We start from the raw sequence: 57,671 nt of genomic DNA, 5'->3' as shown, positions 1-57,671 counted from the left end.
TGCGTGGTTATCGACAGATGATAAACAGCAAAAACAGCGTATTGTGAATGCAATGCTGGCTTTGTGGGTGCTGATGGGGTTAGGTTTCTTGGCGTCCATGATGCATATGGGGTCGCCGTTACGTGCATTTAACTCAATGAACCGTGTTTTTTCATCATCACTGAGTAATGAAGTGCTGTTTGGCTCCCTCTTTTTTGCACTGGGGGGCTTATGGTGGCTGCTGGCTGTGCTGAAGAAAATGCCTGAAGGGCTCGGTAAAATTTGGTTGCTTCTCACCATGGCGATGGGACTGTTATTCGTCTGGGCGATGACTCGTGTCTATATGATAAGCACAGTATCGACATGGAACACGCCACATACCACGATTGGCTTCTTTATGACTGCCTTTGTCGTTGGGCCGATTTTAGGTACGTTGTTATTACGTATTGCTAAATTTCCGTGCCACAGTGGGCGGCTCGCACTGATCAGTATTGTGGCGTATGTGATTACGATTGCCTCTGTGCTGGTGCAAAGTGGTGAAATCGCACTGATAGCATCATCGGTACAACGTGCGAGTGCTTTAGTTCCTGATTTTGGTTCGCTGCAAATGGTGCGTTTAGTGGCAACAAGCTTTGGTTTGATGTTATGGATTTTACCGCTAATGAAGCAAAACCAGCCATCCGTTATCAGTTTGTTCATCGGCACATTGTTGGTGTTGTTCGGCGAATTAATTGGACGCGGGCTGTTCTATGGTCTACATATGACAGTAGGAATGGCAGTCGCCTAATCGGTAAAACATCTCAACGTAGGGAGCCAGTTTCCCTACGTTGAAAACGCAGAGACAATCAATATGCATGATGCGCAATTTCTTGAACACGTTGCTGTAACGGGGCGGGTTTTGGGTTCTTTATTTTATTTTGCTCCAGACAGTGAAAATAACGCGGAGCTCATCGCGATTTTGCGAGAGCCAACATGGCATGAAGAGTGGCCATTTTCGTTGGCATCACTCAATGAAATTAACGCATTATTTGCAGATTCAACAAAACAAAATGAGCCACTTGATGAAGCGTGGCAGCGGTTATTTATCGGCCCCTATGCCTTACCTGCACCACCTTGGGGCTCTGTGTGGTTAGATAAAGAAAATATTATTTTTGGGGATTCTACCGTTGAGCTGCGCCAATGGATGCGTTCAAAAGGTATTGAACCTGCCACAACGCAAAAAGAGCCTGAAGACCACATTGGTTTGATTTTGATGTTAGCCGCCTGGCTGGCGGAACAAGATAGGCGAAATGACCTTGAGGAATTGCTAGCGTGGCACTTGTTACCTTGGTCAGCACATTTTCTTGATGTTTTCGCCACGCAAGCCAATAGCAATTTTTACCGTGGGCTCGCCATGCTAACGCAAGAAACTCTAGCGGGAATTCAAAAGCAATTATCTTTACCCGTTATGCAAAAAACGGTGTATTACAAAGGGAATGCACCTGAGTAATGCTTGAAAAGAAAGCCAAATTTTTGGCTTTCTTTCTTTTGGACCGTTAAACCAACCGCCAAACCAATTCTTGCCTGTTATCTATCGTCCAATGTGATTTTTTTCCTGAAAAACTCACTCCGCCAACCCATCGTGTTTCTTCAATGTAATTGAGTGCATAGGCGTGACCATTAAGTACGTTTTCGCCTATATCACTAAGGAATAAAGGTTGTTTTTCAAAAGGTCGTTGTTGGTCGTTTGATGTTAATAGTGGTGTGGCACCGATTAAACAAGGTTTGAGTAGGCAATAAAACATCAAATCCCCTAAAAATGGCAAAGGTTCCAGGTGCTCAATAAGGGTTTTAAACGTATCCTCAAGGGTCGCACCAGGGTTATCACGGAGATAATGCAGTGCTAGGGATTCTGTGAGGGACAGCCCTGTTTGGTTATTGGGATACTCTTGCAACATCCTGAATAATGCAGGCGCAAGCAGTGGTAGAGTGGGGTAATGCTGCCGAGCGGCTTTGGCAAAATTTGTTGGGTTCTCATCGGTAAATGCTGCCCAGACGTGCTTGGCAATCTCAATTTCTGTCCGTCCGATAGTTCTTCGTTGTGCCCATAGCCAAGGTAAAATCTCAGGCGAAAGCTGGCCGAAGCCGACAAAGCGTTTTATGCCAGGAATGCTAGCTATATCAATCAGTTCAAGTGAAGGATAAGTCGGGTTGAGGTTTGCCAGAACACGAATTAAAAACAGTTGATCATATGGGTCTGCTTCACACCAGAAAATGACCTTTTCGCTCTCCGCTAGCTGAGATAGAGCATGGTATTCTTGATCAAATTGCTGGGTAATTTTCTTAAGTGGGATAGAAAAATATTGGCTAAGTGTATGAGTTCGCAACGAACGATACTGATCAAAAGGCAGAGAAGGGACGGGACCAAGGCAAAAGGGGTCAGTAAATGGGACAAAAGCTCCAGTAAAACCCGCCACCCGCAGTTTATGTTCAATATCATGACCGCAGCGCCAATGCGTTGTTTGGCTTTCATTATCGGCGCTAAAGTTTGGGTTATTTGCGGCAAATAAAACCGTATCGACATGGGCTTTTAGCTTTGGCCAACTTGAAAAGCCAAGTTCATTGGCAATCAACCATTGTGCAGATGCTAAAGTGATATCAGCGTGAGGATGGGTTTGCTCAAGCAATAAACGTTGCTCTGAAGCTTGCCCCGCTTTCATTTGTTGCAGTAGCTTTTTGGCTTTTTTACGAAAAAAATTTAGGTTGATTAACCCGTTATTAACAGGAAATTTTGGCATACGAGCTCCTTGATTACCGATATCCGCATTCAGGTAGGGCCGTAAGATAAATGAATAAGTGAGTTAGCCTGAGCAGGGCTCTTTCCGCGGATGGATGCATGGCAGATGCATAGCTCGAAATATAGTAAAAATAGCGGGGAGAGGCAAATAAAATAGCACCGTAGCCTAAGCCAACGGTGCTATGCAACGATTATTCAATCAATCATTGTTGTGCTTCGCTTTGTGGGACATACGGTGTGTAAACACCCGTTAGGCTCTTCAGGAAGGCAACAATATCGTCGACATCTTTTTGTGGTAGCTCTTTACCGACTTGATAACGCAGCATCAGTTTCACTGCCTCATCTAAGGTTGCTACGTCACCACGGTGGAAATATGGTGCGGTTAACTCAACATTGCGCAGAGTTGGCACTTTCTGGCGCAGTTTGTCGCGCTCTTCAGAGGTGACATTCATACGGCCAATATCTTGTGCAGTGACTTCACCGAATTCATAGTCTTTCTTCAAGCCTAACGGTTCGAAAGAACGACCACCGAGGATCATGCCGCCGTGGCAAGTTGCACATTTATTCTCTTTAAATAATTGGTAACCATGCAACTGTTGCGCCGTCAGTGCAGTGCTATCGCCACGTAACCAATTATCAAACGGTGAATCAGGGGTGATTAAGGTTTTTTCGAATTCCGCGATGGCATCAGTGATGTTGTTTCCTGTGAATCCTTCAGGGTAAACCGCATTGAAATCCTGTTTTAATACCGGGTCTTTATCCAGTTTTACAATGATTTCATCCCATGATTTGGACGCCATTTCAATTGGGTTTAATGGCGGACCACCGGCTTGTGCTTGTAAGTCAGGGGCACGACCATCCCAGAATTGCTCAACGTTAAACACGGAGTTAAATACGGTTGGTGCGTTGATTGGACCTACCGCCCCGCCAACACCGATAGAAGTTTTACGACCATCAACTCCACCTGCGTTTAGCGCATGGCAGTGAGCACAAGAAATGGTGCTGTCTCCCGATAAGCGAGCGTCATGGTAAAGGCGAAAGCCTAATGCGACTTTTTTATCATCCACTTCCATCGATTTTGGAATAGGTTGGATTGGTTCATTGCGGTGCTCCGCAGCAGTGTCTTCAGTGGCATAATGCTCAGCACGTTGCTTCGCAATCCAACTGAGTAACTTGGTGCGTTCTTCATCACTCACGCTACTTGCCCAGTGCAGTGCGACATAGCGTGTTGGTGGCATGGTGTGATTCTGCATCACCCACTCAATTTTATTCAATTCACTCTGAGGAACGGGTTCTCCCGCAATTAACGCAGCGCGAGCGGCTTCAAGGTTAAAGGATTTATAACCCAGCTGGATATCGTATTCCATCAGTTGTTTAGCGATTGGAAATGAGGCATAAGCAGGTAAGTCAGTTGACGGCGTGTGACAGTAATCGCATCCTTTTTCGGCAAAGAATTGGAGGACTTGATTATTTTCTGCAATTTTAGATGTCTGAATGTCATTATTTTGTCTTCGTTGATCATCGTGGTACCACACATATCCCGATAACCCAAAATAACCGAGTAAAAGCAAAAATATGACAGCGACCGTAATGCGAGTAAGTTTTTTCATTACACTATCCTTGGAAGATTGCGGTCAAATATAATTAAATATTTTTAGTTAATATAATTCTATAGCTGGACTATGATGGATAAATAAAGCGCAATGGTTCTTGATTTTTATCAATGATAACCATTGGTTTAATCGATTGCTGAAATAAGATTTACCTATCAATAAGAATAAAATATATTTTTATCGTCTTTTGTTTGTTGTAGTTTGCTGATTTTATTGAATTATATTTATTTTCGTGATTTTATTTTTATTTGAAATTATCATTTATTGCTGACTGGTCATTAATGATGACTTTGCTGTTAATTCAAATAAATTAAGTAAATTTAACCAATCTCAATATAATTTAAGTCAGGTTTTATGTTTATTGCAAATTAAATGCATATTTAAAATGAATCAAATAAAGAAATAAATAAAGCGTGAACTAAAAATAATGATGTAAAAATAGTGAATTATTTTTATCTTATTACCGAAAAATCGTTAAAAATGACTCAGTCAGTAAATTCTCTTCTAAAATTCATTTCCTTCGAAAATCCTTGAGATTGCAGATGTGTGTCGATAATGGCTATTTACCCCCCTAACTTCATCGTCATTAGTGTCGAACTTTTAATGTTTTTTATTTAATTAATTGATAAATAACAAAAATAATCATGGCATGAAATATGCTAATACAACTCCATCAATATGAATAATTCGACCAATTTGATTGGAGGGTAAGGCGAATGAATCGCTTTGTGATTGCCGACCCGCAACTCTGTATCGGATGTAATACCTGTATGGCTGCATGCTCAGAAACACATAAAGCACAGGGATTACAATCACATCCGAGACTGAGTGTGGTGAAAGTAGGAGAGCTAACCGCCCCGATGCTGTGCCGTCAGTGTGACGATGCACCGTGTGCGCGGGTGTGCCCAGTGAATGCGATTACACATGAAAATGACGTGATCGTATTGAATGAGAGCCTGTGCATCGGGTGTAAGCTCTGTGGTTTAGTGTGTCCGTTTGGGGCGATTACGCCATCAGGCAGTAAACCTGTCGATATGCCTGATTTCTTTGAGCAATATGTGCCAAAAGAAATGCTGCTCGATGTGCCAGACAGTTTGCCGACCATGAACCCATTCTTAGCGTGGAATGCGGGTATTCGCAATATCGCCGTGAAATGCGATTTATGTGACTTTAGCGAAGATGGCCCTGCATGTGTGAAGGTTTGCCCAACCGATGCCCTCCATCTGGTTGAGGAAAACCAATTGGAACACGAAAGTGCGAAACGCCGCAATGCGTCTGTCGATGCGATGCCGCCTGAGTTCGACATTTTTGTCTCACGGCAGGAGAACCTTTAACATGACAGCGCTTCAATTACTTTTGTGGTCAAATGCCTTATATACCGTCGGTGGGTTTGCTTCACTGCTGTTTAAGCGCCAAGAAAAAATCGCTATTTATGTGGCGGGGATTTCGGCAATCATTGGTGGATTATTGGGACTATGCAGCGCCATCCCTGTCTTAATGAACGGTGAGGTTCTGACGTATATGGCGCAAGGGCCATTCCCGTTTGCCCATTTTGTGGTGCGGATGGATGGCTTAGCCGCCTTTATGGTGATGGTGATTTCGTTGCTGGTTACCGTTAGTGCCCTGTATTCATTGAACTATGTTCAAGAATATTGCGGACGTGGGGCGTGGAGCATGGGCTTCTTCCTCAATCTGTTTATCGCCTCGATGGTGGCCTTGGTGGTGATGGATAATGCGTTTTATTTCATTATCTTATTTGAGATGATGTCACTCGCATCTTGGTTTCTCGTCATTGCTGACCAAGACGATAAATCGATTCGTGCTGGCCTGCTGTATTTCTTTATCGCCCACGCAGGGTCGATTCTGATCATGATAGCGTTCTTCTTAATGTGGCGACAAAGTGGCAGCTTAGATTTCGATTCCTTCCGCCAACTCACCCTTTCGCCAACCATGGCATCCGTCGTGTTTTTATTGGGATTTTTTGGCTTTGGCGCCAAGGCAGGGATGCTCCCATTACACAGTTGGTTACCGCAAGCTCACCCCGCAGCACCGTCACACGCCTCCGCTTTGATGTCAGGGGTGATGGTGAAAATCGGTATCTTTGGGATCATCAAAGTGGGTATCGACCTATTAGGTGCAACCCAAGGCTGGTGGGGTATTGTGGTGTTGGCCTTCGGTGCTGTGTCTTCTGTCCTTGGAGTCATGTACGCACTGGCAGAGCACGATATTAAGCGCTTACTCGCTTGGCATACCGTTGAAAATATCGGGATCATCTTGATGGGGGTTGGTGTTGGCATGGTCGGTATGGCAAATAATATGCCAGTACTGGCGACCATTGGCCTGCTCGGTGCGGTTTACCACTTGCTCAACCACGCGGTATTTAAAGGGCTGTTATTTCTTGGGGCTGGGGCGGTGATTTACCGCATTCATACCCGTGATATGGAGAAAATGGGCGGGTTAGCGAAACTCATGCCACTAACGGCAACGGCCTTTTTAATCGGCTGTATGGCGATTTCAGCGTTGCCACCCTTAAACGGTTTTGTTAGTGAGTGGTACACCTATCAATCCCTTTTCTCAATGAGCCATGAAGGCACATTCATCATGCGTATCAGTGGCCCTATCGCCATTGTAATGTTAGCCATCACAGGGGCGTTGGCGGCGATGTGTTTTGTGAAAGTGTACGGTGTCAGTTTTTGTGGCGGCGCGCGCAGCGAACAAGCCACTAAAGCACGGGAAGTGCCTTGGACAATGACCGCGGCGATGCTGATTTTAGCGGTTATCTGCGTGATCTTAGGCGTGGGTGCCAGCGTGATTGCTCCAGTATTGGCAAATGTGGCGATGTCATTAACTAGCGCAACGGATATTACCGTCGCCCAAGGAGCGATGTTAATGCCTGATAGCGCGGCACAAGCGATGATCTCCCCAGCGATGACCTTCGTTTTGTTGCTCGCCTTACCGCTTATTCCGTTCATTATTTACTTGGTATTCAAAGGCAAGCAAATGGGCTTTCGCCGCAAAGGCGATGCGTGGGCATGTGGTTATGCATGGGAAAAAGACATGTCTGTATCTGCGGGGGGCTTCACTCAACCGCTGCGTTCTATGTTTGCGCCACTATATCGCATGCGTGAACAACTCGACCCATCAGCACGGTTAGCACAAACCTTAGAAGTGACGAAAGCAGGGGCGGGGCAAGTCGAGCCTTTCTGGGATGAAAAAATTATTTACCCATTCGTCCGTTGTATCAATCGAATTGCGAAGCGCATGCAGTGCTTACAAGGTGGGGACTTCAGACTGTATTGCCTGTATGTCGTTGCTGCGTTGGTGGTGCTGCTCGTCGTGATCGCGGCGTAAGGGGAGAAATCATGACAATTCAAGAAACACCGACATTGATGATGGGCTTCTTTGCCGTAATTCAAGCTGTTATTTTGCTGCTGCTAACCCCGCTATTCACGGGTATTTCACGGCAAATTCGCGCCAAAATGCACTCGCGCCAAGGCCCTGGTATTTGGCAGGATTACCGCGATATTACCAAACTGCTAAAACGCCAATCTGTTGCGCCACGTGACTCAGGGGTGATATTTCGCGTCATGCCGTATGTGCTGCTTGGCAGTATGCTGCTGTTAGCGATGGCTTTGCCCGTTTTCACCCTGAACTCGTTGTTTAGTGGTGCGGGCGACTTAATCATCGTGCTGTACATTTTTGCGTTTTTCCGCTTTTTCTTTTCACTCTCAGGTTTGGATACTGGCAGTCCATTTGCAGGAATTGGCGCAAGCCGTGAGCTTACCCTTGGGGTGTTAGTCGAACCAATTCTATTCCTTGGCCTCTTGGTGGTGGCGCTGATTGCCGGCTCAACCAATATCGGCACCATTAGTTCAGTGATGAGCGAAGGCTGGATTTCGCCCACCGCCACTTTTTTAGCACTGTTAGCGTGTGGTTTTGCCACCTTTATTGAAATGGGGAAAATCCCGTTTGACGTGGCAGAAGCAGAGCAAGAGCTACAAGAAGGGCCATTAACGGAGTATTCAGGTTCAGGTTTAGCGTTAGTGAAATGGGGCATTGGCCTCAAACAGGTGATTGTGGCGGTGCTGTTTTTATCCATCTTCTTCCCATTTGGTAATGCCAGTGTGTTGACAGTGGGAAGCTTGTTGATTGCGTTAGTGCTGTTGCTGGTGAAATTACTGGTGATTTTTGTGCTGGCGTCGCTGGTGGAAAACAGTTTGGCGCGTGGGCGTTTCTTACTGACACACCATGTGACTTGGCTAGGATTCGGTGTTGCGGCACTCGGATTCGTTTTTTACCTCACTGGCCTATAAGGAGCGACACAGCATGTTAGAAAATATTGCACTCGCCACGCTACTTATTCCATTTATTGGTGCGTTACTGGTGAGTAGCTTACCCACCCGCATGGCACCGTGGCTGAGCACCATTGTTGCATTGATTGCTTCAATCGGCACAGGGATACTCGGCTGGTTGTATTTATCGGGTGGCAAAACCGCTACCTCACTGACGCTAATTCAAGCAGGGGAGGTCGAACTATTTGGCTTCACAATTGACGGTGTCAGTACCCTGATTGCGTTTGCCGTGGTGTTCTTGGGTTTTTTAATCTGTTTATATTCAACGGGTTATTTAACTGAGGGGAACCGTGAACACGCCCATGGGCCAACCCGCCGTTATTATGCATTCTTGCTGGTATTTATCGGGGCAATGGCTGGCGTGGTGTTATCGTCCACTATTTTAGGTCAGTTGGTCTTCTTCGAAATTACAGGGGGATGTTCTTGGGCATTGATTGGTTATTACCAAACCGAAAAATCCCAACGCAGTGCGATGAAAGCGCTGCTTATCACCCACATTGGTTCGTTAGGGCTGTACTTGGCTGCTGCCACCTTATTTATCAACACAGGGACATTCGCGTTGAGTGCCATTGGCCAGCTCAATGAGTCTGCAAGTTTGATTGTGTTTGGCGGAATTTTGTTTGCGGCATGGGGGAAATCAGCCCAATTGCCTCTGCAAGCTTGGCTACCCGATGCGATGGAAGCACCCACCCCTGTGAGTGCTTACTTACACGCCGCATCAATGGTGAAAGTAGGGGTCTATATCTTCGCCCGTAGCTTGATGTCTTCGGATCATGTGCCTGAAATCATTGGTTGGGTAGGCGTGGTGATGGCAGTCATCACTCTGGTGTATGGTTTTATGATGTACCTGCCACAAAAAGACATGAAACGTCTGCTTGCATGGTCAACCATTACTCAACTGGCTTATATCTTCCTTGCCTTATCGTTATCTGTTTTTGGCTCTAAGGAGGCCTTCCAAGGGGGGATCGCCTATATTTTCAACCACGCATTTGCCAAAAGCTTGTTCTTCTTGGTTGCAGGCGCGCTGAGTTATAGCTGTGGAACAAGGATGTTGCCACGTTTACGTGGCTTAGCAAAACGTTACCCACTGTTGGGCGTGGGGTTCTGCGTTGCCGCACTGGCAATTGCAGGGGTACCACCACTTAACGGCTTCTTCAGTAAATTCCCTATCTTCGCAGCAGGCTTCGCCCTTTCTGAACACTTCTGGATACTCACACCAATCATGGTGCTGGTGTTGATTGAATCGGTCGCCAGCTTTGCGTGGCTGTTGTACTGGTTCGGTAAAGTGGTGCCTGGTGAGCCAAGTGAGGAAGTGGCGAATGGTAGCGCGGTTCCATGGGCAATGCAGTGGGTGATTGGTTTGCTGATCGTGATGTCCTTCTGTTCGAGTGTCATCGCCGTCATCTGGCTCAATTAAGGGAGAGAAAGTATGACTGGTTCCATGATTGTGAATAATTTAGCGGGATTGATGATGATCACCTCGCTGTTGGTTATCGGGGCGAAGCGCCCGGTGACCTCGTGCTGGTTCTATGCCTTGCAATCGCTGGTGTTAGTGGCGATTTTTGGCACCTTGTCCCAGACCCTCAATGCGCCTGAATTAGCCATGTGGGCAGGTTCGGCTTTTATCACCAAGGTCATTTTAGTTCCTGTGATTTTAGGTTATGCATTTCGCAAGCTGTCTGACCCGTCAGCCAACGGTGGGGTGATCAGCCCTGCGTGGTTAATGCTAGCGGCAGCAGTGATTGTGGTGTTGTGCTGGTTTGTAGTCGAGCCTATCAAATTGCCGATTGCCACAGAGCTTAAACCTGCGTTGGCAGTCTCCCTCGGTCACTTTATGTTAGGCCTACTGTGCATCGTGACGCAGCGCAATATCCTTAAACAGGCGTTTGGTTACTGCTTGATGGAAAACGGCTCTCACCTAACCTTGGCCTTACTTGCTTATAAAGCGCCTGAGCTAGTGGAAATCGGTATTGCTACTGATGCGATTTTCGCTGTGATTATCATGGCGGTACTGGCGCGTAAAATCTATCGCACGCTCAACACACTGAACGTGGATCAACTGACCGCGCTGAAGGGGTGATGAGATGAGTCAAAGTATGTTGTTAACATTATTAATGGCAACGCCGCTGGTTATTTCACTGCTGGCCTTTGCGTGCCGATTGCTGGGCAACGGTGCAAAGCCAGTTGTCACACTGGTGCATATCGTCGGCATTGTGGCGCTGTTGGTTTTGTCATTGTGGATGGTCAATACCATCAATGAGGTTGGTGATTTACTGATGGCAGGGAATTGGATCCATTTGGATAGCCTTGCAGGGTTATTTCTCGCCATCTTAGGTATTGTCGGATTCTTAACGGGTTTGTATTCCATCGGCTATATGAATCATGAAGTGGCAGATGGTGAAATTAGTGTAGGAACATTATGTAATTACTATGGTTTCTTCCACTTGTTCTTATTTACCATGCTGTTGGTGATCACCAGTAATAACTTGATTTTAATGTGGGCAGCGGTGGAGGCAACCACACTGAGTTCGGCATTCTTAGTGGGTATTTACGGGCAGCGTTCTTCACTGGAAGCGGCGTGGAAATACATCATTATTTGTAGCGTAGGCGTTGCATTTGGTCTGTTCGGGACAATTTTAGTGTATGCGAATGCGGTCAATGTGATGCCAAACCCTGAACTGGCCATTTTCTGGACCGAAGTGCTGAAATACACTGAATTACTCGACCCAACCTTAATGCACTTAGCCTTTGTTTTTGTGCTAATTGGCTTTGGTACCAAAACGGGTCTATTCCCAATGCATGCTTGGTTACCCGATGCGCACAGTGAAGCACCAAGCCCAACGTCTGCATTACTTTCTGCGGTACTGCTTAACTGCGCGCTGCTGATCATCATTCGCTATTACATCATTGTAACCTCGGCGATCGGCGGTGAATTCACTCAAACGCTACTGCTAGTGTTTGGTTTGCTCTCTGTGGCGGTTGCGGCATTTTTTATCTTAGTGCAAAAAGATATGAAACGCCTGCTGGCCTATTCCAGCGTGGAAAACATGGGGTTGATTGCGGTGGCGTTAGGTATTGGTGGCCCACTTGGCGTGTTAGCAGCGCTGTTGCATACCTTGAACCATAGTTTGGGTAAAACCTTGCTGTTTTGTGGTTCTGGGAATGTTCTATTGAAATACGGTACGCGAGATATCACCGTGGTGAAAGGTCTACTGCGTACCATGCCATTTACGGCAGTGGTATTTGCGGGAGGCGCATTAGCCCTTGGCGGGATGCCGCCATTCAATATTTTCCTCAGTGAATTCATGATTGTGGTTGCGGGGATCGCAGCTGACCATTTTTGGTTAACACTGTTGGTTTTAGTATTGATCACTATCGTGTTAGGTGGGTTAGTACGCATGATTTCGAAAACCTTATTTGGCGCGCAACCTGATTGTGTGTCCCGTGGTGAGCTGGGTATTTTAACTACCTTACCAATGGCTATTCTCATCGTATTGATGTTAGTGATGGGAACGCATATTCCGCAGCCTGTAAGCCGCTTACTTGAAAATGCAGCCACCATTGTCTTAACCGATAGCACAGCACCAACAGAATCTACTCAATTACATTATCAATGGCCGTGGGGTGTTAGCGCCTCTACCGCATCAGTGCAGGAGAAATAACGTGAGCTATCAGAACTATACAGATACCCTTCAAGGCGTTCGTAAAGGCGTTGGCTATCTGGCACAAGTCCGCGAGAAATTTCCCCATGCGGTACTGGATGAAGAGTGGCAAACCGCTAATCAGCTCACCATTACCGTAAAAACGGATATGCTACCTGACGTGGTAGAGTTTCTTTACTACGGCTGTGGCGGTTGGCTGCCTGTTTTATGGGGCAATGATGAACGCCCACTTAACGGCCAATTCGCGGTGTATTACGCACTCTCGATGGAAGAAGGGGAAAAGTGTTGGGTGACGGTGAAAGCCTTTGTTAGCCCAATCACCCAAGAGTTCCCGTCTGTGACGCCGCGTGTCCCTGCTGCAGTGTGGGGAGAACGTGAAATCCGTGATATGTACGGCCTGCGCCCTGTTGGCTTGCCTGATGAGCGCCGCTTAGTGCTGCCCGATGATTGGCCTGAAGATTTATACCCGCTGCGCAAAGACACGATGGACTATCGCCAGCGCCCTGCGCCAACCACAGACACTGAAACCTACGAGTTTATTAACGACAGCAAAACCCAAAGCCGTGTTGTGCCAATCGGCCCATTGCATATTACTTCTGATGAACCAGGTCACTTTCGTTTATTCGTCGATGGTGAACGTATTGTCGATGCGGATTACCGTATGTTCTATGTGCACCGTGGGATGGAGAAACTTGCGGAAACTCGCATGGGCTATAACGAAGTGACGTTTTTATCTGACCGTGTCTGCGGGATCTGCGGCTTTACTCACAGTGTGGCGTATACCTCATCCGTAGAAAATGCCCTTGGTATCTACGTGCCGCAACGTGCGCACACCATTCGCAGTGTCCTTTTAGAAGTTGAGCGTCTTCACAGCCACTTGTTGAATATTGGCCTAGCGAGCCACTTTACAGGGTTCGACACTGGGTTTATGCAGTTTTTCCGTGTGCGTGAAAAATCCATGACCATGGCGGAGTTGCTGACAGGGGCGCGTAAAACTTACGGAACTAACCTGATTGGTGGTGTTCGCCGTGATTTTCTCAAAGAACAGCGCGTAAAAACTATTCAATTGGTACAAGAAATGCGCCGCGACGTTACTCAATTAGTGGATATGCTACTGAGCACGCCAAATATGGAGCAACGTACCGTGGGTGTTGGTCGCTTAGAGCCACAAGTTGCCCGTGACTACAGCCCTGTCGGGCCCATGATCCGCGCGAGTGGTTTTAAACGTGATGTGCGCTTTGATCACCCATTTGCCGATTATGGCAACTTACCAAAAACCTTATTCAGTCTTGATGGCTGCGATGTGTATTCAAGGGTGATGGTGCGTATTAAAGAAACACTGGATTCCTTGTCGATGATTGAATACGCGCTGGATAATATGCCAGAAGGGCCAATCCTCACAGAAGGCTTTACCTATCAACCACATAAATTTGCGTTGGGCTATACCGAAGCGCCGCGTGGGGAAGATGTTCACTGGAGCATGTTAGGGGATAACCAAAAACTGTATCGCTGGCGTTGCCGTGCGGCGACCTATGCCAACTGGCCAGTGCTGCGCTATATGCTGCAGGGCAATACCGTTTCTGATGCGCCGCTGATCATCGGTAGTCTTGACCCTTGTTACTCTTGTACCGACCGTGTGACGCTGGTGGACGTGAAAAAACGTAAAGCGAAAACAGTGGCATACAAAGAACTTGAGCAGCACAGCATCGACCGTAAAACGTCGATAATGAAATAGGCGGAGGGCATATTATGTTTAAACTGTTTAAAACCCTTCAAAATGCAGGAACGGCAACGGTGAAATACCCGTTCAAGCCCCTCGAAGTGGCACACGGATTTCGCGGTAAACCTGAGTATGACCCACAGCAGTGTATTGCCTGTGGGGCTTGTATTTCGGCTTGTCCCGCCAATGCATTAACCATGGAAACTGACTTAGCAAGTGGTGAGCGTCGTTGGCAGTTATTCCTCGGGCGCTGCATCTACTGTGCCCGTTGTGAAGAGGTATGCCCGACTCGCGCTATCCATTTAACGGAAGAATTTGAAACAGCAGTCATGAACAAGGCTGATTTGTACATGAAAGGCACTTTCCGCTTACAACATTGCCGTGAATGTGGCGAAGCATTCGCCCCTAAAAAATCGGTGGATTACGCGATGGCGTTAATGGTGGCATCAGGTATCGAAGAAAGCGGTATTGAAGCGCTACGCCCGATGTATGAAACCTGTCCATGCTGTAAACAAAAAAACAATTTGCTGAACAATGACCGCCAAAATTTCCGCTTGCACATTGAGGGAGATAAATAATGAGTCTGCCAGATATTCCTATTAATCACCATGTTAGCCAGCCTATCCAATTGGATGAGCAAGTGGCTAAACTGAAAAGTACGCTGCTCAAAGACATCAAGCGCTCTGCCTATGTGTATCGTGTTGACTGTGGTGGCTGTAATGGCTGCGAAATCGAAATTTTCTCGGCAATTACTCCCGTTTTTGATGCAGAACGTTTTGGGATAAAAGTGGTTGCCTCCCCGCGCCATGCGGATATTTTGCTATTTACTGGCGCAGTGACTCGCGCCATGCGCATGCCAGCACTTCGGGCTTATGAATCCGCCCCCGACCCAAAAATTTGTATCTCGTATGGGGCGTGCGGTTGCGGCGGCGGTATTTTTCATGATCTGTATTGCGTGTGGGGCGGTAGCGAGCACATCGTGCCAATCGATGTGTGGATCCCAGGTTGCCCGCCAACACCTGCGGCGACCATTTATGGCTTTGCCGTGGCACTGGGTTTACTGAAACAAAAATTATCAGCGCAAGACCACCATGAAGCTGATGGTGAACGAGTAGAACTTTTATTGCCATCAATTCCATTAGCCACTCGGGTGATGATCGAACGTGAAGCACGCCGCCAAGCGGGTTATTACCAAGGCCGTGAAATTAGTGATCGATTTTTATCCTTATTGGATGGCGCAAGCCCTGCCCAAGTGCAAAGTACGCTACAAGCGTGGCTTAACGAAGAACAAGACCCCCGTCTGCGTGACATTGTTAACCGTTTAGTCACTGTGTTGAAGCAAGGAGGCATTCATGAGTAGTCCAGCTTCGGCTAGCCCTTCGCCAACGGAAGGCGAAGTCTTTTTTTGGTCTTTGCGCCAAAAGTTTGTCGACAGTGACGATGACATTCCAGAAGATGCCCAGCAAGTGATGTATTACTCGTTGGCGATTGGTCATCACGTTGGGATGATTGATTGCCTAAAAACGGAGTTAGTTTGTCCGCTAGCGGGTTATCAATCATGGGTTCAAGCCTTACCAGAGGGTGAGGCTCGTCGTAAGTTACAAGGCTTAATCACCTTTGGCGAAATTAATATCGACTCGACCCATACCAATATGTTAGCGCTGGCATTAGATGGTTTTGCCAAAGACCCGCAGTCCCCTTACCAAGCGTGGAGCGAAACGCTGATTCAGCTGCTAGGTGAAATTGAGCGGGAACCCGTCATTTATTTGATTGTGAAGCGGCAGGGCGTGGGGCATACAACCCGACAAAGTTCGATGTTATTCGACGATGAACCTTCTGCAAAGAATTCATTACGTTCGCAAAATCAATCGTCTTCGCAAAATCAATCACCAGTGCAAAACTTAATGTTAGCGGTGGGGAATAGCATGATGGGGGACGACGGTGCAGGGCCGATGCTATTTGATTTAATGCAAGCCAACCCCATTGAGGGCTGGCAGGCAATTAACGGCGGGAGCAGCCCTGAAAGCGTGTCTCACCAAGTACGTGCATTAAAACCCCAGCGCTTGTTGATTGTGGATGCCGCCGATATTGGCTTAGCACCAGGGGAAATACGAATTATTGATCCCGATGATATCGCTGAAATGTTTATTATGAGTACCCATAATTTGCCGCTCAATTTTTTAATCGACCAATTAAAAGAGGATATTGAGGAGATTATTTTCTTAGGTATTCAACCCGATCTAGTGGGTTTTTATATGCCAATGAACGAGAAAGTGATTTCAGCTGTGCAGCAAGTGTATGCCGCGCTGCCGCAGTGGCAAGGGTTAGGTGGGTTTACCCTATTTGAAGGGGAATAAACAGCCCCTAAGGGGGGGAGGGTCGCAGTGCGGTGAGGCACTGCGATTTGTCCTCGGCTTAAGCATTACCTCGTAAAAAGTAGCCTACATCTTCCTCGACTTCTTCCATCGCCATGAGTGCGGCTAGGGTATCGTTGGCTTCTTGCTCATCAATGATGCTCATCGCAAAGCCCACGTGAACAAGCACCCACTTGCCAACCATTGCAGCAGTTTCCCCTTCACACACCAGCGCAATATTCACATCGCGTTTGACGCCGCAGACTTCAACTTGGGCGGTATCCATTGGGGGCTCGCCTACGCTGACCACTTTCCCTGGGATGCCTAAACACATAACAAACTCCTACATAGAATATTATTCAACTTCAATCTGTTTGACCTGCATGCTACTGCTGCTGTCTACGTGCAAGTTTCGGCTACCACAGTGTGAGCAACCCGCTTCAAATTGGGTAATTTGCACGGTACGTTGGCAATCGCGGCATTGTGCCTGTGCGGGCACGGTAGACACATGGAGCATAGCCCCTTGCGCAAGGGTATTGCGGCAAATAATGTCGAAACAAAAATGCACCGCAGATTCTTCAACACAAGAGACCGCACTTAATTCGAGCCAAACCCCTGTGACGCGCTGTGCATGGTTTTGCTTAGCGTGTTGCTCAATGATTTCAAAGGCATTTTGGCATAATGCGACCTCATGCATGGCACGCTCCTTACAATAAGATTTCAGGGGGAATTTCAAAGGCAGCACGGCGTCGACGTTCTTTAACGATTTCATCCATGCGGTTTCTATCGACAATCATTAACGCTTCGGTTGGACACACTTCTACGCAGGCAGGCCCGCCATCGCGGGTATGGCACAAATCACATTTATGGGCTTCAGCGCGGTATTGTGGAATGGTATTGAGGGCGGTCACTTGCTGGTCGACTTGGCGGCTAATGACTTCCATGGTGCCGTAAGGGCAGGCGATGACACAGGTTTTACAGCCAATACATTTTGATTGGTTAACATAGACAAAGTCATCTTTACGGCTAATCGCGCCATTTGGACACACATTGGCACAGGGGGCATCCTCACATTGGCGGCATACCACCGCCGTACTGACGGTATAACCTTTTAATACATGAATACGCGGGAAAAATTCATCTTTGACGACCGTGGCGATCCCCGTTTCTTGTTCTTGGTGGGACACCACACACGCGACTTCACAGGTATGGCAGCCAATGCATTTTTTTGGATCTGCAATGATGAAACGGTTCATCCTACTCTCCTGAATGATAGATGAGACAATACATTCAACGTTCCGATGTAATTGTTTTCAATTTAGATACTCAGTTATAAGCATGGATCGTGCCAAATTGATGGAATAATTAAATTCAGTTAAATCAGTAGATTAATAAATAACGAGGTGTTTTATCTGCGGAGAAAAATATATTCGACACGTCATTCGACAATAATGACGAAGTTTAATTTTAATCGCTATATAAAAAAATATATTACATTTTAATTTGCAGAAAAAAATAGGGGATTGGATCAAAGTTAAATCAGTCAATGATATTATTTTTCTTTAGAGTCATTACAATAATCTTATTTGGTGTCGTATTGATGTTCAATTATATCAATAGCCATTAGTTTGAGTGTTTATAACATCTCAAGGAAATGATTAAAAAGAATGGGGTATTTGTGGGGATCTCTGAAAGCAATGAACGTATACGCCATGAACGCGACCAATATCGAATACTGGTAGATATTACTAATTCCGTTTTATCACACTTAGAAATGGATGGATTAGTTGCAGAAGTGTCTCGGGAAATTTACCGTTTTTTCGGTATTAGCCAAATTAGTATCGCCCTGTGTGATAATTATAGCTCAGCGGTATACCTTTGTTATTCAAGCTATTATTGCCGCGGAAAACCCGTTGAAAAGACCCAATATCATTTAAACGAATTACATCCTGATTTAACCCAAGTACTTGAAAATAACCAATCTATGCGGTTGACTCTTGACCAATCTACCCAAGACCCGCTGTATCAGCACCTGTGTGCTCAAGGGATGACGGAAACATTATTATTGCCGTTAGCATTTAACCATAAACCCCTTGGTGTTTTGGTATTATCCCATGAAGATACCCGCATTTTCACCGACGATAACTGCAATTTACTCAAGCAGATTGCGGCGCGTTTTGCGATTGCAGTGGATAATGCAGCGGCATATGGTGAAATTACACGTTTAAAAGATAGCCTAAAAAATGAAAATCTCTGGCTGAATGAGCAAATTCACGGCAATGAAAGCTTTAGTGAAATTATTTTCCAAAGTGCAGCCATGCGTAATGTGCTCGAACAAGTGGATTTAGTGGCACGCAGCGACAGTACCGTATTGATTTTAGGGGAAACAGGGACAGGCAAAGAGCTAATTGCTCGCGCTATTCACAGGCTAAGTGACCGGCATCGCCGTGCAATTATTAAAATGAATTGTGCCGCTATCCCTTCAGGCTTGTTGGAAAGTGACTTATTTGGTCATGACAAAGGCGCGTTTACTGGGGCAACGACAACGCACATTGGCCGCTTTGAAATGGCGGATAAAAGCACACTTTTTTTAGATGAAATCGGCGATATGCCATTGGAATTGCAACCAAAATTACTTCGCGTGCTGCAAGAACGTGAAATAGAACGTATTGGTGGTAACAAAGTCATTCCTGTGGATGTGCGCTTGATTGCGGCAACTAACCGTGATTTAAAGGGCATGACGGATGAGCGTGAGTTCCGCGAAGATCTGTATTATCGGCTGAATGTGTTTCCGATTATGATTCCTCCGCTACGTGAAAGGCCTGAAGATATTCCACTACTTGCCACCCATTTTACGCAAAAAATTGCGCAGCGTATGAACCGTAAAATTGAGTGTATCCCCCGTGATGCACTAGCGCAGCTATCGTTGTATCCATGGCCTGGTAATGTCCGTGAGTTGGAAAATGTCATTGAGCGGGCAGTGATTTTAACCCGCGGAAATACCTTGAATTTACAACTGCATGAACTCAGTATCCCAAAGCCTTCACGCCTTAAAAATGCTTTTGAAAAACCAAGCGCTATAGAAAAACGCATGCAAACAGCTGCCCCCGAAAGTGATGATGAAGAAAGGGATCGAATTATTGCGGCGTTACGGGCAACAAACGGTGTGGTCGCTGGGGCTAGGGGGGCGGCAACTCGCTTAGGGTTAAAACGCACCACATTATTATCACGTATGCAGCGGTTAGGGATCTCGGTTCAAGATTTATTCTAATTCTTTATTTTTTGATTATATTTATCAGGCTGGTTATTGTTATTTTTGTATAATTGGTAGTCATATGAAAATAAATAATAATTTCCTTAATGAAATTAATTATTATTTATATTTGAAAGTCACTACTGTGATTAAATTTATTCAAATATAATTTAATTTTTTTGAAATCAGACTGAATAACAAATTACCAATATTTTATTAATATATTTATTATTAATTAACTAAATAAAAAAGCCAATGGTTTGATTGAAACCATTGGCTTAATTGATTGTTTAACGCAAATTAAAGGCCTTCTGCGGCCTCGCGTAAACGACGTTTAATTCCAGTGTATTCCTGAACAACGAAGTACTCGGCTTTTTGTTGATCCGCAATCGGTTCAACTCGCACTGCACAGTACTTATATTCAGGGGTCTTGGTGATTGGACTGAGGTTTTCTGCCACGAGCTCATTACAGGCACCAATCCACCACTGATAAGTCATATATACCGCGCCTTTATTGGGTCGGTCACTGATATTGGCTCTAGTAATGACTTTGCCTTGCCGTGATGCCACCCAAACCAGCTCCTGATCTTTTATCCCTAACGCTTTTGCATCTGCGGTATTGATTTGCACAAAACCAGGTTCATCCGCTAATGCTGCCAACGCTTTACAGTTCCCCGTCATTGAGCGACAGGAGTAGTGACCCACCTCACGCACTGTAGCTAACACCATTGGGTATTCCGTGCTGACTTGATCAATCGGTGGACGCCAGTCGCAGGTAAAGAATTGGCCTTTGCCATTTGGCGTGTCGAATTGACCACCTTCGTACAAATACTCCGTGCCAGGGCTTTCTAATGTCTTACACGGCCATTGAATATAGGCTAAGTCCGCCATTTTTTCATAGGTCGCGCCATAGTAAATCGGGCACAATTCACGTAACTCATCCCAAATTTCTTTGGTGTTGTTGTAGTGCATTGGGTAGCCCATGGCCGTTGACATTAGGCTGATGATTTCCCAGTCTGTTTTCACGTCGCCGACAGGCTCAACTGCTTTATAGAAGCGTTGGAAACCACGGTCAGCGGCGGTATATACCCCTTCATGTTCCCCCCAAGAGGTGGCAGGGAAAATCACATCGGCAATCGACGCAGTTTTGGTCATGAAGATGTCTTGGACAATCAATAGCTCGAGCTTATCGAAGGTACGGCGGATAGTGGCAAGGTCTGGCTCTGTTTGTAGTGGGTCTTCCCCCATCACATAGTGGGCTTTTAATACGCCCTCATCAATAAAGTGTGGTACTTCGCTCAGTGGAATACCGTTTTCTGCAGGCATGCTTTCAATCCCCCAGAATTTGGCAAATTTTTCCAGTGCAGCGGTATCCGACACATATTGATAGCCTGGCAGAGTATTTGGTAGTGCCCCCATATCGCAGGCACCTTGCACGTTATTTTGACCACGAACAGGGCCAACACCAACATGTGGTTTACCTAAATTCCCTGTTAATAGCGCAAGGCTAGTAAGGGATTGAACGGTTTCAACACCTTGATAGAATTGGGTGACACCCATGCCCCACAAAATTGTCGCGCTTTCTGCTTTGGCGTACATGCGAGCCGTTTTGCGAATGTCTTCTGCTTTGATACCCGTCGTTTCTTCCACTGATTCAGGAGTATAAGGTGCGACTAAGGTACGATATTCATCGAATTTTTCAGTATGTGCATCAATAAACGCTTTGTCATACAGATTTTCTTCGATGATCACGTGGGCAAACGCATTCAGTAACGCAATGTTTGACCCGTTTTTCAAAGGTAAGTGAATATCTGCAATGCGCGCAGTTTCAATATAACGCGGATCGCAAACAATAATTTGAGCCCCTTTTTCTTTCGCTTTTAAAATTCGGCGAGCGACAATAGGGTGTGAGTCCGCGGCATTGTAACCGAAGACAAAAATACATTTGGTATCCTCAATTTCAACAATTGAGTTGCTCATTGCGCCATTACCGACCGAACGCTGCAGACCTGCAACCGAAGGGCCGTGTCAGACACGTGCGCAGCAGTCGATATTATTGCTACCGACTGCCGCTCGAACAAATTTCTGCATCACAAAGTTGGCTTCATTCCCTGGACCGCGGGATGAACCTGTCGTCATGATGGCTTTAGGGCCGTATTTTTCTTTGATTGCCAGTAATCGAGAACTGGCAAATTCAATGGCTTCTTCCCATGAAACCACTTCAAGTTTGCCACCACGCTCACGACGGATCATCGGATTTTTTAAGCGAGGCGTTAAGATTTTCGTATCGTGAATGAAGTCCCAGCCATAATAACCTTTTAGGCAGAGCTCCCCTTCATTGGTGTGACCATTTGCGCCCTCTGCGCCGATGATCTTCCCGTTTTCCACCTTCAGGTATATTTTACAGCCTGAGGCGCAATACGGGCAGACGGTGATGACTTTTTCCATCAACATTGCTCCTGTGTTTTTATGTAGCGGTCATTGCCGCCTTAACACTTAAGCTAATGCAGGGTTTATGCCAATTTTTAAGGTAAATTTATTGTTATCTAACTGATTGAATTTATTGTTTTTGATGTGTCTAACATCGTCTTGTAGCGTTTGGCGAACTCCGTGATCGTCAAAAGTGTCGACGGCTATTGACGAGCTAAATGGTTGATAAGCTGCTCTACCGCAGGGGAAGATAATGATTGGATGGCATAACATACGCCAATACGCCGAGAAAGTGCATGAGTTGGCAAAGGGTGAAAAACAATATTGGCATGTTCACTGGCAAGGGATTGCGGCACGATTGCTACGCCTAAGTTGAGCGCGACTAGACCAAGCGCGAGGGAAAAGGTGCTGGCATGGGCGGAAGGGGAGTTTGCCGTCGCGCCGTAAATCGGTAAAAAACGCTGGTGCCAAGTGAGCTCAGGGCACATCACCCAACACAATCCGTGTAAATCAGCGAGTTGAATGACGTCTTTACTTGCAAGAGAGTGCTCTGGTGATATTGCTAAAACAAATGGCTCACTAATGAGTGGAATAAACAGCTCATCTTCACAGCGCATTTCTTCGCAAGCAAGACGGATATCCCCTTTGCAACCCGACTCTAGGACAATTAATAAATGAAAATCAGGGTCTTGAACTTGTTTTAGGAACGCGCAAATGTGCTGATTAGCGATATCCTCTTCAATGCCAATTTGCAGAGGCTGGCGGTTTTTTTCACGTTTAAAGCTGCTTGCCAGTGTGTCTAGTTCAGCCACCATGCGTTGTGCGTGAGGGTATAAAATTCGTGCATCTTCAGTGACATCAACGCCTCTTGGTAAGCGGTTAAACAGCTGAGTGCCTAGGTTATCTTCCAGCGTTTTGATCGTTGCTGAGAGCGCAGGCTGTGTGAGAAATAACCGTCGTGCAGCCGTGGTGATATTGCGTTCTTCGAAAACGGCGATAAAGGCGTGAAGTTGGCGATAATCCATAGATTTTTTTGATGTCTGTGAGAAGAATAAACCATTTTAATGTAACTTACGGATGAAATATAGTCTGCTCATGGTTTTAGACATCAATTAAATTTATATGGACGCAATATGCAAAATGTAAAATCATTAGTGGTGATTACTGGCGCGAGCTCAGGTATTGGTCTTGCGACGGCAAAAATGTTATCCAATGAAGGTCATGCACTTTTATTACTGGCACGCCGTATTGAGCCAATGTTGGCATTAAATTTACCTAATACGTTATGTAAATCTATAGATGTTACGGATAGAACCGCATTTGTGAATGCCGTTAAAGAAGCAGAGGCGCAGTTTGGCCCAGTTGATGGCTTAGTCAATAACGCAGGTGTTATGCTTTTAGGTGACATGACTAATCAAGATCCAAATCAATGGGATATCATGGTGGAGGTGAATATTAAAGGCGTGTTGAATGGCATTCGTGCAGTTGCGGATGGCATGGTTGCGCGTAAAAGTGGCACGATTATTAATATCAGTTCAGTTGCAGGGCGAAAAACCTTTCCAAACCATGTGGCGTATGTGGGCACTAAATTTGCTGTTCACGGTATTTCTGAAAATTTACGCGAAGAGCTTGCCCCGCATAATGTTCGTGTGATCACCATTGCACCGGGAGCGGTTGAAACAGAATTACTTAGCCATACCACAGATGAAGGGATTAAATCAGGTTACCAAGAGTGGAAAAAAGAGATGGGGGGACTTGTGTTGTCAGCAGAGGATGTTGCCAATACCATTCGTTTTGCTTATCAACAGCCACAATCGGTGTGTATCCGTGAGATCGTTTTAGCGGCAACCCGCCAGCAGGCGTAGTCTGTTCATTGTTTCATCACTTTGTCATAAAACTACCATCATGTTGTCATGCATTTGACTTAAGTTCGCAGTAACTCAGCTCGGATGGAGATAACATGATGTTTAGTGTCGATGCCTTACTCCACGATATATACCCACATCAATCCCCACCTGCATGGAAACGCAGTGTATTAAAACGCCTCCTTTTCGAAAAAGAATTTAGTCAATTTGCCCAAGACTACCCTCATTTGAAAGGGTTGGATCTTATTGAACAAGTCATTGAGCATTTCAATATTCGCTGTGAATTAACGGATGGTGATTTGGAAAATATCCCCGCAGAAGGCCCTGTTGTTTTAGTGGCAAACCATCCAATAGGCTCGTTAGATGGACTAGCATTATTACGAACCGTGGCAACCGTACGCCCTGATGTGAAAATTGTTGCAAACCAGTTTCTTAACTATATTGAACCACTAAAAAGCTTGTTTATTACCGTTGATAATATCAACAACCGAACCAATCGCCAGCAAGTGGAAGCAATGCAACAGCACTTGGATAACCGCGGGGCGCTAATTGTATTTCCAGCGGGGGAGGTTTCACGGCTCAGTAGTAAAGGCATTCGCGATAATCACTGGCGCACGGGTTTTTTACGCTTAGCCGCGAAAGCGCGCGCTGCGATTGTGCCAATGCATATTCAGGGGCGAAATAGCCATTTGTTTTATTTGGCATCATTGGTTTACAAGCCGTTGTCCACGTTGATGTTAGTCAGAGAAATGTTTCAGCAACGGGGTAAAAAACTCAAAATTCGTGTTGGGGGGCGTATTCCTTTTAGTCATTGGTATGATGGCCACACGAAAGCCCACGAATTGGCTGAACGCTTTCGCCGCCATGTCTATTTATTAGGAAAAGAAAAAGAAGGGCTGTTTAGCAGTGAAGCGGCAATTGCATTACCTGAAGACCGACTTGAGCTGAAAAAAGCATTGGCGGCTTGTGAGCGTTTGGGGACATCGCCAGATGGCAAAGCGATTTACCTTTATCAACGGCATCAAGAAGTTCGCTCGCCCATATTGCGTGAATTAGGGCGACTTCGTGAGATTTCGTTTCGTGCGGTAGGGGAAGGTTCAGGCAAGCGCCGTGATTTAGATAGCTATGATGACGATTATTATCACTTGGTGTTGTGGGATGACGATGAGCTCGATATCGTTGGCGCTTATCGTTTTATCCCCACTGAAAAGCAAATTGAAACCAAAGGGTTAGCGGGGATCTACAGCTCTAGCTTATTCCACTATGACGAAGGCATGCTTCCCATTCTTGCTCAAGGTATTGAATTAGGCCGTAGTTTTATTCAGCCGAAATATTGGGGAAAACGTGGGTTGGATTATTTGTGGTTAGGCATTGGGGCCTATTTAGCCAAATACCCCCAATACCGTTATCTATTTGGCCCTGTCTCCATTTCGGGGGCGATGCCTATCGCCGCGCGTGATTTATTGATCACTTTTTACCGCTTATATTTTTCTGCTGAACAGTCAATGGCACAATCCCACAAGCCCTATCCAGCCTCTTTACCGCAGGTGTTAGCGCAATTCACTGGTGATAATTACCAAGAAGACTTGGTAAAACTCAAAAGCTTATTAAATAACATCGGTTGTTCTATCCCGACACTTTATAAGCAGTACACTGAGCTATGTGAGCCTGGTGGCGTGCAATTTATGGATTTTGGTACAGATCCATCATTCAATGATTGTATCGATGGTTTGGTGTTGGTGGATTTAACCAAGCTAAAGCCAATACGTTATCAGCGATATGTTGGGGTGCACTTATAAATTTTGATTTCGGTACTGTTATTTTTTTGTAAATTGTAGTTTTTATTAGTGATTATCATTTAATAGAATGGTAATCACTAATAATATTCATTTTCGTGTAACAGCTTAATTTGTTTTCATTATGAAACAAATGCATCACTATTCCATTTTACTTATCTAAAATATACTCATTTAATAAGTTAATTTTTTTATTTTTACATTACCCATAAAATGGGTTATGAGTTTGGTATTCCTTTGATATTTAATTTTCCATTGGAAAATATTGTCATTTTATCCTTGTTAATATGATTTAAATGCTATTTAGTTTTATTTTAATGTTATTTATCTTTCATGTTTCTATATAAAAATAAATGTAACTATATGTAATATTATATTTCATAATCAATTTAAAATATCAATTTATATGTTAAATTTTGTAATTAAAAAATTAAAAACATAACATTAAATATATTATCAAAAAATAAAGCAACCGTTTATTATCAATTGGTTAATTGAGTTTTCTTTATTTAGATGATCGGTATTTCCGATCAAATAATCTATTGCGATAGGTAGTAACTATCAATATTATATTATCGATCGGCACAAACGTTTTTACTCTAATATCATGTGCCAATATATTATGCGAAATCCTACTTATGTTGAATATTTGAATTTTATAATTAAATAGGGGGTAGGAATGAATGAATACTCTAGTTTTATAAGACCAAATATTTTTAATAAAAAAATTGGATGTTTTATTAGAAATAAAAGAAAACGCATGGACATAACTGGGAAGGATTTAGGTGTTATGTTGAATGTGAGTCAGCAGCAAGTATCCCGGTATGAGAATGGAATAACAAACATTACCGTTACAATGTTAAATGACATATTGAAAATACTAGATGTATCTTGGGAAGAATTTTTATCATTTAATGAGTTAAATGATAATTCTTAATGTTTAAGTTTTTATTTCGTAGTTTGATTATTAATTAAAAAATTAATATGCATACAAATATGGAGAGTTATTTAATGAAAAAATTATTATTACCATTAATGGTAAGTGGCGCGCTATTCAGTGGATATACCTTTGCTAATACCGGTGAAGTTCAGTTCATTGGCGCAGTGACATCAGAAACCTGTGATATCGATACAGAAGTGGGTGGACTAGTTAAATCAACTATCGATCTAGGCCAAATGACCACTGCAGATAAAAATGGTGATTATGTTGAGTTTGATTTAGTCCCACGTACTGATGAATGCTTGAAAAAAACTAGCGGTCAAGTGGGTTGGCAGAGCGCAGGGTTTACTAACTCAGGCCTTGCAAACATGAAAGGGACTGCTAATGGCGTGTCAATCCAACTGACAGCAACCAACTCGACAACGCCTAACCAAGATGTCACGTATAACAGCCAAACCGTTGATTTTGGCAATGGTACTGATGCTATTGGAAACATGAAATTCAAAGCAAGAATGTTAGCGACGACAGGTCAAACTGTGACTGAAGGTACAGTGATTTCAAGCGCAACATATGCCGTAGCATATAAGTAATTAATATTAATAAATAAAAAGGGTCTTTGACCCTTATTTTAACTTACAAATAGCTATGGATAATATCAATGCGTTTAAAACCGATTAATGCTTTTATGTTATCCCTGTTAGTAAGTCCATTTTACGCAGATGCAAATTTAAATATGGACTTCTTACATGGAGGAGTTCAACCGCAAGCTGCAAGCGTTTTTGATGAAAGTGTTAAATACCCTGCAGGTCATTATATTGTTGAAGTCATTTTTAATCGTCGTTCTATTAATCGAAAAGAACTCATTATTTTACCAGAGGATAAAGAGGTTTTATGCTTAAACTCAGACTGGATATCAGAGTTATCATTACCGATTAACCTGACTTTGCTTGCAAATAATTATGACGCGGCGAGAAACTGCTACAAGATTAGCCAGTACCCAGGCGCCGAAGTTTTGTTTGATAACGCAAAGCAGACTTTGTCTTTTAGTGTACCTCAAATTGCTTTGGATGAGACTAAAAATCAGCAAGAATGGGATTATGGCATTCCAGGCATTAAGGTGAATTATTCAGGATATATATCAAAAACGTCTTCTGAAAAAACTCAAGTTTATGGTGATTTTGATTTATATTCTAACATTGGCCGATGGGTGGCCTATGTCCGTAGTAGTTACCTTAATGATTCAGGAACTGAAACGTCTGAAGCCACTATATCTACTGCAATTAAGCCAATACAAGGCAGTTTTATTGTCGGTAAGACGTTAACATCTTTATCTATTTTACCTAATTTTGTTTTTTATGGTTTGTCTTTACGCTCTGAAAGAGATATGCGTCCTTGGGAAATGCGAGGCTATGCTCCTATTATTTCTGGCGTTGTTAATTCGAATGCGAAAATTACCATATCGCAAAATGGGTATATTTTAAGCTCACAAGTGGTTCCTGCGGGTGCCTATCAGTTAAAAGATATATCACCAGTGAGTAATGGTGATATTACGGTGACAGTTGAAGAAAATAACGGAACAAAAACAGTTCGTTATTACCCTGTTGCAACGCTTCCATCTTTACTGCGTGCCAATGAAATTAATTATAACGTCGCAGTAGGAGAAAGAGAGGTTACGGGAAAGCGAGAAAACCGTTTGTTTTTTCTTGGTGCATTCGATTATGGACTCACTCACTTTACCTTTCATACCGCAGGTATTTTGCATAATGATTATAAAAGTGCAGGATTAGGTGCGAGTAAAGACTTAGGGCAATTTGGTGCGATCTCATTTAATTTAAATACAGCCGTGAGTACGTTTCAAAAGCAAACTCCAACTATGTCAGAATCTCGGCAATCTGGGATTAGTTATATGCTTAAATACGCTAACTCATTGTCTAATAATACGAATTTACAGTTATTAGCTTACCGTTATACAGGTAAGGACTATGTTGATTTTAATGAGTTTAATTCAAATGCGTTATATCATCGAAGTAATCGCAAAGAACGTTATGAAACTATCTTATCGCAGAATTTTGATAATAGTTTTGTCAGTGTTTCAGGTTGGGTTCAAACATATCGTAGCCAAATACATAATGAAGTCGGTGCGAATATTACCTACAACACAACTTTGAAAGGTGTGGATTTATCTGTATCGGCAGATTACCAAAAGTTAAATGATTATGACCGTGATAACTATGTTTTATCTGTTGGTGTGAATATTCCATTTAGTTTATTTGATAAGAATCATTATTGGACAAACTCGGTGAATTATGACCGTAGAAATAAATCGAGTTTTAACTCAGGTGTTGCAGGTAATATTAATGAAAAAATCAACTATAGCGTAAATACAAATAAAGACCGCGAAAGTTGGTCTAATTCTGCTTATTTCGGGGTTAATCAAGATATTGTTAATACGGGGTTCGCAATTTCGAAAAATGAGAATAAAACAACAGGCTCAATAAATGCATCAGGAAGCTTACTTGCAACCCAGCAAACGGGATTATTGTTGAGTAATGTTCGGCGCGATACGGTCGCCATTGCGAATATTAGCAATATTAAAAATATTACCTTTAATGACTCACCCCCTACGGATAGAAATGGTAATACGGTCATTGGGGTATCACCTTACGTTGAAAATAATTTAAAAATCAATACAGAAGAAGTTCCTAATGACATAGAGTTGCTGGATTCAGTACAGGGGTTTGTGCCAACTGATAAGGCGATTATTTATCGTGAGTTTAAATTCTCAACGATTTATAGATATATCTTAAGGCTGAAAAAATCAGACGGTCAATTTGTTTCAGCGGGTAGTTCGGCAAGAACAGAAAGTAATGAATATGTCGGGTTTGTTTCTAACGGTGGAGTGTTACTTTTAAACTTACTTAACAAACCGAAAAAGATTTTTATTTCTTCCTCAGATAATGAGGTATGTACATTAAATTTGGAAAATATAGAATCAAATGAAAATAAAATTATGGAAGTCGAATGTAATTAATAAAATGGCATCGCATTTTATTATATTGATATCGTTGTTTACCTGCGCAAATGCTTATTCTGCATTTACTTTGAATGGGACTCGGTTTATCTATGATGAGGGGCGTAAAAATATTGCTATTGAAGTAAAAAATAATAGCGATAAAACCTATGGCGGTCAGGTTTGGGTTGATAATTTAAGTGGCAATGATGTTTTTTTTATACCTGCACCTAATTTGTTTAAAATTGCGGGTGAAGAAAAACAGTTAATCCGCTTACTTTATGTGAATGATATTTTACCCAAAGATAAAGAGTCTTTGTTTTGGTTAAATGTTCAGGAAATCCCCCCTATTGCTTCTGCTGATGAAGGTAACGTCCTCGCTGTTGCTTTGAATACGCAAGTGAAACTGATTTATCGCCCCAAAGTACTCGCTGAGGCCCGTGAAGATGCAGAGAAAAACCTCACGTATTCAGGATCTGTGTTGAAAAACCCAACACCCTATTATTTTGCATTGACTCAGGTGTTTGTGAATGGTCGTCCATTGGCTTTATCAAAAGAAATTGAGCAATCAATGAGTTTATTTCCCCCTTTCAGTGAAGTGAATTTACAGCAATCGTTATCTGGGAAAGTCACGGTTGAGGCCATTGATGATTACGGTGCTAGGCGTGTTATTGAGCTTCGTTAAGGACATTAGCATGAATAAAAAGTCTTATTATTTCATCGCATTAATGATTTTGCTTTTTTCACTCGATGCCTCTGCGGCAAGGTGTCGAAGCTTATCGTTGAAATATAACTTTCCAGCGCAAATTGATGTTACGAACAAAAAAGTCGGTGACCAACTCTATTCTTTTGGGAACCCTGGGGCGCCAATTACGTTTGCAGGGCAATGTCTACGAGCATCAAGTGGAGCAGGCAATACAACAGGCAACTTTATTTATATCGTTGATAAATTTGGAGCCTCTCCTAATGACTGTTCTTATGGAACTGTAGATAAAAACTCGGCGGATGGTTATTTAAGATTTCGTTCAACTGGAAGTTGTGGAAATACGGTTTGGTTATTACTGGCGGATTATAAAACAAGTGGAACAGGCTATACCAACTTAGCTGGGCCAGGTGGCAGTACAGACTCTGGTGTTGTCTATTTACAAAAGAAGCCACCCCCAGGAAAAACAACCGTTAACCCGACATATATGTTAACCCGAAATTTTTATTCACGAATTGGTGAAAACAGCCGGACATTACAAAAAGAAACCGTGGCTTTTAGTGCACCAACATCGATGACACTGATAAACAATGCCTCCTGTGCAGTTTCTGTCAACGATGTGGCTTTTGGAGAGCAAACAGCGAGTTCAGTAAGAGCGAATTCGATTGCCGCTAAAACAATCAATATTGCATTTACCTGTAATGCAGTACTTCCTGCATATACTTTAAGTTTTTCAGGTAGAGACGGCGTAAACAACGCAACGACAGGCATTATTAATGTAAAAGGGAATAGTTCGGTTGGTTATCAATTTACGTGGGGAAATAACACTGTGAAGCCAGTTAATAGTGCGGTGGTGATCAATGGCACGGCAATTACCCCTAATTCAAAACCCACAACCAATAACTTTACGATCCCAGTGACGGTAAAGCCTGTTGCTTTATCAACACAGCCTATTCCTGGGTTAGCGAACACCGCATTAACGATTAATGTGAAATTAAATTAAAAGGAGTGAATCATGATAAAGAAAACGTTATTTATTTTTCTTGGCTTTCTATTTTCTGTTTCTGCTAACGCGACCAGTTTTGCCTCTAATGTGACTGGCGGTACCGTAACATCAAATTTAAGTATGACCGTAAAAGCATCTTGTAGTGCTAGTGTTGCTGATGTGGCTTTTGGTGACCAAGCGGCGGGGGATATCAAAAAGGGAACTGTGGCAGATAAAGTAATGACATTAACAGTGACCTGCGATACAACGCTCGCAAATTATACGTTAGCGTTTACGGCCGCTGATGGCGTGAAAGATGTGGCTAATGGAATAATGAATACAAAAGGAAATTCAACGGTTGGATATCAATTAAAATGGGGAAGTTCTACGGTTAAGCCAGTCGATACCGCATTAGCGATTAATGGCACTGTGATTACGCCAACCACTAAGCCCACTGCGGCAAGTTTCAGTGTGCCAATTAAAGTAAAGCCTATCGCGTTGGGCGATGTTGTTTCTCCAGGGGCGGCAAATACGGCTTTGAATATTAAGCTGACATTTAATTAGTTAAGGGCAACTATGTTCAGGTCTATTTTGCTTGCTGGTTTCTTCATACTTAGTGCGCTACCAAGTTATGGTGAAGTGCCAAAGCAAACATCGATTGTTGGTGAAGCAATTCAATCGCAGTTTAGTATGAATGTGAGAATAGCGACTTGTTTACCTGCAACTGTAGATGATGTGAGTTTTGGATCTCTCGATGCTGCAACGATTTTATCGGGTGAAATTGAAGGGCATTCGATACTTTCATTAGATTGCTCAGGAACGATTAAGCCGCAGCGAATATCAATACGGTTTGAGCCAGCAAACCCCCATTTAACAATGGCTTCCTCGGGATATATTGGCTCAAAAAATACGACATTGGGTTACCTTGTTTCATGGGAAGATGACCAAGTCGGTACTGTTGGCTCGGGGGTTCCTATGGGGCAAGAGCTCTTTTTTAAAAAAATAGGCGCGTCTTTGATGAAGATAAAAATCAAAATAAAGCCTGTTGTACTACCGCTTGGAGGGCAGTCTATCAATTTAGGCAGTGGGAATACACATATTACAATTAAGATTAAATATATTTAATGTGGATAATAATATGAATAAAAAGATATCAGCTTCTTTAATTGCCACTATTCTGATTGGCTATTCACATTACGTTTTTTCTGATGAAGTGTTACCCGATACAATATTAAAGATTTCGCTCGATATCGTGAATATTACCTGCGACATTAATGATGGAAAGGGGTTTAACAAAATCGTTGATTTTAAAGTCATTAATGAAGGTGATTTATTGGCAGGAAAGCAACCTGCGGTAAAGACGCAGTTTATTGTTGATTGCCAGAAAAGTGGTTTTAAGCCCAGTCATATCGATATTAAGTTTCGCCCAGGTAGCCAAGGTGCCCTTAATAATGGGACGGGTGGTGAACTAAAAACAAACTTATCGGGTGTTGGTATTTATTTATCTTGGTTAGATGCCACCCCCATTGATTTATCAGGGACGAATACGCGATTTAGTGCGAATAACAATAATCAGTTTGATATTAGCTTTTATGCAAAGCCTTATGCTCAGGCTCAGAGTATTGAAAAAGGAGTGATGAAGAGTAGTGTAATCATCGATATGCTTTATAAATAAGATTAAGTTGAATGAAGTTTAACTAAAATATTTCATTCAACTTAATCATTAGAGTAGGAAAATTAAGGAACTGGTACCGCCTCACCCTTATAATTATCTAAAATAAATTTCTTCGTTTCATCGCTTTTCAGTGCAGCCATCAGTTTCGTAATTCGCGGGTCATTTTGGTTATCCTCACGCGTCACTACCACATTGGCAAATTTACTGTTAGCTGCAGGTTCGCTATAAATGACGTCTTTCGTTAAATCTAAACCGGCATTAATCGCAAAATGGCTATCAATAGAGGCAACATCGGCCTCGCCATTTTTATAAATTTGCGGCATTAATGGTGCATCATAAGTAAATAAAAACTGTAAGTTACGTGGGTTTTCAACAATATCGTCAATGGTTGCATCATCAGGGTCAATATCACTGCGTAATTTAATTAAACCTTCGTCTTGGTACAATTTTAGAATATGACCGTGTTGGGAAATATTGTTGCTGCTCAGTACTTTTGCTCCATTGGGTAAGTCTTGCAGGCTCTTGTGTTTTTGCGAAAAAAAGCGGTATGGGTGCATATGCACTGCGCCAACAGACACGAGTTTCCAATCTGGGTGGTCTGCCAATGTTTTATTTAAATATGGAACATGCTGGAAAAAGTTCGCATCTAATTCTTTGTCAGCCAATGCTTGGTTCGGAATAATGTAATCATTAAATACACGGATATCTAAATTAATTCCGTCTTTTTCGAGCTGTGGTTTAACGAACTCTAATATTTCCGCATGGGGTGTTGAAGATGCTCCAATTGTTAATTTATTGCTTTTTTCTTGTTGGTCTGGCTGGCAAGCAGTTAGTGCTAAACTGGTAATTAATAATGCCCCAAAACGTGTTAATAATGATAATTTCATACTGTTATTCCTAATTAGCTGAGTGTAGATAAAATTAATAATTCGTTGACCTAGGTTGATGTTATTAACGTTTATCAATCCACCGAACTAGGGTGTCTCCTATCACTTGAATACATAAAACAATGGCTAAAATCACTAATGTAGCGACCCAAACGACATCCATATGGCTGCGTTGGAATCCTTCTAAATAGGCCAAATTTCCTAACCCGCCCGCACCAATTGCACCTGCAACCGCGGTGCCTCCCACTAATGAAATCAGCGTAACCGTTAAGCCTGAAATCAAAGCAGGGGAAGACTCGGGTATCAATACATTAAAAATCAAGGTGTGCAGTTTTGCTCCCATAGACTGGCTAGCTTCAATAACCCCTTTATCGACCTCGCGTAAGGCAATTTCCACTAACCTTGCATAGAAAGCACTCGCTGAAATCACTAAGGCAGGAAGTGCCGCGTTAACCCCTAAAATAGTGCCAACGATCCATTTGGTTACAGGGAATAATAAAATGATTAAAATAATAAACGGCACAGCACGGAAGATATTCACAATAAAAGAAAGCACACGGTAAACCGCAATATTTTCTTTTTTACCCTCTTGTGCGGTTAAAAATAAAAAAGTACCAATTAAAATTCCCAACATGCCCGATAACGCACCAGAGACCAATGTCATATATAACGTATTGAGGGTTTCAATGCCCAAAACATGCAATTTTAAATAGGGTAAATAGCCACTAACCCAATGCTGTATTTCATCCATGACTAAATCACCTCAACAACGATATTTCTTTTATTTTTAAGATACTCAATGGCATCCGTTAATTTTTCAGTTTCAGGTAGAAATTGAAGATATAAAAAGCCAGTACCTTGGTTAAACGCCCCTTTAATCAATTTAATCGGCTCATTAAATTGAGAAATTAAGTCATACAACAAATAATGGCTCTGTTTTTCTTCATCTAAAACGACACGAATAATCGGGCCATCAGCCAATATTGCCTTTAAGTCTTCTGGGGTATCTGTCGCAACTTCACTTTGTGATAAAAACTGCCGTGTAATTGTATGTTGCGGGTCATGAAAGACTTGGCTAACGAGCCCTTCCTCAACAATACGGCCTTTATCAATGACAGCCACTTTATTGCAGATACTCTTGACGACCTGCATTTCGTGGGTAATTAGCACGATGGTGATATTCAGCTCGCGGTTAATACGTGCCAATAATTGCAAAATAGTTTGTGTGGTTTTTGGGTCTAGCGCCGACGTTGCTTCATCACACAATAAAACATCAGGGTTGTTGGCAAGGGCGCGTGCGATACCAACCCGTTGTTTTTGCCCTCCACTCAGCATGGATGGGTATTCATCAGCCTTATCGGTTAGCTCAACTAATGCCATTAATTCATCAACACGAGCTTTACGTTTCTTTTTATCGAACCCTGAAATTTGCAATGGAAATTCAATGTTCTCTCGCACTGTCCGTGACCACAGTAAATTAAAGTGCTGAAAAATCATGCCTATGGATTGGCGTATTTTTAAAACTGCTTTCTCATCGCTGTGGGTAATATTATGTTGCCCAACAATTATTTCACCGCTAGTAGTCTTTTCTAACCGATTTAGCAAGCGAATGAGGCTACTTTTGCCTGCACCGCTATAACCGATGATGCCAAAAATATCCCCAGCCGCAATATTGAGGTTGATGTTATCAACTGCTACGGTCTGTTTTTTATTACGGCTGTAGATCTTGCTGACATTCTTGAGTGTTATCACGCTGATCCCCTTGGATGAATTGGTTATATCATAGATCCAAAAATGGATATCTAGACGTCTATACCGCTAAAATAATCAGGAATGTGATGAATGTCAAATAAAAGATAGGGATGAGTTAGATGAAAATAGTCTAATCAATAGAAACGTTAATAATCATTGGATTATTATTTTTTTGATCGTTATTCAGAATAAGGATTATGGGATTAGGTTGAAATAGAAGAAGTTGAGGGAGTGATACTCCCCCAACCATTAAAAATTATTTCGAAAATCGATGGCCAATCAAATAGATAATCGAGGATGAAACTAACCCAGCAACGACAACGGAGAGTTCTGGAGCATAAGCATTCACGATTAACGCAATGCCAGAGGCGAGTATCCAAGAAACGAACGCTAAGGGCTGCCAATTTTTTGCTTCGTTATTTTTACGTTTGAGTACTAACTGATCCATGATGATAATGGCAGCGATTGGCGGCACAATTAAACCCAGTAAATTCAACCATGTTTGGAATGCATTCCAAATGCCTGTTACAGCAACGATGATCCCAATAACCCCCAGAATAATGGTTAAGGTTCTCATTTTACCTTTAGTAATATGAGACCAACCTACCGCACCATTGTACAAACAGTGAGTACAGCCAACGCCCAAGTTAACAAACACAAAAATAATCGCGAGTACGGAAAGCAGTGGGCTTGAATTTGCTAAAATAGTGATGAAATCACCCCCCGTGACTTCTGGGTGCATGACCACTCCAGTTGCCACAATAATTGCACCAATCACTTCCGCAAAAAATTTGGAAATCGGGAAGGCAGTAAAGGCAGCGAGAAAACCTTGTTTGCCATTTTTTGCCCAGCGAGTAAAGTCAGCCGTCATGGTGCCTGAATCTGTAAACGTGGAGAAAATCATGGTAACTGCAACACCAAAAGATAATGCTCCAGCACCTGCTAACGGTTGGTAATTGAGAATATCTGAAGAGCCACTTTTCATCGCAATGTAAACGGAGATTAACCCTAAAATCAAATACATTGGTGCTGCGATATACCCCAAAATGGCGAGGGCTTTAATGCCGATGAAGGTTGCGCCAACATATAGCACTCCACCTAAAATCGTCATCAGTAATAAGTCCTGCCCAAATGAGCGAAACATTGTATCACCCGTAAGGCCGACCATTAATGCAAACCAGCCGATAACAACAGTGGCAAGCAAACCTGAAACAGCGATATATCCACGCTGCCCAAAGGTTCTTTTTGCGGAGATCGCGAAATTTTCCCCGGTTTTCCCAGCTAAATAACTTAAAGATCCAATGACTAAACACAGTAATAAGTTACCCACTAAAATAGCGGTAACGCCCATTTTAAACCCTAACATGGCAGTGACGACGCCACCAATAACAGCACTGGTTAATACTAAAGGGAAGCTATACCAAACAGCAGAAACCGAGGCAAAACTTTTTCGGTGTTCGAGGGGAACGGGAACATGTTCATATTCGGAATCTAATAAAATATTATCTTTTTCTTTATTTGACATATTAGGTGAACCTCATTTTAATTAAAATTAATTGGAGTACCTATAAAAATTAATAATAAAATTTCTATAATTTAAATTTTATGGATATGAATTAATTCGCTAAAAAAAGAAAATAAACCCCATGGTGAATAAATTGCTTTATTAACCTGTAATTAATTGATTTTTTTTGGTTCGTTTTATGGTGTGGCAAGCATAGCAATAGTTAGTACAGAATAGAATCCATTTAAAAAGTATTCATCAATAGGGTGGATGATTGTTGATTTGTTTTCAATAAAGGTGTTTTAATGTGATTGCACGCATCGTTAATGAGTGAATTAATGTTGTTTTTAGATGATATTTAAAAATTAAAAATATATTTTTATATTTCTATTAAAAAATAAATTTAAATTTGTGATTTCAATCAAATTGAATGTTTTATATTTGTTAAAATATTATTTATATAAATATAATAGATTTATTAAGTTGTCATTTTCCATTCACAAAACCTTCATCAATCTGACGTATTACCCCCGTAGCATCATCGGCAACGATTAAGTCCCAAAGAGGATACCAAGATGATGCAACAGGCTCTCTCTTCATCGAGTGAGTGCTCGACTATTTTGCCTTTCAGGCAAACGGCGAGCGACTTACCCATGATCGCAATACAAAATCTATCACAGGCTTTTTCACAACAATATGTGCTTAATGGCATCGACTTAACGGTGGAAAAAGGCACGGTTTTAGCACTACTGGGGCCATCTGGCTGCGGCAAAAGTACCTTGCTCAAACTGTTAGCAGGCTTATTGCAGCCCACTGATGGCACTATCCAATTTTCGGGCAATATCGTCGCAAGTGCTCACCACCTCGTCCCCCCAGAGAAACGCAACCTCGGCATGGTATTCCAAGATTATGCTTTATGGCCGCATATGACCGTTGCGCAGAATGTTGCATTTCCTTTGAGAATGCGGGGAGTGGGTCGCCAGCAGATTGAAGCTCGCGTAGTTCAGGCCCTTGAGCGTGTTGGATTAATGGATTTTGCCAAGCGAAAACCCGCGGATTTGTCTGGCGGGCAGCAGCAGCGCGTCGCATTGGCTCGAGCCATTATTGCTGAACCTGAAATTTTGTTATTCGATGAACCTCTTTCCAACCTCGATATTGCCCTGCGCCAATCTCTTTGTGAAGAAATGGCGCAATTGCTGAGGACACTGGAAATTACTGCGGTGTATGTCACTCACGATCCCGCGGAAGCCAATACGTTAGCACACCAAATCGCCCATATGCGAAATGGCAAAATTGACCGTTTGACGACCTTATGAAGAGAGAAATTCCATGCAAAAGTTAACCGCAAAACACGTTTTTTCACTAAAGGGTATTACCATGAGCCTTAGCCTTTCCTGTGCACTGTTTTCTGTTTCAACGCAAGCCATTACTGTGTATACCGCGGGGCCTGGCGCGATGGCAAAACAACTGGCCGCAGGGTTTGAAAAACAAACAGGCACGAAGGTGGATGTATTTCAGGCCACAACGGGCAAAGTGATGGCTAGGCTTGAGGCCGAACAAGCAAACCCGCGTGCGGATGTGCTGATTTCCGCTTCATGGGATACCGCCGTTGATTTACAACAAAAAAACTGGTTGTTGGCCTATGAAAGTCCAAATGCACAGCAAGTGCCTGCGCGATTTAAAACCCCTTATTATGTCGCCCAAGGGATTTCAGCTCTTGGTATTGTGTGGAACAGTAAAAGCGGCACGCCAAAACCAACGGATTGGCAAGATTTAGCACAGCCTGTATTTAAGGATAAAGTGACGATGCCAGACCCAGCATTATCCGGGGCATCACTGGATTTAGTCTTGGGTTTACAAAATGCAAAAAAAGAGGCTGCATGGTCACTTTTTGCTGATTTAAAAGCCAATGGAATGGTGATTTCGGGGCCAAACGCACAAGCGCTCACCCCAGTACTACAAGGGGCGAAAGCCGCTGTATTTGGTGCGGTAGATTACGTGGCTTATGGCAGCATTGCCAATGGTGAATCCATTGAAGTTATTTTCCCCAGTAGCGGTACCGCGATAGCCCCGCGACCAATGATGATTTTAAAAAGCAGTAAACAGCCTGATGAAGCGAAAGCGTTTATTGACTACGTGCTGTCAGCTGAGGGCCAAGAGATCGTCGCCAATGCATGGTTGATGCCTGCTCGAGCGGATATTGCAGGGAAACGTCCTGATTTCTCGACACTGACATTATTGCCAGAAGCCACAACAGATAGCGCAGAGCGTAGTGATGTTCTCTCTCGTTTAAGCGCCTTGTTCCGTTAGTTTTCTCGGCAATAATTAGCAAACCGCTGGGTAGGCCTCTTACCCAGCAGGAGTGTTGTTTCTAATGATAAAAATTCGTTTCCTCCCTTTAATCATCATTATTGCACTCGCCATTTTAGTGGTGATCCCTCTGTGCTTTATTGTGCTACAGGCGCTGTTTCCACAACTCGGACAAGGGCTATTTTCCCAACCGTTCGCGCCGATTATTCATTTAATTAATGAGCCTGAGTTACCCGAGCTACTACAAAACACATTATTGCTCGGCGTCGGCGTTGCACTCATTAGTGCGGTAATTGCGATCCCTTTAGGGGCGTTGCGAGGCTTATTTAATTTGCCGTTTGCCAAGACTTGGGATTTACTTTTTCTGATCCCATTTTTGATCCCACCCTATATTGCAGGGTTATCATGGATGTTGACATTGCAGCCGAATGGGTATTCCCAACAGTTGTTTGGTGTTAGCCCAGGAAGCGCGATATTTTCCTTAGGTGGTATGATGGGAATTATGGCGCTGAATTTATTTCCTGTGCTGTACTTTGCCGTTTCACGCAGTATGGCGGCAAATGGTAACCGTCTTGCTGATGTGGCTCGAGTTCATGGCGCACCGCCTTGGCAGGCCTTTTTCAGGATTACCTTTCCGTTATCCTTACCGTCAATAGCGGCTGGGTTATTGTTGGTGTTTACCTTAGCGATTGAAGAATATGGCATCCCTGCTGCAATAGGCGCACCGAATGGTATTCGTGTATTAACAACGGATATTGAACAGCGTTTAGCGGATTGGCCGATTGATTTACCTGGTGCGGCGTCGTTATCGTTGATTTTGGCGAGTGTGGCTATTTTTGCTTATACGCTACAACGTTCTATTGTTTCGGGGAAAAATGTGGCGACGACGACAGGGAAAGCCGCGGCGTTGGTGACACGCTCTCTTGGGGTATGGCGTTGGCCTGTTGTCGGGGTATTTGCAGTGGTGAGCTTTTTAGCCGTCGGGATGCCGCTACTGGCAATGTTTGGTACCGCATTTTCATCGACGGTCTCAGGCGGTTTAGCATGGGATAATTTAACCTTAAGGCATTTCTCTGGTTTGGTTGACTCCCAAGCGGAAGCGCTAGATGCGTTATTAACCAGTGTGTCATTAGCCAGCGCAACAGCGATATTAACGGGGGTTTTAGGGTTTTTATCTGCGTGGCTGGTGGTTTCTCAACGTATCCGTGGGGCTGTTATCATTGATGCCTTGTCTTTATTACCCATTTCCATTCCAGGGATAGTGATTGCTGTAGGGATGATTTTGGCGTGGAATCAGCCTTTCTGGCCTGTCACGCCATACCATACTTGGGGCATTTTATTGCTTGCTTACAGTTGTTTGTTGTTGCCATATCCCGTGCGGTATTGCAGCGCAGCGCTAACACAAATTGGTGGTAGTTTAGCGGATGCCGCGCGAGTACACGGCGCATCTGCAATAACGACATTGCGTTTGGTGCTGTTCCCATTAGTGTTGCCAAGCTTATTGGCCGCGATGATGTTGGTATTTGCCGTGGCATCGAGGGAACTCGTTTCCTCACTTTTACTCGCTCCCGCAGGAATGCAGACGGTATCTATCTTTGTGTGGCGGCAGTTTGAGCAAGGCTCCATCGGCAGCGGCATGGCGATGGCCTGCATCGCAGTGTTGATCAGTTTAAGTTTGATGCTGTGCGCACAATGGATACAGGGGCGGTATCAAAAATAAAGATGAATAAATTTTTTAATTGATATTTCTTCATTTACATTAAATTAATAACTAAATGAAAATATAACACTTAGCATTAATATCAATGCTAAGTGTTTATTTCTATGTGAAATTATTATTCTGTGATGTAAATCGCTATTGTTATAAAGAGTGTTTTAGATAAAAAATTCCTACGGAATTGTAACTCGGGCATTATTAAATATTACTAACAATTCAGGAAGTGATTATATGATTATCTCTTTGATTCTACGTGTAAATTTTATATATTAAAGTGGTTTTCTAGCTTCATAAGTTAGCAACTAACTCTATTTTTAAATCTTGATTTTTCACATGAATAAAAACATCAAATTAATATATTCAGATCACAAAATGTATATTTTCGTGATAAATCGCTAGATCTTCTTATTATTCACTGATTTAATAGTTCAGTTAATATTAAATAAGAATAAATATTGCATTAATCTATGAATAATATTGTTATTGCGAGGTCTTCTTGAGAGCGTCACTGAAAAAATTACTTTCTGATACTATCATATATAGATATAGCTTACCCAATGAAAAGGCTAATTTAGAATCGATTAATATCAGTACGTTAAGTGATGATACTTATGAGTGTATTAGTGATAGTCAACTTTCAGATATAATTTATAATTCAATAATTGATTATTCTTTTAATACATTTGATATGAATAATACAAGTTTAGAACACTTACTGAGCATCGCTTTGAAAACCAAAATAAAATATGAGGAATCGCAACAGGAAGATACAAAAATAAAATATGGGTTCTATGGCGAGGTTCTTTTATATTTGCTCTTGTACTGTCGTTATGATGCAAAACCTCTTATATCCCGAGGCTACTTTTATAACCCTTTAGAAAATTCTGAAACTAAAGGCTATGACTCTTATCATTTAGTTGAAAATGATGGGTGCATTGAACTGTGGTTTGGTGAGGTAAAATTTAGAAGTTCACTAAGCCAGTGCTCTGAGTCCGCGATTAGCGGACTAGCTAAGGCATTCTCGGATAAATATTTAGAAAAAAATATTTTAGCTATGGTTAATCATCAAAATAATTTTGAATTGAAAGGTAGTAAAATAGAAGATGTTATTAATTCTTGGATGACATTACCAGATATCAAAATCATCGATGAGATAAAAAAATATAATATGAAGTTAGTGTACCCTATATTTTTTATTTATCCTGAAAGCTCTGATTCGTTTGAAGATAAAATAAGAAATAGTGTTAAGCATATAAATGAAAAATATACATCTATAGAAAATGGTTTATCTATTGAACTTGATTTTTTCTTTGTGCTACTACCTGTAGGTGATGTTAAAAAGATAAAAGAGGATGTTATTAAATGGATAGAATTAAAGAAGCCTCTTATATTATAAAGGCTATAAATGATTTTAAAAATAAAAAAATTAGTGAGCCGGATTTCATTAGTGAGGTGTGTGGTTATTTTGATAAGGTGAAAAAACTTGATTTGACCATTTCTGATATGAAGTTTTTAAAATACATTTCCAACTTATGTGGTGTTCCACATTATTATGATCTTTTATTTAGTAAATTTGGTCAAGTGAATAGTTTTGTGAGTTACAATCTGGATACTTTGTCTGCAAATATATATGAAAGTACTTTACATATTGATGAAAATATAAAAATACATGAATATCAAAAAAGGGTTTTAAGTAAGTTTACAGTAGGTAGAGAGAACAGATTTTTTCTATCAGCAACTACTTCATTTGGAAAAACTTTTTTAATATATGAAGTGATAAAGAAAATGGGATATAAAAATATTGTTCTTATATTCCCTACCATTGCGTTATTATCCGAAAACTATGAGAGATTAGTTTTATCTTCGATGTATAGCTACTTTAAAGATAATTTTTCAATTCATACACTAAGTGATATGAATAAGATTAGCGAACGTAATATATTTATATTTACACCAGAAAGATATCTTTCATTTATTGATAAGCAAAAAGAAGTGAATTTAGACTTTGTATTTGTTGATGAAATTTATAAAATTGATAATGAATTTATGATTGATGCTACGAATGTAGAGAATGAAAGAGATACAGCTTATAGAGTTGCTTTACAGAGTTTATTAGCAAAATGCCAAGACATTTTTCTTGTGGGACCTTATATTGATTTTCCAAGTAAGTTTAATATAGATGCAAATCAGTCGTTTAATATTTTTTTAGAAAAAAAACGTTTTGAACTCATTGATTATAATAAGTATGAGATTGTAAATAAAAAACACCTAGTTATTGAAAATAAAAAAAACAGGATTGATTCAGAATTGACCATTGACTTAAAAGGGTTTTCTGGATTAAAGAGAAATGCTAAAATTAGTAAAATTGTAAAAGATATAAGAAAGATAAATGAAAATGTAATTCTTTACTCTAAAGGACCAGGTTTTGCAGAAAGTTATGCTAAAGGAATTATTGAGAATGGAAATGAAATAAAATTAAATGAAGAGCTTAATCTGTTTATTTCTCATTTATCTAATAGTTATAAATATAGTGATTGGATAATAATTAAAGCGTTAAAGCAAAAGGTCGGAATCCATCATGGTTTAGTTCCTAAGTATATTCAAAAAGAAATTGTTGATTTTTTTAATAAAGGATATCTGGATGTTTTAGTTAGTACAACAACCATTACTGAAGGAGTAAATACATCAGCTAAAAATTTACTGGTTTTAAATTCTACTAAAGGAAATAAAGATTTAAAAAAATTTGATGCAAAAAATGTAGCAGGGAGAGCTGGTAGATTTCTTTACCATTATAGTGGTAGGGTTTTAATTTTAGATAAAAAATTCATTGAGATATTAAATAGCGATAATGATGATATAAAGCACAAAAATTTTGATAGTACATCAGTTAAAAATGAAGTGGATTATTTTATAACTGATGATGATTACCTTAATAGTACAGATATAGCTGAAAGAGAACGAATTTTATTGGAGCAAAAAGAAAGAAATATTCCTGATGAAATAATGTCTATGTATAAAGTGATTTCTCATAGTGATAAGTTTATATTGCATGATAATATCCTTTTGTTATCGCCAGAAAAGCACCTAATGATAAATAAGTTAATATCAATGATAAATAAAGGCGTGTCAATTGACTATGATGGATTGCAAGTTGTATTTGAAGTAATAAAGCCAATAGTGAAAAATAATGATCTTTTCTTTTTGTTAGATAATGAAACTAAACTAAAAAAAGGAATAAATGCTGGGAAGTACTATTGTACTTTAGTTTACTCATTGTCAGCTTATCTTTCTGAGGGTTTTGGTGGGGTAGTGTCTTACTATTTAAAAAGAAATAAAAAAATCAAAAAAGATGAATTTGGAAATGAAGTTTTAGAAAAATATACCATTGATGAAGCAATAAGATTATCATCTAAATTTATATTTAGTACACTTAAGTATCAGCTGGTTAAGTATCTCGGAGTTTTTAATGTAATGTATAAATATTATCGTTCTATAACTGAAAATATAAATTTTTCAGATGTTTTTGGAATTGAAAAGTTGCTAGTTAAATTGGAATATAATGCCATATCTGAGAAAGGTAGGCTAGCTAGTGATTATGGTGTGCCAAGTAAAATTATTGAGTTTTACGATAATGGAGAATCAAAGAAAGGAATTCGAGATTTTGATGACTATGAAAAAACTAAGTTTCTACTGATTGAGTCAATACTTTCAGAGAATATTAAGTTCAGTAAATAATGTTTCAATATTAAAGGCTAAACTCTAGTGGCTAAAATTTAGTACTAGAGTTTATGTATTACCTTTTAAACTAGTTCAACTACCCAATATCACTCGCATCGTGGCGTTCGCGTACTTGTTGTGCGGGATCGCCTTGTAAGCGATTGACGCGGCGGCCGCGTTGTACTGCAGGGCGTGCATAAACTTCATCTGCCCAGCGAATGACATTTTTGTACTCATGCACTGATAAAAACTCGGCGGCGTCATATAGCCAGCCTTTGACTAAGGCGCCATACCACGGCCAAATGGCGATATCAGCGATAGTGTAGTTATCACCTGCCACGTATTTATTGTCTGCTAGGCGTTTGTCTAACACGTCAAGCTGGCGCTTGGTTTCCATGGCAAATCGATTGATTGGGTATTCGTATTTTTCAGGGGCATAGGCGTAAAAATGACCGAAACCGCCTCCCGCAAAGGGGGCTGAGCCCATCTGCCAAAATAACCACGATAATGTTTCGGCGCGCTCAGGTTGTGTGGTAGGTAAAAAGGCAGAAAATTTTTCCGCCAAATAGGTAAGAATTGAACCTGACTCGAACACGCGGATAGGTTCTTTACCACTTCTGTCGACTAATGCAGGGATTTTTGAATTCGGGTTGATATCCACAAACCCAGAACTAAATTGGTCACCTTCACCAATATTAATCAACCAAGCATCATATTCGGCTTCTTGAATACCCAGCGCTAACAGCTCCTCAAGCATAATTGTCACTTTTTGCCCGTTAGGTGTGCCTAGTGAATAGAGCTGTAGTGGGTGCTTACCAATTGGAAGTTCTTTTTCGTGTGTGGCACCAGAAACAGGGCGGTTAATATTGGCAAATTTGCCGCCATTGCCTTGCTGCCATTGCCATACTTTTGGTGGAATATACGGTGTGTCTGCCATTGATTATCTCCTTAATTATTTCGAAGAATTTGATTCAATAATCCCATTGCTAATGGTTCCACTGTAGCAAGCCATTGCCAATTCGCCAGCTTTTTTATCGATTTTTAGGTGTGATCAGGTTGTGAACTGTGCAGCGTGCATGAACTCCATCTTTAAACAGAATGGTTTTTTTGCATAAAATTTGATTGGTGAAATTACGCTGGTGTTGTTAATGCGCACAACGAGTCAGTAAAAAAATCGCCCTTAAGCTGAGATAGCTTAAGTGTTAAGTTGATAACTAAAGGTAAATATTTATCTCGGCAATCAAAAAAACACCTTTAATTGACACTTAAGCGAAAAATATTTAACAAACGAATTGTGCAAATAACTAATCCAATTAAAAAAAGGATGTGAACAATATGTGAACATTGGCACTAATTTCGTAGGGGGCATTTTATACATTGAATACCAATAAGAGATATCCGTTGGTTGGAGTGCGCCCATGTTTGCATCAAATTCAAATATCTATCAAAGCCTATTAAATAGGGCAAACACGCAGCCTGATGCTGTCGCTATTGTTTTTGAAGAGCAGCATTGGCGTTATCGCCAGTTATTGGTGAAGGTCAACCAAACGATGTTTTGGCTAACATCGACCCTACAATTGCGAAAAGGCGACCGTATTATTTTGGGGTGGGGAAACACCATAGAGTTTTGCCAGCTATTTTATGCGGCGGTGGGGCTGGGTATTCAGGTTATTCCATTAAGCACCAAAATGAAGGAGTTTGAGGGCAAAGAGCATCTTTCACGTATTAATGCAGATGCCATTTTTTGGGATGATACCTACCAGCCATGGTTGGGGGACTTTAATGTGAAAGGTATCAGCCTTTCTCAATGGAAAGCATTAACACTGACGGATGAAATGACGTTTGTGAATCATGTTAATGAAGAAGACCCCGCCGTCATTATTTTTACATCAGGGACAACAGGGGCACCAAAAGGTGCAGTCATTACGCATAAAAATATTTTGTCAGCGGTTTATGCTTATCAACAAACATTAAAATTAACTGAAAATGATAAAACGATATTAGCCGTACCGATTTACCATATTACTGGGCTATCGGCTATTTTGGCATTATTTATTCATATTGGTGGAACTATTTTTCTACATCAAAAATTTAATGCTAAAGAAATGATTTCAACAATTGCGAAAGAAAAAATTACTTTTTTACATGGCTCGCCGACAGTTTTCATTTTATTAGTTCAAAAGATAAAAGAAAATAAAAGCATTAATTTAGAAAGATTTAATTCGTTGAAAATGATTGCCTGCGGTGCAGGGCATTTAAATGAAGGAACGATTAAAGAGCTATCTTATATTTTTGCAAAAACATCAATTCATTCTATATATGGTTTAACGGAAACATCGTCCCCTGCAACGGTATATTTAGATGATATTCGAAACAGCCCGAAAAAAGCCAGTTCAGGCACACCAGTTCCAGGGCTGAAAGTTTCGATTAGAAGTGAAAAGGGTGAAGAAAAACAGGTAAATGAAACTGGGAATATTTGGGTTAAAGGGGATGTTGTCATCCAGCGTTATTGGCCTGATAGCCCTGCAAATACCACGTCGTTTCAGGATGGGTGGTTCTTTACTGGGGATATTGGTTATCTGGATGAAGACGGCTTTCTTTATATTCAAGATAGAATTAAAGATATGATTAATCGAGGTGGGGAAAAAATTTATTCTATCGAAGTTGAAGATTTAATTTCCAATTACCCTGGTGTCAATGAAGTCGCCGTTATTCCAGTAGAAAGCCCAATTTATGGTGAAGAACCGATAGCGTTTATTATTCCAGAAAGCCAAGTGTGTTTAACCAGTAAAGAAATTATGGAATGGCTAAAAGAACGGATACCTAATTATAAAGTCCCTGTAAAAATTATGTTTACCCGTAATTTCCCAAGAACATGGAATGGGAAAATAAGTAAGAAAGATTTAAAACAGCGATATTATTCTTTAAATAGCTAACAGCTAATTCTTTTTTAATTTATCAAATAAAGGGCTATGAAATATTAGCCTTTAGGTAGGTTTTATCATGAATAATAAGTTTATCTCTAAACAAGAAGCCGCTGAATTAATTAATGATGGCGATACAATTTGTACTGTGGGAATGACATTAACCAGCGCAGCTGAGTCTATTTTGTCTGCCATTGAACAGCGTTTTTTATCAGAAGGTTCGCCAAAACAATTAACGTTAGTGCATGCGGCAGGGCAATGTAACCGTATTCGCGGCAATCAACATTTTGCACATCAAGGCATGGTGAAACGTATTATTGGCTCTCACTGGGGATTAGCGCCGCGTTGGATGCAGATGATCAACGACAATGAAGTTGAGGCCTACTGCTTACCTCAAGGGCAAATGGTGCATTTGTATGGCGCGATGGCAGCAGGTCTTCCTGGTCGTTTATCCAAAGTCGGTTTAGGGACATTTATTGACCCTGATTTAGAAGGCGGCCGAATGAATGCTAAAACGCTAGCACTGCCACCGCTGGTCGAAAAAGTGAGTTTTAAAGGGGAAGATTGGTTGTGGTACCCCGAAATTCCGCTGGATGTTGTGGTGATCCGCGGTACGCATGCAGACAGCAAAGGCAACCTGACCACTGATGAAGAAGCCATGTCGTTGGAAGTGTTGCATGCGGTTTTAGCGGCAAAACGCTTCGGTGGGAAAGTCATTGCTCAGGTGAAGTATTGCGTGGAAGAAGGCACTTTGCACCCGAAACGCGTTACTGTTCCTGCCAGTTTTATTGACCACATTGTGATTTGTGATAACCCAGAAGAAGACCACCGCCAGTCTTCAAGTTGGTTCTTTGACCCAACACTGTGCGGTGATATCCGCACGCCTGTACAGCAAACCACACCATTGCCGCTCGATATTCGCAAGTTGATCGGGCGTATCGCCTGTCGTTACCTCACTGAAAACTGTGTGATTAACTTAGGGACAGGGATCCCGAATGATGTGATCGGTTCAATCATTCAAGAGGAAGAGGCCACGAAATGCGTGGATATCACTGTGGAATCTGGCATTTGGGGCGGAGTTCAAGCGGGGGGGATTGATTTTGGTATTGGCCGCAACCTGTCTGCGATGATCAGCCACCAAGATCAGATGCTTTACTACAACGGGGCGGGGGTAGATATCACCTATATGGGCGCAGGGGAAATGGATGCCAGCGGCCATGTGAATGCCACTTTACTTGGCAATATTTGCCCAGGAGCAGGTGGGTTTATTGATATCACACAAAATGCCCGCCATGTGGTTTTTTGCTCAACATTTACTGCGAAAGGGTTAGATATCCACTGTGAAAACGGGCAGTTAAAGATTACCCGTGAAGGGGATATTCGTAAGTTGGTGAATAACGTTAGGCAGATTTCTTGGAACGCAGATGTGGCACGCCAGATTAACCAAACCATGCATTTTGTCACGGAGCGTGCGGTATTTACCTTGGGTGGAAAAGTGCCTGTATTGGTTGAAATCGCACCAGGGATTGACATTGAGCGTGACATTCTTGCCCATATGGATTTCGTGCCAGAAATCTCCCCTGATTTGAAAGTGATGTCCTCTTCATTATTTGAAGAAGCGCCTTTTGGTTTGGTTTCGTATTTATAGTTTCAATATTAAAGAGGAATTTATTTATGTTAGTCAAAGACAAAGTTGCCATCGTCACGGGCTCAGCAAGAGGTATTGGTTTTGCTATTGCACAGGTACTGGCAGAAGAAGGTGCAAAAGTGGTGATTTCCGACCTCGCGATGTCCTCTGGTGAAGAAAGCGCAAAACAGCTACAGGATCAAGGCTTTGAAGCCGTGTTTATTCCGTGTGATATTTCCAAACGCGAGCAAGTAAATGCACTCTTTTCACAAGCTAAAGAACACTTTGGCGCCATTGACGTGATTGTCAATAACGCAGGGATCAACCGTGATGGCATGCTGCATAAGTTAAGTGACGACGATTGGGATAAGGTTATCGACATTAACTTGAAAGGCACGTTTAACTGTATGCAAGAAGCAGCAAAATTGATGCGCGAGCAAGGAAGTGGTCGCATTGTGAATATCTCTTCCGCAAGCTGGTTAGGAAATGTGGGGCAAGCTAACTATGCAGCCTCAAAAGCAGGGGTTATCGGCTTAACGAAAACCGCTTGTCGCGAATTGGCGCGTAAAGGCGTCACCGTCAATGCTATCTGCCCTGGGTTTATTGATACTGACATGACCCGGGGTGTGCCTGAAAAAGTGTGGGACATCATGATCAGCAAAATCCCTGCGGGCTTTGCGGGTGACCCACGAGACGTTGGGCAATGTGTGGCGTTCTTAGCGTCAGACAAAGCGCGCTATATCAATGGCGAAGTGATTAACGTTGGCGGCGGTATGGTGCTGTAGGAGAACAGAATGAAAAATGCAAATGATATTGTGATTGTCAGTGGTGTGAGAACGGCGATTGGTACCATGGGTGGCAGTTTTGCGAACACGCACCAACACGATTTAGGGGCTGAAGTGATCCGCGAAGCCGTAAAACGTGCAGGGATCGCACCAGAAGATGTGGATGAAGTGATTGTCGGAAACGTGGGGCAAATCGCAGAAAGCGGTTTTATTGCGCGGATCTGTCAACTACGTGCTGGCTTACCAAAAGAAACTACCGCTTATTCTGTTAACCGCCAATGTGGCTCGGGGCTACAGGCACTGGCAGATGGCATGATGTTGTTGCAAACAGGGCAGTCGAATGTGGTTGTGGCATGCGGAACGGAAAACATGACCATGCTGCCGTACTACTTGCGTAAAGCGCGTTATGGCTACCGCATGGGCAATGATGTTTTAGAAGATGGATTGACGTCGATTTTAACTTGGCCTGAAGGCCCATACCACAACGGGATGACGGCGGAAAATGTCGCAGAGCAATTTAATATTTCCCGTGAGGAAATGGACGATTTTGCCTGGGATAGTCAGCAAAAAGCGCTGAAAGCCATCGAAGCAGGTTACTTTAAAGATCAAATCCTGCCGATGGAAATTCAAGAAGGGCGTAAAGGGACACGTATTTTCGATACAGATGAACACCCACGAGATACGCCAAGGGAAAAACTGGCAAAATTACGCCCTGCATTTAAAGCGGATGGTGTGATTACTGCAGCTAACTCTTCAGGGATTAATGATGGTGCAGCGGCATTAGTGATGATGCGCCGCGAAGAAGCGGAAAAACGTGGTTTGAAGCCACGGATGAAAGTGGTGGATTGGGCGGTTGCAGGATGTGAAGCCGCCATTATGGGGTTCGGTCCCGCACCTGCGACACGCCGCTTGATGGAAAAAATAAAGATGGATGTCAAAGACATTGATCTCATTGAGTTAAATGAAGCTTTTGCCGCTCAGGCGATAGCAGTTATGAATGATTTGTCATTAGATAGTTCACGAGTCAATGTGAATGGCGGCGCGATTGCACTGGGTCACCCCGTTGGGGCGAGTGGGGCGATTTTACCCGTTAAGTTAATGTATGAAATGGAACGCCGTCAGGTTACTACAGGGTTAGTGACGATGTGTATCGGTGGTGGTCAAGGGATATCAATGTTGTTCGAAAGAGAATAAGAAATACCGCAAGTAAAAAGCCCGACGTGGGGCGTCGGGCTGTTGCTGAGGTAATAACAACAGGTAGGGGAATGTAAGAAAGCACCAAGCCTGTTTCACTGCAACATGAGGATCTTATCTATGTTTTCTACAAATGCAAAGTTAGATTATGCAGCACAGGGTAAAAAGACCAACGCAAAGATATATCGCAACCTGATGCCGTTATTGATTTTGGCTTATATTATTAGCTTTATTGACCGCACGAATATCGGGATGGCAAAACATGCGATGTCGATAGACCTCGGATTATCTGCCACGGCATTCGGGATCGGCGCGGGGTTATTTTTCCTGACCTATTCAATTCTTGAGATCCCAAGTAACCTGATCATGGAAAAAGTGGGTGCGCGCTTTTGGATCACGCGGATCATGATCACGTGGGGGTTATTGTCTGCCGCAATGGCATTCGTTACAGGGCCTACGTCTTTTTATATTCTGCGCCTATTATTAGGGGCAGCAGAAGCGGGGTTATACCCTGGTGTGATCCTGTATATGACCTACTGGTTTAGCCAAGAAGAACGGGCTAAAGCAACAGGGTTATTCTTATTAGGGGTGTGTCTTGCCAATATCATTGGTGCACCATTGAGTGGTTTATTGTTAAGCATGGATGGGCTATTAGGTTTCCATGGTTGGCAATGGATGTTTGTGATTGAAGGTTTACCTGCGGTTATTTTGGCTTTTGTCGTGTGGTTTGTTTTACCGAATAAACCAGAAGACGCAAAATGGTTAGATGAAGACGATCGGAATTATATTAAATATAAACACGAGCAAGACCAAAACAGCATTAGCGTCAGTAATAACAAATTCTCACTTAAGGCGGCATTTAAAAATAAAGCGTTTATGATGATTGTCGCGATTTATTTTACGCACCAATTCTCTGTATACGGCTTAAGTTATTTTTTACCAACGATTATTGGTGAATACGGTAAATTAACGCCAATTCAAATAGGCTTATTAACGGCAATTCCTTGGATTTCAGCGGCTATTGGCGGCATTTTTGTGGCAAGAAAAGCGAATACTCCGCGTCGTTCGTCCCGCATTTTAATTTCGGGTTATGCAGTGATGGCTGTTGGATTGGTGATTGGGGCACTTGGCGGGCCAGTGGTTGGGCTAATCGGCTTTTGCTTAACTGCCTTTATGTTCTTTGTTGTGCAATCTATTATTTTCTCACTTCCACCAACGTATATGAGTGGTAGTATGCTGGCAGGGAGTTTGGCCTTACTGAACTGTTTAGGGTTATTTGGCGGTTTCTTAGGACCATTTATTTTAGGTTTCTTTGAAGATTACACAGGCACTGCCACCTCTGGATTATGGTTTGGTGTTGGCTTGTTGGTTATCGGAACACTTATCGCTTCGCGAGTGAACACCAACGGTATGAGCAACAGCGAGAAAGTAAAAACGCCAACATCGGTACAAGCAAAATAACGCAACATCGCCATTTACAATAGGAAAGCCTACATGAAAATTGTTATCGCACTTGATTCCTTTAAAGGAAGTTGCTCAGCACAGCAGGCATGCCAAGCAGTTGCTGAGGGTTTCAAGCGTGTATCCTCCGATTTGGATATGACGTTATTGCCAATATCTGATGGCGGAGAAGGCCTGTTGGAGTCACTAGAGCATAGTCCAGTTTTATCTGGTGTAACGCCTTACATATTGACGTGTACAGGGCCTTATGGCAGCCAAGTTGATGCACGGCTGTTGGTGCTGGACGGAAAAACCGCTTTTATTGAAATGGCACAATGCAGTGGCCTAGAGCTTGTCAAACCTGAATTTCGCCATGTAGAAAAAGCCTCAACATACGGTTTGGGGGAAATGGTGAAATATGCCCTCGACTTGGGGTGCAACCGCATTATTCTTGGTATAGGTGGAAGTGCAACAAACGATGGCGGGGCGGGCTTTGCGCAAGCACTTGGCGCACAATTTTACGATAAAAACCATCAACTGATTAGCTCGCCAATAAATGGTGAGAACCTTATTAATATCGCAAAAATTGACTTGGATAAGTTTGATCCTCGTGCTGCGGCCGTTGAATTTAACGTATCTTGTGATGTGGAAAATCCGCTGCTCGGCAAAAATGGAGCAACGTATATTTATGGCCCACAAAAAGGGGCTGATAAAACTGTACTAGACCAGCTGGAAGCAAGTATGACGCATTATGCACAATTAATGTCGAGCACCTTAGGGAAAGATGTCTCATCAGAAGCGGGAAGTGGCGCGGCTGGTGGACTCGGTGCAGGATTGCGTTGGTTTGTCGATGCTAAGCTCGAAAAAGGGATTGACCTTGTTCTCGGGTTATTGGGTGCAGAGGCTTATATTCAACAAGCAGACTTAGTGATTGTTGGAGAGGGGCGGATGGACAGCCAAAGTGCCAACGGTAAAGCACCCGTCGGTGTCGCCCGTATGGCAAGCCGCTTTGGTGTGCCGACAATCGCCTTATGCGGTGGATACAGTGAGGATAGTCGAATTTTGTATCAACACGGGATTACGGCGATGTGGTCACTTTGCCCTGGACCTGTTTCTTTAGAGCAAGCGATGGTTAATGGAGAGCGTTACCTAGTGGATACCGCTGAAAACTTACTAAGAACAGTATTAGCAAGCCAAAAAATTTAATAAAACAATAAGATGAGGCGGTAATATGCTACTGACTGAAAAATTAGCTAATGATATTGTCACGCGTGCGATGGGGATCATCCACCACAACGTCAATGTGATTAACAGTCAGGGGATGATTATCGCTTCAGGTGAAAAAAAACGTATTGGTGAAACACATGAAGCCGCAGTGGAGGTGATCCGCTGCGGCAAACGGATCACGATTTACAATGAAAATGAAGCCCGTGCTTATTCTAATGTAGCCCCAGGAATCAATCATCCGATTATTGTGGCTGACAAAGTGGAGTTGGTGATTGGCGTGAGTGGCGATCCCGTGGTTATTCAGCGTTATGCGGAATTAGCGATTCTTACCGCGGAGTTACTTATTCAGCAAGAAATTGAGCGTCGTAGCATCAATTGGCAGCACCGCTTACGGGATATGTTATTTGTTCAGTTTATTGAAAGCGCCACACCTATTCAGGGGCGTAGTGCATTATTAAAGCTGCATAACTCAGGTTTTTCGTTTTCGCTACCCACGATCCCAGTGATTATTAATATTGAAGCCATTCAATATCGCCCTGAAATCTTAGATACCATCATTACAGAATTATCGGCGATGGAAAAAAGTGATGTATTGCTACTCAATAGCCGTGAAGTATTGATGCTATTTCCCTCAAAACACTATCAAAATGAATCATTTATTCCTAACCTACATTTTATCTTGGATGGTCAACTGAGTCAGTACTATATTGGTGTTGGTGTGCAAGCCGATAGCGAAGAACATGTGCGTGATGCGGTGCATTTTGCTCGCTCAGTGATTGATGTGGGACGTCAGACAGTCCCTGAAAAACAGGTTTTCTTATTTAAAGAAATGGCCTCATTTTGTTTATTTAATGAGTTAGAAAACAGTTATTTATTTAATTTCTTTTTGGATATTTGCAACAAAATTTTATTGCATGATTCAGGGGAAAGTTTGTTGGAAACGTTAGAGTTATTTTTATTGCAAAATGGTGAAATTGGTAATACCGCTTTGCAGCTTGGTATTCACCGCAACACGTTAAGTTATCGGCTACAACAAATTAAAAAGCAAACGGGGCTAGACCCAACAAAATTCACTGATTTGATTCAACTATCGGTGGCGATGCATGGCTACCGTCGGCGTTATCCAAAACAGCAGCCATGGTTAGATGCATTAACCTAATTATTACTTTTGCTGTAAAACCCAAATAGCGGCTTCAATACGCGATTTTAAATTGAGTTTTTTCAGTAAATGCTTCACATGTACTTTAACGGTACTCTCCGTAATATTTAATTTATTGGCAATCTGCTTATTGGATAGCCCCCGTGAGATTAAATCTAAAATATGCGTTTCTCTTGGGGTGAGTACCGATAAATTATGTTCAGTAGATGTGCGATTATCTCTTAATGATTCAGCTAAAACAGAGGCTAATGTTGGACTGACAACCATTTTACCGCTGGCGGCTTCTTTCAATGCAACAATAAGTTTTTCGGGTTCCATATCTTTTAATAAATAGCCATCAGCACCGTGTTTTAGCGCATTAATTAAATCTTCACCATAGTTAGAAACGGTGAATAAAATAATGCGGCCAGAAAGTTCGTGGTTGCGTAAATTGCAGAGGACTTCAAACCCGTTCATTCCTGGCATATTTAAGTCTAATAGGATTAAATCCGGATCATATTCTTCGGCGATTTTAATGCCTGTTTCTCCGTCATCAGCTTCCCCAATGACTCGCAATGTCGGCTCTAAGCTGATTAGTTGCTTAACCCCATTACGCAGCATCGGATGATCATCAATGAGTAAAATTGTGGATTGGCCAGTGGTGATATTTTTGTTTTCCATCAACAAGTAACTCCAATTTAATTAAGCCACAGCGAGTGGGAATGTGACACTGACTGTTGTTCCCCCCTGAACACGAGGTGCAATTTGGTATTCTCCGTTTAAGCTCAGAGCCCTTTCCCTCATGATAATCAGTCCATAATGGTTATTTTTCGTGGGCTGGGGTTGAATACCGTCACCATTATCTTCAATGGTGACGGTGATAACGTCTGCATTTTCGAATAACGAAACTTGCGACCAATTTGCATTGGCGTGCTTGAGAATATTGCTCAAGGCTTCTCGGATTATCTGTATGATATGAATAGCTTGGTGTGGCGAAATGCTTTTTGCTGGCAGTTGGTAATTCAAATTTATTTCAAAGCCAACACGTTGGCTAAATTCATTGATAGTACTTTCTAAAGAGGGCAATAAACCTGGTTCAGTGAGCTTTAACCTAAAAGTGGTTAATAATTCACGTAATTGGCTATAAGCAGAGTTAATTTCATTGCGCATTTCATTGAGTAAATCTTGTTGTTTATTGGGCAAAGATTCTGGCTGCATTTGCAGATAGCTAATTTGCATTTTTAAACATGATAACGATTGGGCAATAGAGTCATGGAGTTCTCTGGCGATTGCCGAGCGTTCATCCATAATTAGCAATTGTTGTTGCTGCTCTAATTGGTGCGCCATTGCTAACATACCAGTGATTTGTTTGACCAACATTAGCACTAAATTATTTTGCTCATCGGATAAAGGCCTATCTATTGAGATCTCAGCTAGGATAACCCCATAGCGGTGTAAATTATCGGAGATATCCCACGATAACATTGTTGGATGTTCCACGGTTTCAGGGGCTGGAAATTCACCACAGTGGATGTCATGAAAATAGGTATCGTTATTTTCTTCATATAGCCGCAAGCTAATATTTTTAAGGGGGATTAGGTTTTGTAGCTCTATCAGTACTTTTTCTAGGCGTACCGCCAGTGGGTCGATGGAATGCAAGGTACGATTTGATTGATACAGGTACAGCAATACTTTGTTTTTATTCTGTAAGTCTGCCGTTTTTTCTTCGACACGAGACTCTAATTGACGGTAACTTTGCGCTAATTCATCAGACATTTGGTTTAATGTTTGTCCAAGAGCGCTAAGCTCATCATGTTTTTTATACGTTGGATAACGTTGGCTAAAATCCCGATGACTAATCGCATTCACCATATTTAACAGTTTTAGCCAAGGGTAATAAATTTTCTTCCTAAAATGGCAAATGGTGAAGAGTAATAATAGAGAAACGAGGCCGATAAACACCATTTGTGTCATGGCGACATAGGTCATTTTACGTTCTGTTTTTTCATCGATACTTTTTACTAACTCATCGATTTTATTAACAAAAGTGATAACCTCAAAACGTGCATCATTGGGGGAATTGGCTTTTGCTAGCGCAGGTCTTAAGTCGTTTAGCCAATATTGGTGAAGCTCACTAAATAGATTAGTTAAATCCTCTATTTCGACCACTTGGGTTAATTCAGGGCTTAATAAATCATGTTCAAGTTCATTCAGATAAATATCCGAATAGGTATTGAGTGGTGTTAATGAAAGCAAGTGATAACTTTGCATTCTTAGCGACCCCGATTTATTTATTGCGTGAGCGTTCCCTTGCACGCTAATAATCATTTGGTTGG

The 57,671-nt window shown here is 42.1% G+C and carries 49 protein-coding genes and 1 pseudogene (2 of these 50 only partly in view); 36 read left to right on the top strand and 14 right to left on the bottom strand.

Annotated features, from left to right (window positions below):
* Together PSF27_RS11830 and dmsD are read left to right on the top strand one after the other, a co-directional pair.
* Positions 1–766, top strand: the 3' portion of a protein-coding gene (locus PSF27_RS11830) for a DmsC/YnfH family molybdoenzyme membrane anchor subunit (RefSeq protein ID WP_272681512.1). It extends 86 nt beyond the left edge of the window; the window shows 766 of its 852 coding nt (coding positions 87–852); the start codon falls outside the window, past its left edge; the stop codon is at positions 764–766.
* Between the two features lie 63 nt (positions 767–829).
* Entirely contained in the window at positions 830–1,468 is a 639-nt protein-coding gene (gene dmsD, locus PSF27_RS11825) for a Tat proofreading chaperone DmsD (RefSeq protein WP_272539374.1), read from the top strand.
* Positions 1,469–1,514: 46 nt separating this feature from the next.
* Here dmsD and PSF27_RS11820 read toward each other — a convergent pair whose 3' ends face one another.
* The gene (locus PSF27_RS11820) at positions 1,515–2,756 is read right to left on the bottom strand and encodes a DUF1835 domain-containing protein (protein ID WP_272681511.1); all 1,242 of its coding nucleotides are present in this window, start codon (positions 2,754–2,756) and stop codon (positions 1,515–1,517) included.
* A 202-nt stretch (positions 2,757–2,958) separates the two neighbouring features.
* Positions 2,959–4,365 (bottom strand): cytochrome c peroxidase, encoded by a 1,407-nt coding sequence (locus tag PSF27_RS11815; RefSeq protein WP_272681510.1) that lies wholly within the window; start codon positions 4,363–4,365, stop codon positions 2,959–2,961.
* 719 nt (positions 4,366–5,084) lie between these two features.
* Here PSF27_RS11815 and PSF27_RS11810 point away from each other — a divergent pair.
* From PSF27_RS11810 to hycI, 11 genes and pseudogenes are all read left to right on the top strand, one after another.
* Positions 5,085–5,702, top strand: a complete 618-nt coding sequence (locus PSF27_RS11810) for a 4Fe-4S dicluster domain-containing protein (protein ID WP_272681509.1) — start codon at positions 5,085–5,087, stop codon at positions 5,700–5,702.
* 1 nt (position 5,703) lies between these two features.
* The gene (gene hyfB / locus PSF27_RS11805; protein WP_272681508.1) at positions 5,704–7,719 is read left to right on the top strand and encodes a hydrogenase 4 subunit B; all 2,016 of its coding nucleotides are present in this window, start codon (positions 5,704–5,706) and stop codon (positions 7,717–7,719) included.
* A gap of 11 nt (positions 7,720–7,730) precedes the next feature.
* On the top strand, positions 7,731–8,681 hold the full coding sequence (locus tag PSF27_RS11800) for a respiratory chain complex I subunit 1 family protein (protein WP_272681507.1): 951 nt from the start codon (positions 7,731–7,733) through the stop codon (positions 8,679–8,681).
* Positions 8,682–8,694: 13 nt separating this feature from the next.
* A complete protein-coding gene (locus tag PSF27_RS11795; protein ID WP_206083321.1) occupies positions 8,695–10,137 on the top strand; it encodes a hydrogenase 4 subunit D in 1,443 nt (480 codons plus the stop codon).
* A 12-nt stretch (positions 10,138–10,149) separates the two neighbouring features.
* The gene (gene hyfE / locus PSF27_RS11790) at positions 10,150–10,800 is read left to right on the top strand and encodes a hydrogenase 4 membrane subunit (RefSeq protein ID WP_206083322.1); all 651 of its coding nucleotides are present in this window, start codon (positions 10,150–10,152) and stop codon (positions 10,798–10,800) included.
* Between the two features lie 4 nt (positions 10,801–10,804).
* Complete coding sequence (locus PSF27_RS11785) at positions 10,805–12,382, top strand: hydrogenase 4 subunit F (protein WP_206083323.1); 1,578 nt, start codon at positions 10,805–10,807, stop codon at positions 12,380–12,382.
* Position 12,383: 1 nt separating this feature from the next.
* Positions 12,384–14,117 carry a hydrogenase large subunit gene (locus PSF27_RS11780; protein WP_206083324.1) on the top strand — a complete coding sequence of 578 codons (1,734 nt, stop codon included), beginning with the start codon at positions 12,384–12,386 and terminating at the stop codon, positions 14,115–14,117.
* Positions 14,118–14,131: 14 nt separating this feature from the next.
* Positions 14,132–14,680: a hydrogenase 4 subunit H gene (gene hyfH / locus PSF27_RS11775; protein ID WP_272681506.1), complete on the top strand. Its 549-nt coding sequence runs from the start codon at positions 14,132–14,134 to the stop codon at positions 14,678–14,680.
* A complete protein-coding gene (locus tag PSF27_RS11770) occupies positions 14,680–15,462 on the top strand; it encodes an NADH-quinone oxidoreductase subunit B family protein (RefSeq protein WP_206083326.1) in 783 nt (260 codons plus the stop codon). Before hyfH ends, PSF27_RS11770 begins: the two co-directional genes overlap by 1 nt.
* A pseudogene (locus PSF27_RS11765) lies at positions 15,455–15,826 on the top strand (formate hydrogenlyase maturation HycH family protein); the annotation flags it as partial. The gene PSF27_RS11770 and the pseudogene PSF27_RS11765, both read left to right, overlap by 8 nt.
* A gap of 180 nt (positions 15,827–16,006) precedes the next feature.
* The gene (hycI, locus tag PSF27_RS11760) at positions 16,007–16,459 is read left to right on the top strand and encodes a hydrogenase maturation peptidase HycI (RefSeq protein WP_241016816.1); all 453 of its coding nucleotides are present in this window, start codon (positions 16,007–16,009) and stop codon (positions 16,457–16,459) included.
* A 58-nt stretch (positions 16,460–16,517) separates the two neighbouring features.
* Here the strand turns inward: hycI and hybG are convergent, their stop codons facing one another.
* Genes hybG through hydN form a run of 3 tightly spaced genes read right to left on the bottom strand, consistent with a single transcriptional unit; the run spans position 16,518 to position 17,712 of the window.
* Positions 16,518–16,790 carry a hydrogenase maturation factor HybG gene (hybG, locus tag PSF27_RS11755; protein ID WP_272681505.1) on the bottom strand — a complete coding sequence of 91 codons (273 nt, stop codon included), beginning with the start codon at positions 16,788–16,790 and terminating at the stop codon, positions 16,518–16,520.
* Between the two features lie 21 nt (positions 16,791–16,811).
* Positions 16,812–17,153: a hydrogenase maturation nickel metallochaperone HypA gene (hypA, locus tag PSF27_RS11750; protein ID WP_272681504.1), complete on the bottom strand. Its 342-nt coding sequence runs from the start codon at positions 17,151–17,153 to the stop codon at positions 16,812–16,814.
* A gap of 10 nt (positions 17,154–17,163) precedes the next feature.
* Positions 17,164–17,712 carry an electron transport protein HydN gene (gene hydN, locus PSF27_RS11745; RefSeq protein WP_272681503.1) on the bottom strand — a complete coding sequence of 183 codons (549 nt, stop codon included), beginning with the start codon at positions 17,710–17,712 and terminating at the stop codon, positions 17,164–17,166.
* A 398-nt stretch (positions 17,713–18,110) separates the two neighbouring features.
* On the opposite strand from hydN, the gene PSF27_RS11740 reads away from it, so the two are divergent.
* Positions 18,111–19,727 (top strand): sigma 54-interacting transcriptional regulator, encoded by a 1,617-nt coding sequence (locus PSF27_RS11740; RefSeq protein ID WP_241016806.1) that lies wholly within the window; start codon positions 18,111–18,113, stop codon positions 19,725–19,727.
* Positions 19,728–20,009: 282 nt separating this feature from the next.
* Here the strand turns inward: PSF27_RS11740 and fdhF are convergent, their stop codons facing one another.
* Positions 20,010–22,157 (bottom strand): formate dehydrogenase subunit alpha, encoded by a 2,148-nt coding sequence (gene fdhF, locus PSF27_RS11735; RefSeq protein WP_206083331.1) that lies wholly within the window; start codon positions 22,155–22,157, stop codon positions 20,010–20,012.
* A 185-nt stretch (positions 22,158–22,342) separates the two neighbouring features.
* Complete coding sequence (locus PSF27_RS11730) at positions 22,343–23,164, bottom strand: LysR family transcriptional regulator (RefSeq protein ID WP_272681502.1); 822 nt, start codon at positions 23,162–23,164, stop codon at positions 22,343–22,345.
* Positions 23,165–23,272: 108 nt separating this feature from the next.
* On the opposite strand from PSF27_RS11730, the gene PSF27_RS11725 reads away from it, so the two are divergent.
* The 10 genes from PSF27_RS11725 (at position 23,273) to PSF27_RS11680 (ending at position 33,113) form a co-directional block, all read left to right on the top strand.
* Complete coding sequence (locus PSF27_RS11725; protein ID WP_272681501.1) at positions 23,273–24,004, top strand: SDR family oxidoreductase; 732 nt, start codon at positions 23,273–23,275, stop codon at positions 24,002–24,004.
* Positions 24,005–24,102: 98 nt separating this feature from the next.
* Entirely contained in the window at positions 24,103–25,803 is a 1,701-nt protein-coding gene (locus PSF27_RS11720; RefSeq protein ID WP_272681529.1) for a lysophospholipid acyltransferase family protein, read from the top strand.
* 676 nt (positions 25,804–26,479) lie between these two features.
* Positions 26,480–26,737 carry a helix-turn-helix domain-containing protein gene (locus PSF27_RS11715; protein ID WP_272681500.1) on the top strand — a complete coding sequence of 86 codons (258 nt, stop codon included), beginning with the start codon at positions 26,480–26,482 and terminating at the stop codon, positions 26,735–26,737.
* Between the two features lie 74 nt (positions 26,738–26,811).
* Entirely contained in the window at positions 26,812–27,330 is a 519-nt protein-coding gene (locus tag PSF27_RS11710; RefSeq protein ID WP_206083335.1) for a fimbrial protein, read from the top strand.
* 68 nt (positions 27,331–27,398) lie between these two features.
* Complete coding sequence (pefC, locus tag PSF27_RS11705) at positions 27,399–29,771, top strand: PefC/AfrB family outer membrane usher protein (RefSeq protein WP_272681499.1); 2,373 nt, start codon at positions 27,399–27,401, stop codon at positions 29,769–29,771.
* Positions 29,772–29,775: 4 nt separating this feature from the next.
* Complete coding sequence (locus PSF27_RS11700; RefSeq protein ID WP_371007297.1) at positions 29,776–30,435, top strand: fimbrial chaperone; 660 nt, start codon at positions 29,776–29,778, stop codon at positions 30,433–30,435.
* Between the two features lie 10 nt (positions 30,436–30,445).
* Positions 30,446–31,456 (top strand): fimbrial protein, encoded by a 1,011-nt coding sequence (locus PSF27_RS11695; protein ID WP_272681498.1) that lies wholly within the window; start codon positions 30,446–30,448, stop codon positions 31,454–31,456.
* Between the two features lie 12 nt (positions 31,457–31,468).
* Positions 31,469–32,002, top strand: coding sequence for a spore coat protein U domain-containing protein (locus PSF27_RS11690; RefSeq protein ID WP_272681497.1), 534 nt, complete (start codon positions 31,469–31,471; stop codon positions 32,000–32,002).
* 12 nt (positions 32,003–32,014) lie between these two features.
* A complete protein-coding gene (locus PSF27_RS11685) occupies positions 32,015–32,563 on the top strand; it encodes a fimbrial protein (RefSeq protein ID WP_272681496.1) in 549 nt (182 codons plus the stop codon).
* Positions 32,564–32,576: 13 nt separating this feature from the next.
* Positions 32,577–33,113 carry a fimbrial protein gene (locus PSF27_RS11680; RefSeq protein ID WP_206083339.1) on the top strand — a complete coding sequence of 179 codons (537 nt, stop codon included), beginning with the start codon at positions 32,577–32,579 and terminating at the stop codon, positions 33,111–33,113.
* 62 nt (positions 33,114–33,175) lie between these two features.
* On the opposite strand, the gene PSF27_RS11675 is transcribed toward PSF27_RS11680, so the two are convergent.
* The 4 genes from PSF27_RS11675 to PSF27_RS11660 all read right to left on the bottom strand — a co-directional run bounded on the left by PSF27_RS11675 (position 33,176) and on the right by PSF27_RS11660 (position 37,277).
* Positions 33,176–34,000 carry a MetQ/NlpA family ABC transporter substrate-binding protein gene (locus PSF27_RS11675; RefSeq protein ID WP_206083340.1) on the bottom strand — a complete coding sequence of 275 codons (825 nt, stop codon included), beginning with the start codon at positions 33,998–34,000 and terminating at the stop codon, positions 33,176–33,178.
* Positions 34,001–34,064: 64 nt separating this feature from the next.
* The gene (locus PSF27_RS11670) at positions 34,065–34,751 is read right to left on the bottom strand and encodes a methionine ABC transporter permease (protein ID WP_272539367.1); all 687 of its coding nucleotides are present in this window, start codon (positions 34,749–34,751) and stop codon (positions 34,065–34,067) included.
* A 2-nt stretch (positions 34,752–34,753) separates the two neighbouring features.
* On the bottom strand, positions 34,754–35,752 hold the full coding sequence (locus tag PSF27_RS11665; RefSeq protein ID WP_272681495.1) for a methionine ABC transporter ATP-binding protein: 999 nt from the start codon (positions 35,750–35,752) through the stop codon (positions 34,754–34,756).
* A 256-nt stretch (positions 35,753–36,008) separates the two neighbouring features.
* Positions 36,009–37,277, bottom strand: a complete 1,269-nt coding sequence (locus PSF27_RS11660; protein ID WP_206083343.1) for a cytosine permease — start codon at positions 37,275–37,277, stop codon at positions 36,009–36,011.
* 632 nt (positions 37,278–37,909) lie between these two features.
* Here PSF27_RS11660 and PSF27_RS11655 point away from each other — a divergent pair.
* From PSF27_RS11655 to PSF27_RS11635, 5 genes are all read left to right on the top strand, one after another.
* The gene (locus PSF27_RS11655; RefSeq protein WP_206083792.1) at positions 37,910–38,572 is read left to right on the top strand and encodes an ABC transporter ATP-binding protein; all 663 of its coding nucleotides are present in this window, start codon (positions 37,910–37,912) and stop codon (positions 38,570–38,572) included.
* A gap of 61 nt (positions 38,573–38,633) precedes the next feature.
* Positions 38,634–39,566 (top strand): ABC transporter substrate-binding protein, encoded by a 933-nt coding sequence (locus tag PSF27_RS11650; RefSeq protein WP_375084323.1) that lies wholly within the window; start codon positions 38,634–38,636, stop codon positions 39,564–39,566.
* Between the two features lie 64 nt (positions 39,567–39,630).
* The gene (locus PSF27_RS11645; protein WP_272681494.1) at positions 39,631–41,286 is read left to right on the top strand and encodes an ABC transporter permease; all 1,656 of its coding nucleotides are present in this window, start codon (positions 39,631–39,633) and stop codon (positions 41,284–41,286) included.
* A gap of 493 nt (positions 41,287–41,779) precedes the next feature.
* Complete coding sequence (locus PSF27_RS11640; protein WP_272681493.1) at positions 41,780–42,679, top strand: Hachiman antiphage defense system protein HamA; 900 nt, start codon at positions 41,780–41,782, stop codon at positions 42,677–42,679.
* On the top strand, positions 42,646–45,018 hold the full coding sequence (locus PSF27_RS11635) for a DEAD/DEAH box helicase (protein ID WP_272681492.1): 2,373 nt from the start codon (positions 42,646–42,648) through the stop codon (positions 45,016–45,018). The genes PSF27_RS11640 and PSF27_RS11635 overlap by 34 nt, the downstream gene beginning before the upstream one ends.
* Positions 45,019–45,097: 79 nt before the next feature.
* Here the strand turns inward: PSF27_RS11635 and yghU are convergent, their stop codons facing one another.
* Positions 45,098–45,937: a glutathione-dependent disulfide-bond oxidoreductase gene (yghU, locus tag PSF27_RS11630; RefSeq protein WP_272681491.1), complete on the bottom strand. Its 840-nt coding sequence runs from the start codon at positions 45,935–45,937 to the stop codon at positions 45,098–45,100.
* Positions 45,938–46,418: 481 nt separating this feature from the next.
* Here yghU and PSF27_RS11625 point away from each other — a divergent pair, with 481 nt between their 5' ends.
* From PSF27_RS11625 to PSF27_RS11595, 7 genes are all read left to right on the top strand, one after another.
* Positions 46,419–47,936, top strand: a complete 1,518-nt coding sequence (locus PSF27_RS11625; RefSeq protein WP_206083347.1) for a class I adenylate-forming enzyme family protein — start codon at positions 46,419–46,421, stop codon at positions 47,934–47,936.
* A 67-nt stretch (positions 47,937–48,003) separates the two neighbouring features.
* Positions 48,004–49,572, top strand: a complete 1,569-nt coding sequence (locus tag PSF27_RS11620; RefSeq protein WP_206083348.1) for an acyl CoA:acetate/3-ketoacid CoA transferase — start codon at positions 48,004–48,006, stop codon at positions 49,570–49,572.
* Between the two features lie 26 nt (positions 49,573–49,598).
* Complete coding sequence (gene fabG / locus PSF27_RS11615; protein ID WP_206083349.1) at positions 49,599–50,336, top strand: 3-oxoacyl-ACP reductase FabG; 738 nt, start codon at positions 49,599–49,601, stop codon at positions 50,334–50,336.
* A 9-nt stretch (positions 50,337–50,345) separates the two neighbouring features.
* Positions 50,346–51,530, top strand: a complete 1,185-nt coding sequence (locus tag PSF27_RS11610) for a thiolase family protein (protein WP_206083350.1) — start codon at positions 50,346–50,348, stop codon at positions 51,528–51,530.
* A 120-nt stretch (positions 51,531–51,650) separates the two neighbouring features.
* A complete protein-coding gene (locus PSF27_RS11605; protein ID WP_206083351.1) occupies positions 51,651–52,991 on the top strand; it encodes an MFS transporter in 1,341 nt (446 codons plus the stop codon).
* A 33-nt stretch (positions 52,992–53,024) separates the two neighbouring features.
* A complete protein-coding gene (locus PSF27_RS11600; protein WP_272681490.1) occupies positions 53,025–54,176 on the top strand; it encodes a glycerate kinase in 1,152 nt (383 codons plus the stop codon).
* Positions 54,177–54,201: 25 nt separating this feature from the next.
* Positions 54,202–55,356, top strand: coding sequence for a sugar diacid recognition domain-containing protein (locus tag PSF27_RS11595; protein ID WP_272681489.1), 1,155 nt, complete (start codon positions 54,202–54,204; stop codon positions 55,354–55,356).
* A gap of 3 nt (positions 55,357–55,359) precedes the next feature.
* Here the strand turns inward: PSF27_RS11595 and narL are convergent, their stop codons facing one another.
* Positions 55,360–56,016 carry a two-component system response regulator NarL gene (gene narL / locus PSF27_RS11590; protein WP_206083354.1) on the bottom strand — a complete coding sequence of 219 codons (657 nt, stop codon included), beginning with the start codon at positions 56,014–56,016 and terminating at the stop codon, positions 55,360–55,362.
* 21 nt (positions 56,017–56,037) lie between these two features.
* A protein-coding gene (narX, locus tag PSF27_RS11585) for a nitrate/nitrite two-component system sensor histidine kinase NarX (protein ID WP_272539359.1) crosses the window boundary here: on the bottom strand, positions 56,038–57,671 show its 3' portion. The gene runs 94 nt beyond the window's last position; the window shows 1,634 of its 1,728 coding nt (coding positions 95–1,728); the start codon falls outside the window, past its right edge; the stop codon is at positions 56,038–56,040.

The sequence above is a fragment of the Providencia sp. PROV129 genome, assembly GCF_028482245.1.
Classification (GTDB): Bacteria; Pseudomonadota; Gammaproteobacteria; order Enterobacterales; family Enterobacteriaceae; genus Providencia; species Providencia vermicola.
This window is presented reverse-complemented; position numbering and strand designations above follow the sequence as displayed.

Coding starts and splice junctions, on each gene's coding strand:
- PSF27_RS11795 (WP_206083321.1), top strand. CDS start 8,695: ATGTTAGAAAATATTGCACTCGCCACGCTACTTATTCCATTTATTGGT.
- PSF27_RS11605 (WP_206083351.1), top strand. CDS start 51,651: ATGTTTTCTACAAATGCAAAGTTAGATTATGCAGCACAGGGTAAAAAG.
- PSF27_RS11650 (WP_375084323.1), top strand. CDS start 38,634: ATGAGCCTTAGCCTTTCCTGTGCACTGTTTTCTGTTTCAACGCAAGCC.
- PSF27_RS11740 (WP_241016806.1), top strand. CDS start 18,111: ATGATTAAAAAGAATGGGGTATTTGTGGGGATCTCTGAAAGCAATGAA.
- pefC (WP_272681499.1), top strand. CDS start 27,399: ATGCGTTTAAAACCGATTAATGCTTTTATGTTATCCCTGTTAGTAAGT.
- PSF27_RS11730 (WP_272681502.1), bottom strand. CDS start 23,164: ATGGATTATCGCCAACTTCACGCCTTTATCGCCGTTTTCGAAGAACGC.
- PSF27_RS11685 (WP_272681496.1), top strand. CDS start 32,015: ATGTTCAGGTCTATTTTGCTTGCTGGTTTCTTCATACTTAGTGCGCTA.
- hyfB (WP_272681508.1), top strand. CDS start 5,704: ATGACAGCGCTTCAATTACTTTTGTGGTCAAATGCCTTATATACCGTC.
- PSF27_RS11720 (WP_272681529.1), top strand. CDS start 24,103: ATGTTTAGTGTCGATGCCTTACTCCACGATATATACCCACATCAATCC.
- hybG (WP_272681505.1), bottom strand. CDS start 16,790: ATGTGTTTAGGCATCCCAGGGAAAGTGGTCAGCGTAGGCGAGCCCCCA.
- PSF27_RS11675 (WP_206083340.1), bottom strand. CDS start 34,000: ATGAAATTATCATTATTAACACGTTTTGGGGCATTATTAATTACCAGT.
- PSF27_RS11690 (WP_272681497.1), top strand. CDS start 31,469: ATGATAAAGAAAACGTTATTTATTTTTCTTGGCTTTCTATTTTCTGTT.
- hycI (WP_241016816.1), top strand. CDS start 16,007: ATGTTAGCGGTGGGGAATAGCATGATGGGGGACGACGGTGCAGGGCCG.
- narL (WP_206083354.1), bottom strand. CDS start 56,016: ATGGAAAACAAAAATATCACCACTGGCCAATCCACAATTTTACTCATT.
- PSF27_RS11785 (WP_206083323.1), top strand. CDS start 10,805: ATGAGTCAAAGTATGTTGTTAACATTATTAATGGCAACGCCGCTGGTT.
- PSF27_RS11670 (WP_272539367.1), bottom strand. CDS start 34,751: ATGGATGAAATACAGCATTGGGTTAGTGGCTATTTACCCTATTTAAAA.
- PSF27_RS11645 (WP_272681494.1), top strand. CDS start 39,631: ATGATAAAAATTCGTTTCCTCCCTTTAATCATCATTATTGCACTCGCC.
- yghU (WP_272681491.1), bottom strand. CDS start 45,937: ATGGCAGACACACCGTATATTCCACCAAAAGTATGGCAATGGCAGCAA.
- PSF27_RS11725 (WP_272681501.1), top strand. CDS start 23,273: ATGCAAAATGTAAAATCATTAGTGGTGATTACTGGCGCGAGCTCAGGT.
- PSF27_RS11770 (WP_206083326.1), top strand. CDS start 14,680: ATGAGTCTGCCAGATATTCCTATTAATCACCATGTTAGCCAGCCTATC.
- dmsD (WP_272539374.1), top strand. CDS start 830: ATGCATGATGCGCAATTTCTTGAACACGTTGCTGTAACGGGGCGGGTT.
- PSF27_RS11810 (WP_272681509.1), top strand. CDS start 5,085: ATGAATCGCTTTGTGATTGCCGACCCGCAACTCTGTATCGGATGTAAT.
- PSF27_RS11620 (WP_206083348.1), top strand. CDS start 48,004: ATGAATAATAAGTTTATCTCTAAACAAGAAGCCGCTGAATTAATTAAT.
- hydN (WP_272681503.1), bottom strand. CDS start 17,712: ATGAACCGTTTCATCATTGCAGATCCAAAAAAATGCATTGGCTGCCAT.
- hyfE (WP_206083322.1), top strand. CDS start 10,150: ATGACTGGTTCCATGATTGTGAATAATTTAGCGGGATTGATGATGATC.
- hypA (WP_272681504.1), bottom strand. CDS start 17,153: ATGCATGAGGTCGCATTATGCCAAAATGCCTTTGAAATCATTGAGCAA.
- PSF27_RS11595 (WP_272681489.1), top strand. CDS start 54,202: ATGCTACTGACTGAAAAATTAGCTAATGATATTGTCACGCGTGCGATG.
- PSF27_RS11695 (WP_272681498.1), top strand. CDS start 30,446: ATGAATAAAAAGTCTTATTATTTCATCGCATTAATGATTTTGCTTTTT.
- PSF27_RS11800 (WP_272681507.1), top strand. CDS start 7,731: ATGACAATTCAAGAAACACCGACATTGATGATGGGCTTCTTTGCCGTA.
- PSF27_RS11710 (WP_206083335.1), top strand. CDS start 26,812: ATGAAAAAATTATTATTACCATTAATGGTAAGTGGCGCGCTATTCAGT.
- PSF27_RS11660 (WP_206083343.1), bottom strand. CDS start 37,277: ATGTCAAATAAAGAAAAAGATAATATTTTATTAGATTCCGAATATGAA.
- PSF27_RS11600 (WP_272681490.1), top strand. CDS start 53,025: ATGAAAATTGTTATCGCACTTGATTCCTTTAAAGGAAGTTGCTCAGCA.
- PSF27_RS11820 (WP_272681511.1), bottom strand. CDS start 2,756: ATGCCAAAATTTCCTGTTAATAACGGGTTAATCAACCTAAATTTTTTT.
- PSF27_RS11625 (WP_206083347.1), top strand. CDS start 46,419: ATGTTTGCATCAAATTCAAATATCTATCAAAGCCTATTAAATAGGGCA.
- PSF27_RS11700 (WP_371007297.1), top strand. CDS start 29,776: ATGGCATCGCATTTTATTATATTGATATCGTTGTTTACCTGCGCAAAT.
- PSF27_RS11815 (WP_272681510.1), bottom strand. CDS start 4,365: ATGAAAAAACTTACTCGCATTACGGTCGCTGTCATATTTTTGCTTTTA.
- PSF27_RS11610 (WP_206083350.1), top strand. CDS start 50,346: ATGAAAAATGCAAATGATATTGTGATTGTCAGTGGTGTGAGAACGGCG.
- fabG (WP_206083349.1), top strand. CDS start 49,599: ATGTTAGTCAAAGACAAAGTTGCCATCGTCACGGGCTCAGCAAGAGGT.
- hyfH (WP_272681506.1), top strand. CDS start 14,132: ATGTTTAAACTGTTTAAAACCCTTCAAAATGCAGGAACGGCAACGGTG.
- PSF27_RS11655 (WP_206083792.1), top strand. CDS start 37,910: ATGATCGCAATACAAAATCTATCACAGGCTTTTTCACAACAATATGTG.
- PSF27_RS11635 (WP_272681492.1), top strand. CDS start 42,646: ATGGATAGAATTAAAGAAGCCTCTTATATTATAAAGGCTATAAATGAT.
- PSF27_RS11715 (WP_272681500.1), top strand. CDS start 26,480: ATGAATGAATACTCTAGTTTTATAAGACCAAATATTTTTAATAAAAAA.
- PSF27_RS11680 (WP_206083339.1), top strand. CDS start 32,577: ATGAATAAAAAGATATCAGCTTCTTTAATTGCCACTATTCTGATTGGC.